We start from the raw sequence: 57,671 nt of genomic DNA on the forward strand, positions 1-57,671 counted from the left end.
ATATTAAATCATTGTGGATTTATGTTTTATTTGGACTTGTACTCATCCCACTTATGGGATTTGGTGAAAACTTTCTTTTTCAACTGAGTATTGCCTATGCCATGATCATATTTTTAATTATGACATCCCTGATTTCTGATTTTTCTTCTGTACTTTTAGATGTACGGGATAAAAGCATACTTTCAACCAAGCCTATTTCAGCTAAAACAATCAATGCAGCTAAATTTATGCATATTTTTATTTACTTATCTTATTTAACACTTGCCTTAACAGCTATCCCACTGATAGTCAGCCTTTTTACTCAAGGAATTGTATTTTTTATTTTAACGGGTCTTGAGATTCTACTCATGAATTTACTGATTGTGGCATTCACAGCCATTTTATATATTGCTATTTTACGCTTCTTTGATGGCGAAAAACTGAAGGATATGATTAACTATGTACAAATTGCTTTGTCACTCATGCTGATGATTGGCTATCAGGTTCTTATTCGATCCTTTGAATTCGTCGATTTAAATATGACCGTAACATTTCATTGGTGGAGCCTCTTCCTTGTACCGATGTGGTTTGCCGCTCCATATGAATTAATACTACATGGTGATACATCCTTATTAACAGTCATATACAGTATTTTAGCACTGATTATTCCTATAATCTCAATTGGAATCTATATCAAGCTCATTCCAACCTTTGAACGCAATCTTCAAAAGCTACTTAGTACAAGTAAATCAAAAAAAGAGAAGAACAACCGACTTAAGTCCTTTCTATTAACACTCGTGTGTAGCACACATGAAGAACGAGCTTTCTATCGCTTTGCCACTCTTATGATGAAGCAGGAGCGAGAGTTTAAGCTAAAGGTCTATCCGTCTTTAGGTTTTTCATTTATTATTCCTTTTATTTTCATGTTTACGTTTAATAGGTCCGAAGAAGTTGATTATGCTCTTAGTATGAGTTACTTAAATATTTACTTTAGTATGCTCATTATTCCTTCTGCTGTGCTTTTTCTTGGTCACTCTGCTAAATATAAAGCGGCGTGGATTTATAAAACACTCCCGCTTAAAGATTATACAGACTTACAAAAAGGTAGCTTGAAGGCATTTTTAATCAAATTGTATATTCCATTATTTTTAGTACTAAGTGTAATCTTTAGCTATATTTACGGCATTCGAATTATTCCAGATTTACTAGTAGTTTTAGTAACAAGCTGGTTGTATACTATTATTTGTTTCGTCACGATGAGCAATAAAATACCTTTTACTAAACCATATGATGAAGTTGGAGATGCTCAAGGCTGGAAAACTATGTTGTTATTCATCCCTTTAGGTATGCTGGCAGGTCTACATTATTTAATTGCTAGTCAGGTACCATTCGGCTCTACTGTATATTTCATTGTGCTTCTCCTCATCAATATCGTGATATGGAAGCTGGTTTTTAAATCGGAAAAATAACTACAAAACGGCTTGAGTCCCTTAATAGGATTCAGCCGTTTTTTCATTAAAAAGCCTTTCGCTCATAAATACGTATAGACAGTAACCATGACCCCGTATATAAGATAATAATGATGACTGTTGCAATGAGATATAGTTGTAGTTCCTGTACCGCCATAAATTTTTGTACAAGGGCTCTTACTTGATTATTAAAGTCCGGAACAAAATAATTTACCATCACCATATAAATTCCAAATAAAGTTACACTAACAATAGCTAAGTGCTTTGTTTTAAATTGATAGGATATCGGCAGAATAAATGACATCGCAATCATGACTAATCCCATAATTAGTAGTATTTCTTTCCACAGTACTAATACTTCTTGCCCGTTCAAAAGAAAGTCGAGCAGATACGTATAGCACATAAATAACCCTGTAAAAATGAATGCCCCAATATATTTTGAACTAACAATTTCCTTCCTTGTATAGGGTAATGAATTCAGTAAAATATTGGCATTATCTTTTTCATCACTGGAAAATGCATTCATAATAAAAACAATACTATAAACAAATACGATAAATACTGGAGAAACACTGACCAATAAGTAAAGTATAATAGTAGCTATGTAGATGATAAGCATGTTTTTTTGAATTAAAATATCCTTCAGAATAAGGTTCACCATATCCTTATCTCCCCTTTTTTGTATAATACATAATGTCTTCAAGCGTAGGTTTTTCGACGACAACGGCATCACCAAATATTGTGGCCACTCTATGTTTATGAGCTGTTAGTGCTTCAAAACCTCTGTTTGTTTTGCGAATGGCCAAGAACTCCTGCTCTGTTTCACGATCTAATAGCTCAAGCGTTCCCTTGACGATAGCGTAATCCTCTTCAATTTTATAAAACTCCTTCGTGAAGATATGCTCGCCATTATGAATAAAGGTAATATAATCTGCAATACGATCTAAATCTGTTGTAATATGTGTAGAGAAAAATATAGTTTTGTGTTCATCTTGCATTAACTCATGTAAAATATTTAGAAGCTCTCTACGAAATATAGGATCAAGACCTGATGTTGGCTCATCCATAATGATTAATTCAGCATGATGAGCTAAAGCCATGGCTAATGATGCCTTCATCTTCATCCCCTTTGAGAATGTCTTCATATTTTTGTTCAATGGCAGTTCAAACTGATTAATATAATGTTGAAATGTTTTTTCATCCCAGTTTTTATAAGCTGGTTTAATGATCCTTTTCATATCCTTTAGCGTAATATTTTCATAAAAAATATTGTCATCATAGACAAAACCGATGCGTTCTTTTATTTCCTTTTCGTTTCCCTTATAGGGCTTACCAAAAATAGAGATAGTCCCGCTATCCTGCTGCATTAAATTCATAATCATTTTAATCGTCGTCGATTTCCCTGCCCCATTTCCACCAATAAACCCTGTCACAAAACCCTTTTTAACTTTGATCGAAAGATCTTTTATTTCAAACCCATTAAAGGATTTTTGTATATGCTGTAATTCAATAACATTTTCCATCACTCATCCTCCGTATACAATAAAGTAAGCATTTCCTTTAACTCTATTAAGCTAATATTCATTTCCTTCGCATTTTGAATCGCCACCAACAACTTTTCCTCAATGGCCTTCATTTTTCTTTCCTTCATCATTTCTGTATTTTGTTCAGAGATGAACGAGCCTTTCCCAACAATAGAGTAAATAAAGCCGTTTTTTTCAAGTTCTTCATAAGCACGCTTTGTTGTGATGACACTAATTTCCAAATCTTTTGCTAGTTGACGCATGGAGGGTAATGGTTGGCCCTCTTGTAATTCACCCGTTAAGATTCGTTTTTTGATTTGTGCATATATTTGTTCATAAATAGGCTCTTTTGAACTGTTAGAAATAATAATTTGCATGCAAATACCTCTTTTGAAATATTGTATATATACTTTATATACAATATATACACATTTACAGTTATTTGCAAGTAAAAATTTCCTTTTAGTTAACCTGAGAAGATAGTTACCTGCAAACACCAAAAAAGCATATAGCCTAATGAATGACTATATGCCCTAAAACTTAAAATATAAATGCTTTCATTTCTTCCTCGTCTTCTCATCTGCTAAAAAGATTTCATAAAGACTAATGGTCATGTTTATTCCCCCTTTAATATTAAGGGTTACTATAAACACGGGTGTTAAAATGTAACATTTCACTAAAATTTATGCAGTATTATGTTTAATTTTTCAAGAGTGTCTAACATTTCGGCTAGCTCGTCAGATGATAAATAGGCATGGTATTTTTCAGTAATCTGTTGGTTAAATGCTTCCACTTCTTGTTGATAAAGTAATCCCTTTTCACCTAATTCTATAGAAAATGCTCGCTTATCTTCAACATGCTGCTTTTTTGTAATGTAGCCATCCTTTTCAAGCTTTGCTAACTGCTGACTCACTGCACTTTTCGTAATTGCCATTTTTTCAGCTAGTTCCGAAGGTGAGCAGGATGGATGTCGAATCACTAATGTTAAAAGAACATATTGCTGATTATTTAAGGAGAATTTAGTATAGGCCCTTTCCATTTTCTCAAGGATGATCCAAATATCTTCTATCGTTTGATTAATTTGCTCCGCTACATTGTTAGTCTTCATTTTTTTGAGTATCACCTTTTTCACGCCATTTTTTAGGATTTAGATAGCTTTTAAATTTGTTCGCTACTTCTTTCCCAACAAGTAAAGCACCCAGCCAAAACATGATTTCAGCAACTATAATACTTCCTGGTATTATACCTGCTTTTACTTTTGTAGGTATCGGTGTGAATGGTGTAATGATTGGGATTAACCACAGTGAAAGGGAAAAAATAATAATGCCTATTCCAAGCTTATAAGCAAAGGATTTTTGTGTTTTTTCATTAGAGGTCATATGTCTTCTCCTGTACAATAATTTATTTAAGTTAACTAAACTATATGATAAATTTATTTTTATGTAAAGCCGTTTTATCTTTACAAGAAAATAAAAACCCCTATCTATTTGAATACTGATGAGCCAAATAGATGGGGTTAGACTATCATACTTTAAGTATTTATTATTTCCCAGATGTAAGCGGCACACGTAGCTCTGCATCTGGATCATTCGTAATATATTTCCAAATATAAATATCGAGCTCTTTATCCTTGAAGTTCTTATACTCATCCACGTGCTTATTATTCCCATTACCAAGTATTTTAGCAATCAGAGGCATTCCATAGTTACGATCTTTATGATCTAGATAATAGGTTTGAGAGACACCACCAAATGTAGGATCAGTGCTAAAGGATTCAACGTAGAGGTTGCTATCTTTCTTATAGTAAGTCCACGTTATTGAATACTCTCCAATCGTAGATGTCTTACTTTGAGGTTTCTCTGATATGTCAGTTAACCGAATCGGTTGTTGATCACCGTCTTTTACATCAACACGATGTTTAGCTACCAATGTCACAGATTGATTCGACAACGAGGACACATCCACTCCCGTCAATTCAAAACGAAGCTCTGTTTTATACGGATCTTTTTCTATATCCCATCTCCCTCCATCCAAAAATACTCCTCCAATATCCAGCTGATAATCAATGTAAGGAATATATGCATATTTCTCCTTATGTGTCAGTATTAAACGTACTTGTGTTGGAGTAACTTTCATTTCATGAATTTTTATCCCCTCAGATGCATTTTCTAAAGGAATATTGACTACTTTTTTAAATGACCCCTTCTTCAATTCTTCTTTGGATAACTTCATCTCTATATTCCAACTATCCTTTGCAATATTTAATGTATGTTCATAAGTTAGTTGGAACTTTGTACCTTTCGCTCGTAAGTTGTGTGATGTGAAAATTTGCTGACTAAAGTATTCACCTGTTGCACCAGGAGTTCCAAATACAGGTGTTTCCTCTTCTTTAATAGGCTGATTTTTATCATCAATAGCCTTGATACGTACCCATTTGTTCTTCATTTCAGAATCTGTAAATTTAACCGCTGACTGAAGCATTACTTTCCCTTCTGATTGTTCAAAGGTTTGTAGAATTACATTGCCGATTCCATCCTTTTGAATAGCGAAATTCTGCGTATGAGAGTCATTAGGGTTGTAAGGAATAGGCAGTTCTTCATCACCTATGGAATGAATGTTCTTCATTAAAAATTTAATGTCCGATTTCTGATCATCTGCTACCCAGTCTGTCTCAAAATACCCTTGGAAAAGACCAAGATTTTCATTCCATCGATGTGAGTAATTCCCTTTAATAAAATCGCCATTAGAATCTTGAAGTCCAATTTGATCAAAGCTCACATTCTTTCCATCCCAAGATGCTTCAGGTTTCAAACTATATAGCAGAAATGTTCTGTTATCATCGATAAACGCTGTATGTACAGTTAGCGTGAACCCTTCCTTCGTAACAGATTGTTCAATCGTCTGCCCTAAGCCTTGTTCTAATGCAGACTGAATACCAGCTCTATAAGAAAGAATATTGGACCAATCATAATTCAGTGCTGCATAGACGGGTGTAGCCATTAAAGCGACAGCTAGTCCCGCAACCAAAACAAATCTTTTTCTTTTACGAGGTCGAAGTTCGATGGGTTCATCTGCAATCTTTAACTTATCCTGCTGGATACTATTCCACATTTGATCAAAGTCAGGATACGACATGTTATGGTCTGCCTTCATTTCATTGTTAAGCTTCTTTTCAATGCGTTCCAAATTGTTTCTCTCCCTTCAACGATAGGTTTTGATTTTGTTCCAACTTTTTGCGCATTATTTTCAATGCCTTATGAAGTCTCGATTTCACTGTACCCACTGGAATCCCTAGAGCTTCAGCAATTTCAGCTAACGATAGCTCACCGATATAGCGAAGGGTGACGACAGCCATTAATTTTTCAGGTAATTGCTTAAATAGCCCCTCCCATTCTTCCTCCGCTACCTTTTCCAATACAATGGTGTCTACAGATTTAACTGATTCTGTAGTTTGCTCATGAAGCAATAGAATCTGACTTTGTTTTTTTAACTGTGCCTGTTTTCTTTTAAGCATATTTAAGCATTGATTCATTGCAATTCGTAAAATCCAAGCACGCGTATGCTCAACATCCCTCCAATCTTGACGAAAAACGGTGACAAATACGTCATGGCAGAGGTCCTCTGCATCTTGGGTGTTCCGTAGCATGTAATAGCAGGTACGGTAGACATCTTTGTTGTATGCATCGAATAATTCACGTTCTGTCAATCTAAGGCACTCCTTTCTGATTGTTCTACTTTATAAACAAATGACTACTAGAAAAGGTTCATCTTTTTGGAAAAAGCCGTTACTTCACTTTAAAGATCCAACACGATAACCCTGCTCTAATGAAAGAGCAGGGTTTATCTACTTGCATTGTTTCTTTTTTGAACAGTGAAACAGGCATTTATAAATTTCTTTTCACTAATCTTCCTACTTGTTTTGCTACTAATTCGATATCACCATCGACCTCTTCTAAAACATAAGACTCTAAAACACCTAAGACAGCTGTTCCTAAAAACTTTAAGATAATATGTTTATCAATCCCCTGATTTGAAGGAGCATTTACATCTAATTTCTTATCGATTTCTCCCATAATAAAGACTAATAATTTTTTTCTAAATGAGAGTGTACTTTCACTTCTAAATAACGATGCAAAAAAAAGCTTGTGCTGCTGAAAGTAGGTAAACCATATAACGGTTCCTTCTATAAAGCCCTTCTCTTTCTTCTGATCACATATTTCTCTCAGACATGCTAAATGATCCTCAACAATTTTGTCTAATAAATCATATTTATCTGTGTAATGAAGATAAAATGTTTTTCTTCCGATGTCCGCTTTTTCACTTATATTTTTTACAGTAATATCATCAAAACCTTCATTTATCAACATTGCTAAAAATGAGGATTGTATCGCCTGTTGAGATTTCGTTTTTCTTCTATCCATTTTTTCCACGTTAAAACCTCCACGTTTTAATACACAGTTTTCATTTTATGTGTCATAACACACAATTGCTTGAATATGGTCATTGTTGTGACTACCTGTCTTTATTATTATAAATATACACGAGTGTAATAAAACTCACAAGTGTATATAAAACGTATAAAGGTGGTCTTCATATGACAGTTACAAAAAATAATGTAAGATTCAATGCAAGGGGAATAAAGCTTGCTGGTATTTTATACTTACCGGGGAAAGCTAACGAAAAGGAATCAAACCCTGCCATCGTTTGTGTACATCCAGGTAGTAGCTGTAAAGATCAAACAGCAGGTCTCTATGCTGAGAAGCTAGCAGAGTTAGGCTATGTCACAATTGCATTTGATGCCTCCTATCAAGGAGAAAGTGAAGGAGAGCCTCGATATATAGAAGAACCAGCTGCACGTGTTGAAGATATTCGTTGTGCGGTAGATTACTTGACTACACTTGCGTATGTAGATAAAAACCGTATTGGTGTCTTAGGGGTTTGTGCTGGAGGAGGTTATGCAGTGAATGCAGCAATGACAGAACGCCGCATTAAAGCGGTTGGTACAGTCGTTGGTGCAAATATTGGTCGATTAAATCGTGAAAGTGATCCTATTAAAGCGTTAGAGACAATCGGTCAACAGCGTACTGCTGAAGCTCGGGGCGCCGAGTCCATGATAACAAATTGGATTCCTAAAAACCAAGCAGCGCTAGAGCAAGCTGGGATTACTGATATTGATATTATAGAAGCAGTTGATTATTACACAACCCCAAGAGGTCAAAGTCCAAACTCTCCGAATAAGTTAAACTTTACAAGTATGGGATCTGTCATTGGTTTTGATGCTTTTCATTTAGTTGAGGAATTACTAACTCAGCCGTTACAAATTATTATTGGTAGTGTACAAGGGGCATTCGGGTCATATAAAGATGGTCATGAGCTATATAAAAGAGCAGCTTCACAGAATAAAGATTTACTTGTCGTTGAAGGAGCAAGTCACTATGATTTATACGATCAACCAGAACCTGTTCAAATTGCTGTTGAAAAATTAGCCAAATTCTATAATGAGTATCTTTAACTAAAGCTATTAGTTGAACCGAACTCTCTATAGTAAGTACTATCAAAAGTGCTCCTATTCAATGTTCGGTTCATCTATCATTAAAACGCAGGGATTACATTCTAAACAATCTCTTCCTTCAAACCCTCATAGGCAGACTTTGAATGCATAAATACATATAAAAGTAGAGAAATAAAAATAGCTAAGATACCAAATACAATACATACTAACTGTAGCGAAAGCCAGTCCGCTAATATGCCTAAAGCTAACGTAAAGACAATCTGTAGCATATTTACGCCCATTGTGGAAACACTGCCGAAGCGACCCATAATGGCTGATGGCACACTCAATTGATAAAATGTACTGTATCCCGCATTACAAAATGACATACATATCCCTAAGGCAATAAAACTAATGGTCCCCATTGCTACATTCGGTGATAAATAAAATAAGGTGTAGCAAATCGTTGTCAAAAGCAGACCATAAATAATATATTGTCTAGTTGAAAACCTTTTAGCATACCGAGCAGCCATTGCTCCACCGATAATCGCCCCAATCCCTGCAATACTAACCATTACACCATATAGACTATCTGAGGCTTGTAAGTTCTGTTTAATAAATGTAGCTTCCTGTGAATCTAATGCAAAAGCAATCATTAAAGCACCTTGAAAATAGAGAAAAACTTTGGCAAAGGCTCGCTCCTTTTTAATATAGGCATAGACAATACCATAATCCTCTTTTAGCATCTGCCAGGTAAGCCGTTGTCGGTGCATGTCCTGACGACCGTCTACTACTGGAAGCTTGAAAATGACCAATGCACATACAAAGAACGTTAAAGCATTAAACCAAATTGCTACGGATACATCTGATAAAGCAATGATAAACCCAGCCAGTGCAGGCCCAATTAAAAATGAACCTGAGCTAAATATTCCTAGAATGGCATTAAAGGATTGTTTATCTTTGTCTGGCACATATTTTGCAATATAATAGGTACTACTTGGTCCAAAAAAGCTACTCGCTATATTAGATAAAAATAATACGCCATAAATAAGCCAAATAGAAGACGTAAATGGTAACAATAAAATCAGTATCCCGCGAATGATGTCACTATAGATCATTAATTTTTGTTTATTGGATCGATCAATAATAGAGCCTGCAAAAAAGCTGGTTAAAATACGAGCGATTGGCCCTACAATAAATATACTAGCCATGGCAGTAGGTGACTCTGTCAAATGCCAAACTAATAAATTGAGCGCAACAAGATTTACCCAATTTCCTAAATATGAAAAACCAAAGCCAAACAGAATGAGACGATATTTCCTAATAATGCGCATAGGTCTCCCTTCTAGCTCTCAAAAATAGATTTTTGGTCATTTTTTACATAAAAGTACTCTTTTAGACAATCATATCTATTGAGGGATTTTGGTGCAACTAAAAATAGCAACCCTTAGCTAGGTCCATAGCTTTGGGTTGCCTTTTTAGTTTTTCTTTATTGATAAAATGGTTTTACATTGTATCCGCTTTTCTCCAAGTGATAGCGAATATTTTTATCGACTAGGAAGTGACCAGAACCAACTACAACAAAGTACTTACCTTCTTTTTCTTCAAGTACATTCATGATTTTCTTTGCCATTTGTTCATCACGTAAACCAAATAGCATTTTATTGAATTCTGATGATGTACCTTCCATTGCTTGGAAGCTTTTTGCGAACTCCTCAACATTCCCTTTATTCCAGCTTGTAAACCACTCTTTAAGAATTTTTGATTGATTTTCATCAGAAGGACTGATGATACTATCCAACACTGCGACTAATGACTGCTCCTGTGCTTCTGGTGATAATGCATCAAACATATCAACTTGTGCTTTTACTCCTTCTAATTCAATGACTGGCTTTTGTTGCAACTGTGCATTCAATAAGAAGTATACATCAATACCATGCATCGTCATCTCTTGTGGCGTCAATCCAAAGGAATCGTCCATTGCCAGCATTGATAATGCACTAGATAGCATCCAAGGCTTTTGCATTGTCAGCTGATCCATCGGAAGATCGTAAAGCTTTGCAACTTGCTCAAGCTTTGCATATGTTTCTGGTGCCACAGCATCTTTCAATGTTTTACCTTCTGTATACAGTGCCTTTTCTGAATAATATTCAAGTGCTTTTGTATCCAAAATATTTGCCTCAACTAATAGCGCATCCGATTCATTGAACGCTGTTACTAATTTTTTATCGAAAGGATATAAGTCTGTTGTGCCTAGATGGATGGATCCTAATAAGTACACAGTCGTATCCTCATCCTCTACAATCCAGGCCACCCCCTTCGATCCTTGTTCTGCAAGGGCATATGTACTTTTAATGAAACGAACAGCTAGTATAACAGCCTGCTGTGTTGTTGCTTTTTTTTCTAAATGCAGTCCGTTTGGAGAACCTTGTAATATATTTTGTTCTTTCATAAATTGAATGGCATCTTTGCCAACAGGTAAATCATAGCGTGCTACGATATTGTACATGCGCTTCACAATATCACCACGTGTATTATCGTTCTTTACACTCACTGGCTTGTATTGTTTATTTTCAGCTAAACCTAGAGTAGCAATTTTCTTTTCTGTCAAAGCTAGTAATTTATTTACTTTATCCACCGAAATTTCTTCAAGGAAACCATCGTAATACCATTCCATAGGGAAAATACCATATTTTTCTCCCTCATTTAATGTTTCAATAGCCCACGGACTAATCGATGGAACTTGAGGCTGTAATTGCTCTTCAGCATGAATCACAGGTACAACCGTTGTCAGCATTAACGAAGCACCAAGCAATACTGCACTTGTTCGTTTCATCATCTTTTTCATCATACTCTTTTCTCTCCTATCTCCTATTTTATGTATCAACACCGCTTGAAATTATACCATATAAATAACAACTATATTATACTTAAATGTGAAAAAATTAACAAAATTGTATTACCATTAAAGTTATGTCGAAATAGTTATCTATAAGCTACGTAATGCGACGTAGTTAATGCCGTTCACGCAAATAAATAAGACGATGACAGCTATTTATGTCATCGTCTTACTTGTGTATAGTTTATTGAATAAATTTAGGATCTAATATACCTAAACCACTACCTTCAAGTTCAAATTTCACTTTTGAAGCTCCATCTAAATTAACATGAACCTTTACCTTGTCTTTGATTGCTCCACTATCATAAATCAATTTACCATCTGCGTAAATTTTCAAGAAACCTACTCCGAAAGAGTTAGCTGCTAACTTTTTAATTGGTGCCAAATTGGTTTCGAATCCTTTGTAATTTCCATTGGCTAAGTATTCCGCTGTATGGTCTTGAACAGCACCGCCCCCATGGTAACCACCAAGTTGATAAGAACGCTCAAACTTTTCACCCGTATGAATTACGATAGAACTTGGATTATGGAACAATGGGTCCTCATCACGCCCAATAGGTTTTACATCTTTCAAAGAGGTGAACTGGGGAACCTCACCAATATAAACGGATTTTGTTTTTCCGTCCCATGTTACCTTTTCACCTAAAGATTCCGCAACAAAGCGCATTGGAACATATATTGTACCTTGATAATTAAATCCAGATTGACCTTTTTGCGGCACTTTTTCAACCTTATTGACATAGTAATTGATTGGATCCTGATACACGCTGATCTTTTTCAAGTCGCTTGCCGCTTCCGTAGTTGAGAAGTACGTAAACGTCAAACCTCCTAATATAAAAAATCCTAAATAACTTGTTATTATCAATAACTTCTTCACAAAATCACTCCTTAAAATTAATATAGATATATGTAATTATACCAGAAATTTCATATAAATTTTATACCAGGATATTTTTAAACAAACTTTTTTTCTAGTAGAATTATTTTCTCTGTACTAGTTTATTTGTACGCTATTTGAATATTAATGGAAAAAACTCGAACCATAGCTAATGGATCGAGTTTTACAGCAATTTTATTTCTTCTGCTTATCAAATAATGTTCTTTTTGAAAATAGATGGTAGCACATCTAACAACCGTTCACGTGTGATAGGGTCACAATGATTCCATGTAAAATCTACGAAATGAGTCTTACCAGGAGTTAACTTGGCTAAAGTGACGATCTGTGGACATTGAGTAATCGTTTGTAGTTCTTGAGGAGAAGCCAAGATAAAATTACGTTCTCCAGCATAGTGATTTATTTGATGCTGCTGGATTTCTATCCATGCTTGCCCTTGCTCAATTAGGTGCATTACTTTGGGAGTTGGACGGAAGCCAAGTGATTCATACAAGCTAGCAGCCAATCCGGTCTGACACATAACGTAAAATTTTACACCAAGCTTGAGATAAACCGTAGCCGTCTCTCCAGCAACATAAGCATCCACTAATTGCCTACGTACCATTCTTACTTTTTCCTCATATGTAGTAATCCACTTCTCCGCCGCTTTACTCCGCTCAACTAGTTTAGCGATATATCGTAACCGCTCAAACAATCTAAACTTCTTGTCCAGTACAACAGTTGGAGCAAGCGCATCCAGTTCCTGCAAGTCTTGCGGATAATAGCTAAGCAATATGAACTCTGGTTGCAGCTGTGCTATTTTATCTGGATCTGCCCAATCCCCGATACTATGAATATTTCGCAATTTATTGTGATAAACCACGTTATCTCTCATGATGGAGATGGCTGCTCCTATAGGGGGTATGCCTAGAATGAGTAATTCCCCAAGTGTAAATTTTCCATCAGTCACAATACGTGTTGCACTTGTAGGAACAAGAACCCTTCTACCCAGTGAATCAATAACTGTTCTTTCTGGCGTATGAAGATGAATGTTTGCATATTCACGTGGGGTGTTTCCAGTTAATTTATGAAAGCACCGACTGAAATAGTATTCATCTTTAAAACCAATTTGTCGAGCTATTTTGCTCAATGGATCGGTCGTATTACGTAGAAGTTCTTTTGCCTGATTTATACGTAAATGAGCCACATAATCAGTCGGCTTTTTGCCAGTCAACGTTTTAAACTTTTGACTATATTGCCATCTCACCATTCCAGCCATGTTAGCCAGTTGTTCTACTGTCAAGTCCTCATCATAGTGCTGTTCTATGTACTGTACAGTTTTTTGAACCAATTGTATCTTTTCTTCATTCAACAACTCGTTAGCTTGCTCATCTAACTGGACCATCATAGCTAGTATCTGCTGAAGTCTACCTTGCATCATCGCCATTCCTGATGTAGATAGAGAGGAACAAAACTGATTATTTATCCATGCTTCATTTCCTAATACTTGCTTGACTTGAGAAAATAACAGATTATAGGGATAACCACAAAGTAGGGGTGGATGGGCAACCTGGTTCAACGTCATCCCTTCCACTTTAAAAGTTTCAAAGGTAAAGTGTGCCAGCTGTGCCTCTTTGTTACTTGATTCTACAGTGTAGCTTTGTGTAGGTAAAATTAGAATGCAGCTTCCTTGTCGTAGATCAATAGCCATTTTGTCTACATACAGCCGTATGCCATGACTCAGTGCTATTAATAATGCGCATACATTTATTTCATTATCCTTTATTCCCTCATTGTAGCTACTAGCTAGCATTATTTGATCAACTTGAAATCGATCATAATGTTGTAGCCTAATATATAGGGGTGCTAGATTCATAAGCAACTCTCCAACCATTGAAAATGATTCTCATTATCGTTATTGTAACATATAATGACCCTCTATCAACTATTGTTTGAGTATGTACTATTTTAAAATACAAACAGTTTAAAAAATTGATTAGGTAAATACAATTTTTACTGTTTGTGCATCCATTCTGGTAACTTTTTATACAATTGCTCCAAAGCTAATAAATTATCTGTATTCCATTCATTAGGAACAACATAAACATTTCCCTTTTTGACTGCAGGTAAAGTTCCCCATATTGGGCTTTGTAGTAGTCGATCCGCCTCTGCTTCACTTTCACCATCCTCTTGTACAATGACAAACAAATGATCACCAGCAAACTCTGGAAGCACCTCTTCGGAAACCTCAAGGAAAGATACCCCTTCTACATCAATAATATTCTTCTGTACAGCTGGTGGGACGGCAAAACCGTTTTCTCCATATATAATGGCGCCAAAGTTACGATCGCCCATAACATAAAGTATTTTACCTAACTGGTAGAATACCGTTGCGGTCTCCCCTTTTGCTAATTGAAGCTTATCAAACATTTCTTTAGATTGCGTTTCAAACTTAGCAATCATTTTACCCACTTCTTCCTGTTTACCCGAGATATTGCCCATCTCCTTTACACGTTCTGTATAAGGAAGAGCTGGGTTAAAGGGAATAGTCGTTGCGATTTTTGACAATTCCTCGTTAAGATTTGGATCGGACTTGTAATAACCATTAATAATCAGATCAGGTTTTAAAGTCAGAATCGTCTCTAAGTTAGCAGGATTTCCAATATCAACGATGCCTTCAAGTTTATCTCCATAGTAACTTGCAGGATCTTGAGGAAGATTATTACCAACAAGGGGAATATCCATCGCCAAGAAATCACCCGTCGTCTGACCAATATAAACTACTCGTTTTGGATCTGCAGGTATTTCAACTTGTTCGCCTGTAATCGTTGTATATTGAACCGTTGTCTCACTTTCCTCTGCTTGCACATCAGATTGAGCTGTTTTCTCATTTTCCTTACCCTGCGCATCAGACGCACTGCCATTAGAATTACTGCATGCCGATAGCATCAACAGCAACAGAAGGAAACTCCCTCCCCATAGTATAAATTGCTTTCGTAGAAGCTTTTTCACATTTATTACCCCTTTCCTTTTTATCTTCAATTGAAAATGATTATCATTTACAGCACTATTATAGTTTGTATGAAAAGGGTAAACAATGGAAAAAACGCAATGATTTATTTGGATAAATGTCAATAGCTTCCCAAAAAAAACGCACGTTCTCTTATTTCACTTATTAAGTAGCAGAAAGAAGTTTTACATTTATTTAATTATCTCTACACAGCCATGTTTAATGACAATAACCCAGAAGAGTTTCAATAAAGTTGGATACTAATACGCAAACAGCAATAAGATTATTCAATTCAAATTTGATAAAAAATCTTGGGTTTTCTATTTAATTTCCTCAGCCAGCTCCAAAATAATTCCTTCTGGTCCGCGAACGTAGCATAATTTATAAGCATTTTCATAGTTAGATATCTCACCAATTAGTTCTGCGCCTTTCTTTGTCAATTTGGTAACAAGGGCTTCAATATCTTCAACAGCAAAGGCAATATGCTGGATACCCAGCGTATTTGCTAAAGGATGCCGTATCCCTATTTCATTTGTTGGCGCGTTAAATTTTACTAGTTCAATATTTGTATCACCATCTGGCGTTCGCAACATTACTATTTCTAAATTTGCGTCACTATCTGATAGTCGCCATATTGCCGTTTCCTCTTTAACGTCTTGAAGCCCTATTATCCGCTCCATCCTCTTTACCCACTCACCCTCCACTTTTCCTTCCCCTAGCATCTCAAGGCCAAATTCAAGGAAAAATGCTTTTGCTGCTGGAAGATCATTGACGATTATCCCCACATGATCGATCTTACGGATTTTCATATTTCATACCACCTTTCTCCTAATTTTAATAATTTCTTTTTGATTGTTGAATAGCTTTTCCCCTATACTCAACAAACTATCCACCATTGGCAAATATCTATAACTAACATGAACTAATAATCCTAAGTCTTAATCTTTTTCATCGTATATTTATGATAGTCCTTTTTACGAACAAAAACGTTTTTCTGAAACAACTCCATAGACCTTAAACATCTAATTTTTGATTAAGGGTGGTTTTAGAATCTTTTCATTTCCTCCAATAACAATCTACAAAAGAAGCCCATTACTTTTGTAGATTTAATACAGATAAACAATTTTTCACTTGATCATCTCTTTAACCCCTTGGACAATAGATTTTAAACTTATTATGTTAATTTAAAGAGGGAAAATCCCTAATACTACACAGACGATCATCATGACAATGGTAGAACCGAAAGCCCACTTTAAGAAGATACGTTGTAATGTGCCGAAATCCTCTCCAACCATACCTACTAATAAATAAGTAGATGGAACAAGTGGACTTAGAAGATGGACTGGCATCCCTAATAGAGAAGCTCTACCAATTAAGGCGGGGTCGATGCCATATACCGCTCCTGCCTTGGCAAGTAATGGCAGCACTCCATAGTAAAAGGCATCGTTGGACATAAAAAATGTAAAAGGTGCGCTAAGGATGGCTGTAACTACTGCAAAATGAGAACCCATTGCATCTGGAATATAATGAATTACTGAGTTTGCCATCGCATCTACCATTGCTGTTCCTGAAAGAATCCCTGTAAAAATCCCAGCTGCAAAAACCATTGAAACAACTGATAATGCATTGTCAGCATAATTCGCAATACGTTCCTTTTGGTCTTTCAATTTTGGATAGTTTACAGTAATCGCAATCGCAAAACCAAGCATGAATAATGTAACAGGTGGTAATAGCTCCATAATTAACGCTATTAAAAGAATGATTGTTAGTGCATAGTTAAAGATAATTAGTTTTGGACGTTTCAAAGAGTCATCTTCAACTGTAGCAGCAGGCTGAACTGCAGTTTCATAATCATATTCTATAACACCAATTCGCTTTCTCTCCTGTCTTCCGAACATAAATGCCATGAGCAGAACAAAGATAGCGCCGCCAATCATCGCGGGAATCACGGGTGTAAAAACTTCAGACATTTCAAGATTCAATGCTGTCATAACCCTTGCAGTTGGCCCTCCCCAAGGTAGGAGGTTCATAACACCTGAGGCTGAAACGGCAATACCGGCTAATACAATTGGTCGCATGCCAATTCTTTTATAAAGCGGTAAAAATGCTGAAATAGTAATCATGTAGGTTGTTGTACCATCACCATCTAAAGAAATCAGAAGGGCTAATACGGCTGTTCCGATGGCAATTTTTACAGGATCACCTTTTACTAACCTAAGAATTGTTTGAATGATTGGATCAAATACTCCAGCATCAATCAAAATACCAAAGAAAAGAATGGCAAATAAAATCATAATCCCGGTTGGAGCCACACTTTTAATCCCATCCAACATCATAGGACCCATTTCACTTCCGAATCCACCAATAACTGCAAACGTAATGGGAACTACAATTAATGCAATCATTGCTGTAAGACGACTAGTCATAATCAAAATCATAAATACTATTATCATTAAAAAACCTAAAATTGCTAGCATTCTAATCCCCCCAATGACCCTTTTAAGTTATTTATCAATTCTATAAATAACTAATTTTCCGAATATTAAACCTTATAGTAAAACAACATCGAGCAAATGTAATCGTTTTCAAATTAATGTTTATTAATTTCTTTATATCTATTACGTACATTTTGTTCACTAAAAGTAATACCTTCCATTTCAATAGCTTCTTAAGATGCCTATTGTACACATTAAAAATACCTCCCTTATCAAAGGGAGGCTATACATTTTGATGTTCTGTAAGGATTTTTTATTTCCTATGTTTGAACTTGTCTTTTTTATGCCGTCTGCTGTGATATTCCGTAGTATACTTTTATCACAACAAACTAAAGGAGTACATAAATGCTTGATTCTAATCCTAATTGGCTGGCACATTGCACAGAAATAAAAGATTTAGCCAAATCCTTATTTCAAAAGTCTACGATACATCTTGAAAGTGCGGCTCTCTTATTGATTACGGATGGCCAAACCACCCTGTCCATTAATGGGCACAAAGAGCATATTGTTTTTGGGCATTTGATTGCCCTCGAAAATGATGCGGTTATCCAACTTACAAATACAAACCGTCTTGATTTTTCAGGCTATTTAATTAGCTTTGCACTGTATGATACAGCAATGAAATTAACCCGTAAATGGTCTATCAATACAATGAATGGTTACTATATTCAGCGAGTGCCTGAAACGATCATAGCTGATATTCGGATGTCGCTCGCTAAAAATATAGACCCTCTCCATAACACCATTAAACAATTTATTTTATACAGTTTGTTGAAGGAGCTACAGCAAGAGCAATCAACAGATGAATACACACTTGAGGAAAGAATGGAACAGACAGTTATTTATATGCAAAAAAAATATAACCAAACAATGACAAGAGATGAACTAGCAGCCATCGCTGGATATAGCCCATGGTATTATTCGAGAAAGTTCATTGAGTTATATGATAAAACACCGATAGCTTATTTAATTAGTTATCGTATTTACCGTGCGCAAGAAATGCTATTAACAACAGATGATTTATCACAAAATGTCGCAAAAAAAGTTGGTTTTGATGATGTGCAGCACTTTAGTCGACAGTTTAAACGCATTGTAGGTCGTCCACCTAAGAAATTCAAAAAGACCGTTGGTGAATATCGTGTTTGCTTTCTATCACCTGCACACGCAGAAATTGCAATCGCATTAGGGGTTATACCAAATTGTGTTACTGTGACGAGCTCCCTCACTCCAAAATATCAAAAGAATCTTTTTCATGAAGTTGGTACAACCATCTTAGAAATGCCTCAATATGTGATTCAACAAGACATCATTGTACAACAGCAACCCGATTTAATTATCGGTGTCGACTTAACGGAAGAGACAAAACAACACTTCCAAACGATCGCACCTGTAATTACCGGGCTACCTTATGATTTAAATTCATCAATTCGTTACTTTGGTGAATTGTTTAATAAAGAGAATGAAGCTACACAAATTATTCACGAACTTACGACACATGTAGATGTTCTAAAAAATAAAATACAACACCATCTTGTAAAGAATGCTACTGTACTTTACTTACGTGTGGAGGAGTTGGGTTATCGCTATGTCGGTGAATCTTCTAGTGACTCCGCTACCCTTTTATATCAGGAACTTGGCTTAAAAATGCCTGAATCATTGCGCACAAATAAAAATAGTTTCAACATATGTTCTTTACAACAATTAGTGGTAGCCAATCCTACTTATTTGTTTATTGAAAAACGCATAATGGATTATTATACAGCCGACCTTAGCTTAGCTACTTTACAAAAAAGTGAGCAGTGGAAAAATTTAGATGCTGTGAAAAATAAACGTGTGTTTTATGTGGATACGGGTTTATGGATAAACAATTGCAGTGTGTTTGGCAAAAGAAAAATTATGCAACAGATTGAGCAGTCGATTTTGGATGGTGTTTGCCCTAAAACACAATAATCCAATTTTTAAGGCACTTTACGCTATAGTAGGCACTCTCATTCCCTGTTATTATTTGATAGTGATAATCATTATCAAATAAAAAGGAGCTATAATCAATGAAAAAAACGATGCAATATATACTTTTTATGTTAGTAGCTTTAACATTAGTTGCTTGCTCAAGCACTAATAAAGAGAGCGGAAATGAGACAAAGGGTCAAGAAGAACAAAGTGAGCCTACAACGAGTGTTGTAAAAGATGCCTATGGTGATGTCACGATCCCTACTGAACCTAAAAATATGTTAGTTCTTAGTTCTAACTATGCTGAAAACTTAATTGAAATCGGTGTAACGCCTCAAATGGTGACAGTTGTTGAAGAAATTGAACCTGAGTATCGCTTCAAATTATTCAATGACAACAATGTTAAAATTATTCCGACTGTGCAATATGAAGATAATTTAGAAGTTATTCTTGAAGCTGCACCAGATGTCATTATTGCTCAGGGTGCAGCGATTGATGCTAAAAAATACGAAGCTTTAAGTAAAATTGCTCCTACTGTTGCTGTTGAGGCAGGCGTTGCAATAGATGAATATGTTCCTGTGCTTGGTGAACTGTTCAAGAAAGAGAAAGAAGCTACACTTGCTCTCGAGAAGTATAGGGAAAAAATAGAAGAAACCAAAGAAAAACTACACGATGCTATAGGTGACGAAAAAATTCTTGTATTACGGGTAGAACAAAATCAATACCGTGTACTAGGCACTGAAAAAGGTAGCCCTGGTAGTGATATGCTATACACACAACTTGGGTTAAATATTCCAACTATGTTGAAAGATAATAATGAGTGGTTCACGCCCATTTCCTTAGAGGTTTTACCTGACATTGATGCAGACCATATTTTTGTCGAACAACGTCAAATGCAAAATTATAGTAGTGAACAATCTATGAAAGATTTAGAGAATAGCCCGATGTGGCAAGCAATGGATGCTGTGAAAATCGGCAATGTTTATCCATTAAAAACAGCAGATTACGTTGTAGGTGAAGGTTTAATTGGCTCTCCACTATTCCTTGATTATTTAGTTGAAAAGTTGGTGCCTTAAATGGAACAAGAGATTTATGATGTAATTATAATCGGTGGTGGGCCGGCTGGCATGTATGCTGCCTTTTACAGTGGCATGCGTGAAATGAAAACGAAAATTATCGAAGTAAAACAGGAATTAGGTGGTTTTATGCGCACCTATCCCGAGAAATTGGTATGGGATGTCGGTGGTATTGAACCTATTCGCTGTGAAGAAATTATTCATTCCTTAATCAAGCAAGCTATGACATTTAATCCAACAATCGTATTTGGTCAAGAAGTTGTTGGCATGGAAAAACGCGACGATGGCATTTTCGTCTTAACAGCTAAAACAGGCGAGAAACATTATACGAAAACGATTATTTTAGCTACAGGACGTGGTATTACACGCATTCAAAAATTAACGATTGAAGGCGCTGACCGTTATGAACTAAACAACCTTCACTATACGGTAACGAACATCAATAGGTTTAAAGATAAACGTGTACTCATTTCTGGTGGCGGCGACTCAGCTGTAGATTGGGCTATTGAAATGGCTCCTATTGCCAAAGAAGTATACGTTGTTCATAGACGAGATGACTTCAGTGCCTTTGAATCATCTGTAACACGCATGAAGTCTATCGCAACAACCTATGTTCCGTATACAGTTTCTCGTTTACATGGCAATGGCAATAAAATTGAACATGTCACATTACAGCAGGTTGATTCTAATGATATGACAAAAATTGAAGTAGATGAAGTGCTTGTCAATCACGGATTTGACCGACACTTTGGCGGCGCCATTTTAGATTGGGGCTTGGCCTCTGAAGAATGGGGCATTTCCGTTACTCCCAAAATGGGTACAAGCATGCCAGGCATCTTTGGCGCAGGCGATATTGTAACGAATGAAGGGAAAATAAGACTGATTGCAGGCGCATTTAACGATGCTGTCCTCGCTGTCAATAGCGCCAAATTATACATTGACCCTACAGAATCAAAAATGGCAGGCGTATCTTCTCATAATGACCGCTTCGCTGAAAAAAATGAAGCGTTACAACAAAAGAATAAAGCTGTAACTACACATAAATAATTAGCTAATACCTTCCCCATTAGATAAACAAATCATCTGTTTATCTAATGGGGTTTTTTATTGAAGCAAGAAAGGTCTTCGTGGAGCTTAAGAAAAACGCAACTGCTTGAAGTTTTACTTTATTGTTTTTGTACTAATTCAATAATTTGTTCTGCCATGTGCTCTGCTTGATGGATAACAGAGATTGGATCTGCTGAGAAGAAGTACGTCCCATCGAATGTAATCACTTTATTATTTTTCACAACCTCTAAATTATCCCATGTAGAAGTCGTTTCGTATTTTTGACCATAATCTAAAACACCTACATAATCACCTACATAGTCACCTACCGTTTCCCATGAAATACGTTGCTTCTGCCAATCTCCCTTGCTATCTTCAATTAGCTTTTGTATAGATGTTGGTGCTGTAAGTTTTAACAAATCATACATCGCTTCACCACCTGAGTTACCACTAGGAATCACAACAATCTCTTTGTCTGTTAACGTAAAGAGTGAGAATGTTATGCCTTCTGGGATTACGGCTTTGATTTTTTCTTCAGCTACCTTTGCACGCGCCGTATAATCTGCCATAAACTTCTTCGCCTCTTCTTGGTGATTTAACATTTCGCCAATTGCTAAAATTTCTGCTTCCACACTATCGTAGCTATCCGTACTGAACACAATAGTAGGTGCAATTTTTTCATATTGTTTTATATTTTCCTCTGCAAACGTAATAATTAAATCTGGTTTTAGACTAGTAGCTGTTTCTAAAGATACAGTATCTTCATTCCCAAGATCTACAATGTCCTGCCCCTGATAGTAATCCTTTAAAAATTCACCATAATCAATGACCTTTGTCGTTGAAGCAACTGGTACAATGCCTACAGCTAATACGTGACCTAAATCCCAATCCACAATAACACGTTGTGGGTCTATGGGAACTTCTACTTCACGTCCTACCGAATCTGTTACAATACGTGTTGTTACAGTCGTTGTAGATTCCTTGTCATCCTTTGTACCTTCTGTTTTACTACCACAAGCTGCCATTATTAGCAGTAGACTCATTACCAACATTACTAGAACGGCTTTTTTTATGTATTTATTCATAATCCTTCTCCTTTAAATACTAATTGTTCCCTATTATATTGAAAATGATAATCATTTTCAATTGTTGTAGCTGTAAAAAAGTTTGCTCCAATAATATTCACCTATTAGACTTGATAAACAGGAATGATTAATCCAAACATGTTATATATGAATTTCTTTTCTTAACATCCTTTATCCAGTTTTTAATTTGGTTAATCATGTAATAATACCCACCCTAATAAATAAGAAGAATTTGCTTCTAGCTTTTCATATACAGCGTAATATAAAAAATAATTCCGATACCATTGAATTATGTAGATTACTGTCGAAATATACCTATATATAGTTGTGGGAGGAAGCAAATGATGAAGAGAATTTTACAGTTACGAAGCATTTCAAGAAAGTTAATGCTACTAATCACAATTATTATACTTGTAACAGTTGTGATTATCGGCTCAACAAGTTATGTTGTTGCCAAAAATCAGCTCTTAGAATCCGGTCAAAGAGAACTACAAAGCATCGTCAAGGGGGCTTATACTTCATTAGAACTGATTAATGAAGAAGTGGAAATTGGCAAAATAACACTAGAGGAAGGTAAAGAACAAGCGAGAATTATTCTAAATGGGCCAGTAAATGAAAATGGAGAGTACGATTATCAAAAGTCCCATTTTACTTACAAAGAAAATGGTTATATATTAGCTTTTGACGAGGATTTAGTGTTACAACTCCATCCCTCTAAAATAGGTGGAGCTCCTGTCGATGATCTCAACAGAAGTAATCGAGAAAAGATCGTTGCAGGCGGCAAGTCCGAAAATGAATCAGATCGCTATGTCGTTTATTCTGATAAACAGCCAGATGGTTCTTTTAAAGATAAAACAGCCTATACAGAATATTTTGAGCCTTGGGGTTGGACTCTTGGAATTGCTGTTTTTCAAGATGAATTTTATGAAGGATTAAACATCTTACAATATATTATCTTTGGTGCAACAATTGTACTCATTATTTTAAGTTCAATTGTGTTTTATTTAGGTATTCGGAGGAAATTAAATACACTAAAAGAAGTAGCTGAAGCATCAACAAAAATTGCTGATGGTCATATAATTGTTACCAATCTACCTGAATCAAGTGATGAAATTGGGCAACTTGCGACTGCTTTTAATAAAATGTCACAGCAATTACGTACACTCGTCGAAAAGACTAAAAATACTAGTGAACATTTATTGGATTCAGCGACCAACTTATCAGCAATTTCAGAAGAAACATCTGCTAGTAGTGATGAAGTTGGTAGAGCAGTTAACGAAATTGCTACTGGTACACAAGAACAAGCCCATGATTTGGACAAGATAAACCGAACAGTAGAGCTATTATCAAGCTCGATAGAAACTACGGAAAAACAAAGTAAAGTGATGTACGACATTACAAAACATGCTGAAAAAATATCAGCCGAGGGAATTGCAATAGTTCATCAATTACAACAATCCAATACTGATTCATTGGCAGCATCAGAAGAAGTCAGTTATGAGATTAAAAATTTAAATAGTAAAATCAATCAAATCACACAGGTAATGGAAACAATTGAAACAATCGCTGAACAGACGAATTTACTCGCTTTAAACGCAAGCATTGAAGCAGCAAGAGCTGGTGAGTATGGTAGAGGTTTTTCAGTTGTTGCCGATGAAATAAGGAAACTAGCAGAACAATCGAAAAATGCTACTCACCAAGTACAAGGAGTGGTTTCATCCATTGTTTCAGAAACAACTAAAACAGTTGAAACTGTAGAAGGAACAATGGAGACTGCTAAAAAGTTAAATGATGATGTAGTGCTAACACAAAGTAAATTCAATCAAATGTCTGATTCTGTTAAGCAAATTGTGGAATCGATATTAGCAGTTAATAAAGAAATGGACGTTATGACCTCCTATAATAAGTTGATGAGTGAAGGAATCGAAAGTGCGTCCAGCGTATCAGAACAGACGGCCGCTTCCGTACAGGAAATTGCTGCTTCCATAGATGAGCACATTAAAGCAATTGCTGATGTTGCTAATGCTGCTGAAAAACTAACGGAATTAAATCGTGAATTAAATTCTTTAATGGAGCGATATACTTTATAAAAAGGTAGCGATGTTATGAATATGGTTTAAAATGACTACAAAAGATAACTGGTTTCAATACTTTACAAGGTATTGAAGGTATTCCAAAGTTTTTGGAACTCTTGATGAAACATATAATAGATTATAATACCAAAGCATCGAATCAAATGATTCGATGCTTTTATTTTGTAGGTTGATTTCTATTAAAATTGTAAGTAATTAAATCCTTCCAAAGCCCAACCTCTTGCTCGATTCCAAGTGCCTTCATCCATATTTAATGTATTCTTGAATCCTTTCTACTTGTATCATCAAAATAAGTTACCCAATGTTATTTTTGAAGGTTCTCAAAAAAAACAATTCTATTTCCAAATGGGTCTCCAATGCAAACTTCCTGAGAATTCCAAGGGGTTGTTTCGATGCCAGGACGCGTATATTTGTATTTCTTTGATATAAGGTTTGAATGGAGTAACTCTAGGTTTTCTACTTCAATTCTTATAGCACCTCCTGGACAGCAATCTCCATGATGTTCTGAAAGATGAATAATACAATTTCCATAAGAAATTTGCATGTATAAAGGTAGATCATCCTCAAATCGATGTTCCCAATCCAATGCAAACCCCAAAAATGTTAAATAAAATTCTTTCGCTTTCTCCTCATTAAAAATACGGAATATTGGTATGGTGCTTTTCATAAATATTTCAGATGTACTCATTACATACATCACCTTTCCTTAATTTTTTTCACTAAATGATACCATAAATATTCAATATTACTTGTGATTCTTCCTCCATTAAATGGCCCGATTGCGGTATAGTTAAGCAATATTTTCACCAAAACTTTAAGTAATGAACAAGCGTGTTAATTCCTACAAACTTTACAGCCATAATTGCAATTATAACTATAATACTTAATACTACCTCGGTATCTTTTATACCAAAATTAGCCATGTTATCACCCTTCCTTAAATCATATTTCCTCGTCAAACGATAAATTTATTGGCTCGTCCAGCAGTTCACCATGCATCTCTAAATTAGTTGTTGGAATACTTTCATTCACTTCTTCAAAAGTAAATTGATCTGCCCATACAGTTCCTTGTCCAGACAGGATGATACCAAACGAAATAACAGCACTTTGGGTTGGAACATCTAAAATAATAGAATAATGGTTCCAGTTTGTTGTTCCTTTAATGGGGCGATTACTCATATTATCAAATTGAAGAACATCTCCCATTGTGTCGTCTACTCGCATCCACATCCCAGCGTACGTATCTACCTCTTCTGTACGGATGAAACAAGAGAGTCTAATGCGCTTTCCAACAAACTGATTAGCCTTAAATGTTTGCATCATGGTAGCGAATTCAGTTGAATCTAACACTGTTTTGGATTTTAAATAACCTGATGCTTTCCCCTGATGAACAACTTCATGGTCAATTCCCATTTCGTAATTAAATGGATTTGATCCACTTAAAAACCAACCTTTCACCTTTGTATCCATATATGTTTCCTCCTTAATTTTAAGTACGTCTGACATCATTCTGCGATATTTGCCAGGTGGTAGCTTATAAATCTCTTTAAATGCTCTTGTAAATGATTCTTGTGATTCAAACTGATAATATAAAGCGATATCAAGAATGCGTTCACTTGTATAAAGTAAGGCGGAAGAAGCATTAGCCAATCTTCTTAACCGAATATATTCAGTTACTGTCATGCCAATCGTGGATTGGAATATTCGATGAAAGTGATACTTTGAAAAATTTGATTGTGCTGCTATATTTTCCAAAGTAAGTGGTTCGTATAGGTTTTCTTCCACATACAAAATGATTTTCTTAATTATAATTTCATGGTTATACAACGAAGGCACCTCCTTTAAATATAGGATATCAAGGTTCTTCATTCATTTTTTGATATATCTTGCGAAGTAATCGCTGCATCCTAAAAATCATTAAAAAGAGGTTGATGTAATATCAGCCTCTTTTTATATCTGCAACAATATTGGCCCGATTGTGGAATAAGAAAAGATCCTACGTATCAACACAGGATCTTTAATCAATCTTTATTTTAAATAAGCGAACTTTGTTATAAATGATCAATCTTTTTTATAAAATTACACCAAGAACCTTTTCCATATTAATGTTCTAACCAATTAAATTCATTCCTATAAAATTACCTTTTTCCAAAGAATCAAAAATGACCTCTTCTGGATACCAAATCCGAAGAGGTCATTTTTAACCAAACTTTATTTCAAATGGTCAAACTTTGTTATAAACAATCAATATTTTTTATTAGACTACACTAGCATAAATGCTTAAACCTAATCCTATTCAACAGTCACCGATTTAGCCAAGTTACGTGGTTTATCCACATCACAACGACGGTGAAGTGCTGCATAGTAGCTAATTAATTGTAATGGCACTACAGATACAAGTGGTGTTAGTAATTCGTGAACATGCGGAATGACTAGACGGTCACCATCTTCATCAATGCCTGCCATTGCAATGATACAAGGATATGCGCCACGAGCTGCTACTTCTTTGACATTACCACGGATATTTAATCCTACTGATGCTTGAGTGACAAGTGCAAACACTGGTGTACCTTCTTCGATTAAGGCAATTGTTCCGTGCTTCAGTTCGCCACCAGCAAAGCCTTCTGCTTGAATGTACGAGATTTCTTTCAGTTTTAAGGCCCCTTCTAGGCTGACATAGAAGTCCATATTACGGCCAATGAAGAATGCGTTACGCGCGATTTTTAAGTAGTCTTCTGCAATATCTTCTAACACATCTTTTGAATCGATAATTGTTTGGATTCCATTAGCGGCAATCGCAAGCTCTTGTTTTAAATCAAATTCTAAGCCTTTACCATTTGCCTTTGCCGTTACATACGCTGCTAACGCAAGTACTGCTACTTGAGCAACATAAGCTTTTGTAGAAGCCACTGCAATTTCCGGGCCTGCATGTAATAACAATGTATGATCTGCTTCACGTGATAGCGTTGAACCAGGTACGTTTGTAATCGTTAATGTTGGATAGCCAAGCTCTTTAATTTTTACAAGTACTTGACGGCTGTCAGCTGTTTCACCTGATTGTGTAATAAAGATAAATAAAGGCTTTTCTGATAGTAATGGCATGTTGTAGCCGAATTCACTAGAAATATGAACCTCTACTGGGATACCCGCCATTTTTTCGAAATATTGTTTACCGATGAGACCTGCATGGTAGCTCGTGCCTGCCGCAATAATATATAAGCGATCCGCTGCTCTCAATGCCTCTAAAATCTCTGCGTCAATTGTTAAATCGCCATTGTCGCCTTCATATGCTTGAATAATTTTACGAATTACAGTTGGCTGCTCATCCATTTCTTTTAACATATAGTGAGGATAAGTTCCTTTTTCAATATCGCTCATATCAAGCTCCGCTGTATATGGTGCACGCTCTACTACAGAACCATCTAATTTTGTAATTTCGACACTTGCTTTGTGTACAATTACAACCTCTTTGTCATGAAGCTCCACGTATTGATCCGTTACTTGTAGCATAGCCATTGCGTCCGAAGCAACAACATTGAAGCCTTCACCAATACCTACTAAAAGTGGTGATTTATTTTTTGCAACAAAAATAGTATCTGTCGCTTCAGCATCTAATAATGCAAGGGCATATGAGCCATGTAATAGAGATAAAGTTTTACGGAAAGCTTCTGCTGTGCTAAGACCTTCTTTCACAAATAACTCTACTAATTGCACGATAACCTCTGTATCTGTATCAGATTTCATCGGAATGCCTTTTAAATATGTTTTTTGTAATAAATGATAGTTTTCAATAACCCCATTATGCACAAGTGTAAAGCGTCCTGATGCACTTTGATGTGGGTGAGCATTTAAACGATTGGGTACACCGTGTGTTGCCCAACGTGTATGACCAATTCCAATTTTTGCTGCAACTTCCTCGTCCACCGCTTCACGTAAGTCTGCAATACGTCCTTTTTCTTTAAAAACTGTTACACCTTCTTCATTACGTACTGCAATACCAGCTGAGTCATAGCCGCGGTATTCAAGCTTCTCTAAACCCTTTAATAAAATTTCCTTTGCATCTGATTCACCAATATATCCTACAATTCCACACATAAATTCTCGTCCTCCGATATTGTCAATTTCATGCAATGACAAACTAGACCTCATCCTATCGAAGTTTTTTGAATGTACGAGCGATGCTTTATTTTATATTTAAAATAAGCACTCCCTTACATGCAAGCCACCCACTCATTCAGCCAACTGATTAGAGTTTTTTCGATAGGTGAAGCTTCTTTGATTTATCTATTGCTTTTACTATACCTTCTCCATTTTCTGTACATTCAATCACTTAAATGCTTTCAAAATGAAAAATGACAATCGGGTATGTCGATTGGGAGGCATCCGCCGAATTTTCGATAAACCTCCACCTCGTCTGCTGAAGATCTTGTCGTCCGATTTCTTCAGCTCAGGCGCTATAATTGTTTTCCGATTTTGCGCTTTCTTTCCTCCTTAGCGCTCGTTAAAGGATAAGGTCGGACCTCGTCATCTTCAACTTCTCCATCATACTCAATCATATGCTATCCGTCAAATTTTCGTTATAAAAAACACCTAATCCCCATGCTTTTTCGTGACAAATATGTAGACAAATAATTAGTTGCTATGCTAAATAAAGCGGAGTAAATTCCACAAAAAGGCACAAGCAATTGACTGCTTGTGCCTATCTTTTATTTATTGTCTAATAATTTAACTATTTCTCTATTAAAGGCTGGAAGATCGTCTGGCGTTCTACTTGTTACGAGCTGCTTTTGACAGACGAATACTTCTTCATCATGGAATATTGCCCCTGCATTTTCTAAATCCACTTGAATGGATTTATAGCCTGTGGTATCACGACCATTCAGTGTCTTAGCTGTAATTAGCAGCTGTGGTCCATGACAAATAGCAAAGGTCGGCTTCATGTCATCCATAAAGGATTTTACAAATGCCACTACACGATCATCTGCTCGTAATATATCAGGTGAAAAACCACCAGGAATAAATAACGCATCAAATTCTGAGGCGTTTACTTCCTCAATTCCTTTATCTATTTTCACTGGCTCTCCATGTTTCCCCTTAACTTCCTTACCTGCTTCGGTATCAATTGTTACGAGCTGATGCCCAGCTGCTTCTAGAGCTTCTTTGGGGCTTGTAAACTCAATGTCCTCAAACATATCTGTTATCACTGTAGCAATTTTAGCCATATCAATTAAACACTCCTTGTTATTGTGACTCCTTACTACTGTTCCCCATCTCATTCATTTCAAACATTCTTTTTAAACAAGAAAAACTCGATTTTCTGTTATGGAAATCGAGTTTCTATATATTATTCTGCTAAGCCCATCTCCGCACGTACTACGTCCGCAATACGCTCAACAAAACGCTCACAATCTGTTTCTGTTGCTGCTTCTACCATTACACGTACAAGTGGTTCAGTCCCTGAAGGGCGCACTAGAACACGACCATTGCCGGCCATTTCTGCTTCTACCTCTGCAATGACAGCAGCCACCTTCGCATTGTCAGTCACAGCATGCTTATCTGTTACACGTACATTGACAAGACGCTGAGGGAAGATTTTCATTTCAGCAGCAAGCTCTGAAAGCTTTTTACCAGTCGCTTTCATAATGTTGACAAGCTGAATGCCAGTAAGTAATCCATCACCTGTTGTATTAAAGTCTAGAAAAACAATATGCCCTGATTGTTCGCCACCTAAATTGTATTCTTTGGCACGCATTTCTTCTACAACATAACGATCACCAACAGCAGTTTGTACACTTTGCATACCGTTGTCAGCAACAGCTTTGTAGAAGCCCATATTGCTCATAACTGTTGAAACAATCGTTTGCTTTTTCAAGCGTCCTACCGCATTTAAATACTTACCAATGATAAACATAATTTGATCGCCATCAACAATCTTACCGTTCTCATCTACAGCAATTAATCGGTCACCATCTCCATCAAATGCTAAACCAACATCTGCACCCTTTTCAGTAACAAATTTAGCTAGTCCTTCTGGATGTGTAGAACCTACACCATCATTAATATTTAAGCCTGTTGGAGAAGCTCCCATTGTAGAAATATCAGCTTCTAGGTCCGCAAATAAATGTGTAGCCAATGCTGATGTAGCTCCATGAGCACAGTCTAGTGCTACCAGGATACCATCAAATTCCTCATCCACTGTTTGCTTTAAGTATTGAATATATTTTTGACCACCTTCGAAATAGTCACTTACAGATCCTAAATCGGCTCCAATTGGGCGTGGTAGTGTATCCTCTTGTGCATCAAGCAACACTTCAATTTCCGCTTCTTGAGCATCCGTTAACTTAAAACCATCGGGACCAAAAAATTTAATGCCATTATCAGCAACTGGGTTATGTGAAGCTGAAATCATAACGCCTGCATCTGCGCTCATAATTCGAGTAAGGTATGCCACACCTGGTGTTGAAATAATACCAAGACGCATTACTTCTACCCCAATCGATAAAAGACCAGCAACAAGTGCACCTTCAAGCATCTCACCTGAAATACGTGTGTCACGACCAATTAAAACCTTTGGACGATCAGTTGCATCTTTTGTTAAAACATAGCCACCGATACGACCTAGTTTAAATGCAAACTCTGGTGTTAATTCACTATTCGCGACTCCACGGACGCCATCTGTTCCAAAATATTTACCCATTCTACTTATTCTCTCCTTCAATGCAAGACTGTGTCTCTTGAGTTACTATCGCCCAAAAGACACTTGTCCGCTTACTTTTGGAAAAGTCTGTTTTTATTCATTCATTCGGTAATTATTAATATCCCCTCAATCGATTTGTTGGTGACTCCTGTCCTAACTACTCACCAGCACAAACCACGATTGGATTTTGATTTAGAATCAAAATAAAATTATAGTCAGATATTGTTTAAGAATCAATATCTTCCGTTTCCTCAGATGATGTATTTTTATCAGTAGTAGTACTATCATCCGTCACATCTGGTTCTTCAGTTGGAGGTGGCGTTTCCTCTGTAGAAGCTGGTGTTTTCTGTTGTTCTTCTTGCTCTACTTTTGTAATATCTGCCTTCACTTTTATTTTCTTGTCAGATATTTTTGTCACACCATCTGGTAATTTTACATCAAATTCATAAGTTTGAGACTCAGTAATTTTTGACAGGTCAACTATAACTGGAATTTCTGTCAAACCGTCAATAATTGATTTTCTACCATACACTTTTATCATTCTTGGCGCAAATGTTAACGAATTGATCGTAATGTCTTGTGCTGCTTGCCCTGTTTCTTTCAGGACCACTGGAATTTCTCGACTATATTCTGCTATATCAACTTGAACCTTCACAGTTTCAGGCTCTATCGTCACATCTAACTTGTTTAGATCTCGATCCAATACTTTTACTGCCGCATCCTGCGAGAAGGATTGCTTCAAGCCTTGCTCACCTGCAACAGTAGCTTTTACATAGCTAATGCTTTCAATAGCACTTTTTGCACCTGTTACGTAAACGGTTGGTGGATCAGCAGTCATATCTTTTAAAATATAACCTTCTTCGATTAGTCTATTATTCATTTCAGGGTCCACTCGGAACTCTTTCGTGACCTTTTCCTCAATATTCACATGAATAGTTGCAGGGTCTAATGTAACCTTTAACTTATCAGAAATATTTTCGTATTGTAGCTTTACATCATGCTCCCCAATCAATAGATTACTTAAATCGACAAATACAGAGAAATCTTTTGTAGCTCTTGTTTTTATAACAACAGGCATTGGCCCTTTTATCTTCACATCTACTGTTTCAGGTAAGCCTGTGACAATCAGATTTTCATTATCATAGTAAACATCTACTGGCACATCTCGAATAATATCCGTCTGTTCAGTCGTTGTTGTTGTATTGATTGGAGATAACTCGGTACGAACTGAGAAAAAAAGCAAAAATGCCAAAAATAGCGCTATGATTCTTAATACCCAAGGGCTATCCATCATTTTATCCATTCTTTTTCCCCCTCCAAGTCAACTTAGAGGCAGCATTTGACTCTTGTGCTGAACCGAACCACATTTTTCGTAATAGTGTTTCAAACTCCTCTAGAGAAAGATTACGGTGGAGATTACCATTTAACGTAATACTAATTGCACCTGTTTCTTCTGAGACAACAATTGTAATAGCATCCGTAACTTCACTTAAGCCAAGTGCAGCACGGTGACGTGTCCCTAACTCCTTTGAAATAAATGGACTTTCAGATAGGGGTAAATAACAAGCTGCTGCTGTAACTTTATCTTTTTGCATAATAACCGCTCCATCATGAAGTGGTGTATTCGGTATAAAGATATTAATCAGCAGTTCTGATGAGATTTCAGCATTTAGTCCTATACCCGTTTCAATATATTCATTAAGGCCTGTTTCTTTTTCAATAGAAATTAACGCACCGATTCGACGTTTAGCCATGTAACTAACAGACTTCTTCATCGCCTCAATGAGCCTTGTTTGTTCTTCTTCTTCTTGACTTGATGAACGCTGGAATAGCTTTCCTCGCCCAATTTGTTCTAAACCACGTCTGATTTCTGGTTGGAATATGATAATAATCGCTAAGAAACCAAACTCAATGACCTGTTGTAACATCCAGCCTAGAGTTTGTAACCCTAAAAGGTCTGTTGCAAGTCGGGCAATAATAATGACAAATATTCCCTTCAGTAATTGGACAGCCTTCGTACCTTTAATGAGGGTTAAGACTTTATAAACAACGTACCACACGAGCAGTACATCAATGAAGTTAATAACAATATTCACAGGTGTTAAATCCGTGAAATGTTCGATAATTTGCACGTGGCATCCCCCACTTTTCATTGCGAATCCATACACATTCAAGTATATCACATTCTTAACAAATGTAACTTTTTTCAAATAAAAAGTCTACTCATAAGAGTAGACCTTTCAGCCTCTCACGTGCACTATTTTTTAGGACGTATAGAGTGTTATTTAGTTTCATCTTTTTCCTCAAATGTCATGGCCGTTTTTACAGAATTTTTAATCGTATACCATAACCATTCAAATACTTCGTCAATTTCCTCAATTTTGCCTGAAACTACCGCTGAAGACGCCATATATTGCCCGTTAATTACTGTGACATTGCCATCAACTTCACCTTCAACAACCAAATCACCATTTTTAACAACAATATCGCCCTTCACTACTTCTCCTTCAGGTACAATCACCGTTTGACCATCAACAACTAAGTTCGGTTGTTTGGTCACTGAAAAATGCTGGTCATCCATAAAGCTACCCATCAATGTAGCACTCATGAATAAGCAAAATACTGCTGCTGCCACAAAGAACGGATGCCGGCGTATCCATTTTTGTATACCTACTCGACTTTTTGGTTTTGGTAAACGAGCCATCACTGCTGCTTCAAAATCCGGAGGCGCTGTAATATGGGAAGCACTCTTCACAAAGGCGATTGTTTCACTCAATTCTTGCATCAACTGTTTACAATCATTACATGTATGCAAGTGTTGTTTCAACTCTTGCTCATGCTCACGACTAATGTCACCGTCTAAATAATCATGCATATAGTCTATAATATGCTCTGGACAAGTATTCATGACGCTCCCCCTCCTACAGATTGTTTAATTGCTTACGTAATGCCTCACGTCCGCGGTGAATCCTCGTTTTCACCGTTCCAAGCGGCATATCTAAAATCTCGCTAATCTCTTGTAACGATAACTCTTCTATATATTTCAATACTATAACCGAACGGTATTTATCCGGCAATCGTCCAATTTCATATTGAATGCGATCTTGCAGCTCCATTTGCTCTAACTGCTCCTCTGGTAGCTGGTCGTCTGCTGCGATTTGCGAATACATATCAAGCCCTTCTGTACCAGCTACTTCTGCATCTAAATAATAATCCGGTTTCTTTTTGCGAATACGGTCAATGCAGAGGTTTGTCGCTATGCGATAAAGCCACGTCGAAAACTTTCTTTTCTGATCAAAAGTATGCAAATTCATATAAGCACGCACAAAAGCTTCTTGAGCAATGTCTTCAGACTCTTGTTTGTTGCCTAACATTCGATAGCATACTTGGTACAGTTTGTGCTGATAGAGACTCACAATATCGGCAAATGCGTTTTGATCGCCTTTAAGCACTTGTTTTATTCTCTTGTTTACTAACGCATCCATTGTGTTGACTTCTCCACCTTTACAACTGTCTTATACTATACGACCCATCGATAAGAAAAGTTTCGTTTTAATTCAATTATAACAAAAGATTTTTATGCAATGTGGCAACAGGCAATTTTTTGTCAAATTTTCTTTAAACTAGTGTCTCTCCGAATAAAGATCCCATTAATGCAACAGCCACATTTGCTGTTGTATTCTTCTCATCTAAAATTGGGTTTACTTCTACAAACTCTGCTGATGTTAGCATCCCTGATTCTTGTAACATTTCCATTGCTAAATGACTTTCTCGATACGTAATTCCTCCAGGAACGGGTGTACCAACTCCTGGCGTGTAAAGCGGATCTAAGCCATCTAAATCAAGTGATAGATGTAATCCATCAACATTACGTTCTTTCAAGTAAGCAAGTGCATCTTCCATGACACGCGTCATACCAAGTCGATCAATCTCGTGCATTGTATATACTTTAATCCCTTGTTGACGAATTAACTCACGCTCACCAGGATCTACTGAACGAGCTCCGATAATAATAACGTTCTCTGGTTTAATTTTCGGTGCATAATTACGAATTTGCACTAATCGCTCATGACCTAGTCCAATACTAACTGCTAATGGCATCCCATGGATGTTGCCAGATGGTGTTGTTTCAGGTGTATTTAAATCTGCATGAGCATCATACCAAATAACGCCAAGATTTTTATAATGCTCACCTAATCCAGCTAGTGTGCCAATAGCAATACTATGGTCTCCACCAAATACAAGTGGGAACTTATTTTGTTCTACTACTTCATGCACGCTATTAGCTAAAGCCGTGCTAACATCTACAACTTCCTCTAAATTCAGTAATTTCTCATCGACAGGTGCGTCTGCAAGTTTTTGACTGACACGAATATCCCCTTGGTCTTGTACTTCATGTCCAATAGCCTCCAAACGTTCCACAACGCCTGCATAGCGAATCGCGCTTGGCCCCATATCTACGCCACGACGTGTTTGTCCATAGTCTGTTGGTACTCCAATAATAGAAATATTAAATTTATTCATGTTTTTATACCCCCTAAAAGTTATAATATTATTGTAAAGCCTAGATACCACTTGGCTCAACTAGACAAAAAAGTGCATATTTATTCAATTTTTGATAACATAAAAAAATCTCCTACTGTTTTCAGTAAGAGATTAGTTATCTATAGTTATTATAACACTTTTGAATATACTTTATTCTAAAAAAGTGAGCCATGAAGGACTCGAACCTTCGACCCTCTGATTAAAAGTCAGATGCTCTACCAACTGAGCTAATGGCTCATCAAAGAAAAATGGCTGGGGTACTAGGATTCGAACCTAGGCATGACGGAATCAAAATCCGTTGCCTTACCGCTTGGCTATACCCCAATCATTTATAAAACTGGTGGAGGGGGACGGATTCGAACCGCCGAACCCTAAGGAGCGGATTTACAGTCCGCCGCGTTTAGCCACTTCGCTACCCCTCCGAAATAACACAATAATGGTGGAGGATGACGGGCTCGAACCGCCGACCCTCTGCTTGTAAGGCAGATGCTCTCCCAGCTGAGCTAATCCTCCATAGAAACAGGTGTTATATCACAGTTTATTTTTCTTTATAAAGCCTATGTTTTAAATGGTGACCCCTACGGGATTCGAACCCGTGTTACCGCCGTGAAAGGGCGGTGTCTTAACCACTTGACCAAGGGGCCAGTATCACGTCTCAAACAAGACAAGATTTATAATAACATCATTTCTTAATAGTTGCAATACTTTTTTATAACTTTTTTTATGTATAACAGCTTCTTAAAAATGGGCAAAAAAATGGCTCCGAAGGCAGGACTCGAACCTGCGACAACCTGATTAACAGTCAGGTGCTACTACCAACTGAGCTACTTCGGAACGATACTATTCACTTCGGTTTTAGACAACCTCTTAAGTACATTTATTATTATAGCAAGCATTATAAATTATGCAACATATTTTATGAAAATTTTTATATTTTTTGTCGAAGTAGGTTTAAAAATTAATCCAAAAGCATAATAGTTCTCTATTAAATCTAATATTTCTATTTTGCGTGCTAAATATTCTTGCTGTATATTATTGCAATTGTTAAAATAAAAATAGTTTTAAGAATTTTCTATCAAATTTCTTGGGGGAGGAATATTCGGATGGTAACAAATGATTTAATTGCACCTGAATTTTATAATATCACAGAGGAATTAGAAAAGTTTTCACAAGATAGTGATCGCCAAGCAATACGCTGGTTAAATACGCAACAAGAGAGACGAACAGTTTCCTATGTAGAGCTTGTCCAAAAAATGAATCAATACGCAAATGCTTTTACAGAGACAGGACTTCGAAAGGGAGATCGCGTTCTAGTTATTATTCCTCGCCTACCAGAAGCCTATTTTGTTTTTCTTGGCTGTTTAAAGGCTGGCATCGTGCCTATTTCATGTTCAGAAATGCTACGTGCAAGTGACTTAGAATATCGCATGGAGCACTCTTCTGCTAGTGCAGTTATTGCCTATGAAGCATTTACAGGTGAGGTTGACCAAATTTCTTCTACTGTAGACACATTAAAGAACAAATTAGTTATTGGTACTGCAAAAGGCGATTGGGCTTCTTTAGATGTACTGGCAAGCACACAGCCAACTACATTTACAGCAGTAGCTACTAAACGTGATGACATGGCGTTCCTTTCCTATACATCTGGGACAACTGGGAAACCTAAAGGTGTAGTACATTCACATGGCTGGGGATATGCGCATATTCGAACAGCTGCTTCAAAATGGCTCTGCGTACGTGAAGGCGACTTAGTATGGGCTACAGCAGCTCCTGGCTGGCAAAAATGGATTTGGAGCCCTTTCTTATCTACAATCATGCTCGGTGCTACTGCATTTGTTTATCATGGTGGATTCGATGCAAAAACGTACCTTCAGCTCATACAAGATGAAAAAATAAATGTCCTTTGCTGCACACCAACTGAATATCGTATTATGGCGAAAATTGATAATTTGCAAGACTATAATCTTTCATCCCTCCGTAGTGCAGTCTCTGCTGGTGAACCGTTAAATCGCCCAGTCATTGAAACATTTATGAATCGTTTCAGGCTAAAAGTACGTGATGGCTATGGACAGACAGAGAATACATTATTAATTGGTACACTCGAAAACACTGAATTACGCCCTGGATCCATGGGTGTTCCAACTCCAGGTAATATTGTACGTATTATCGACAATGAAGGAAATGAAGCACCTGTAGGAGAGGTTGGCGATATTGCCATCCACAAATCCTCACCAGCTCTATTTAAGGAGTATTACAAAGAGCCAGAACGAACGCAAGCTGCATTTCGCGGTGATTGGTATATTACGGGCGATCAAGCTAAATGTGATGAAGATGGGTATTTCTGGTTTGAAGGTCGTGGAGATGACATTATTATATCTTCTGGTTATACGATTGGTCCATTCGAAGTTGAAGATGCATTAAACAAACATGAAGCTGTACAAGAATGTGCAGTTGTTGCTGCACCAGATGAAATTAGAGGCCATATTGTGAAGGCCTTTGTTATCTTACGAGAGAGCTTCAAAGAGCGAGATGAAGTCGAGTTAACAAAGGAGTTACAAGAGCATGTAAAGGCGTTAACAGCACCGTATAAATACCCTCGTAGTATTGTTTTTATTGATGAGTTACCAAAAACAACATCCGGAAAAATTCGCCGCATTGAACTACGAGCTGCCACTGTTCAAACACATTAAATATCAAAAAAGAAGGCATTCCACTTAAGGCATGCCTTCTTTTTTATATTTTTATAAATCATCTCAATTTATTAGTTAGCTTAAGTAAAAAAAGCCACTACTGAGTGTATCAGCAGCGACTTTTTGCGCCTAGCGACGTCCTACTCTCACAGGGGGAAGCCCCCAACTACCATCGGCGCTAAAGAGCTTAACTTCCGTGTTCGGTATGGGAACGGGTGTGACCTCTTTGCCATCATCACTAGACTATGGTCGGCTTTCAATATACATCGCATTTCTTCGTCAGCTTCTGTCGTTCAGTCAGTCACGTACTTGAGTACGCTCCTTCCCTCTCTTTATTGCTTCCTCGAACTACTCGTATCTTGAAACCCTTCATAAAAGAAATTATTCTTTCAAAACTGGATAAACGGTTCATTGAATGGTTCAAACGTTTTGGTTAAGTCCTCGATCGATTAGTATTCGTCAGCTCCATGTGTCACCACACTTCCACCTCGAACCTATCTACCTCATCGTCTTTGAGGGATCTTACTTACTTGCGTAATGGGAAATCTCATCTTGAGGGGGGCTTCATGCTTAGATGCTTTCAGCACTTATCCCGTCCACACATAGCTACCCAGCGATGCCTTTGGCAAGACAACTGGTACACCAGCGGTGTGTCCATCCCGGTCCTCTCGTACTAAGGACAGCTCCTCTCAAATTTCCTACGCCCACGACGGATAGGGACCGAACTGTCTCACGACGTTCTGAACCCAGCTCGCGTACCGCTTTAATGGGCGAACAGCCCAACCCTTGGGACCGACTACAGCCCCAGGATGCGATGAGCCGACATCGAGGTGCCAAACCTCCCCGTCGATGTGGACTCTTGGGGGAGATAAGCCTGTTATCCCCGGGGTAGCTTTTATCCGTTGAGCGATGGCCCTTCCATGCGGAACCACCGGATCACTAAGCCCGTCTTTCGACCCTGCTCGACTTGTAGGTCTCGCAGTCAAGCTCCCTTGTGCCTTTACACTCTACGAATGATTTCCAACCATTCTGAGGGAACCTTTGGGCGCCTCCGTTACCTTTTAGGAGGCGACCGCCCCAGTCAAACTGTCCGCCTGACACTGTCTCCTGCCCCGCTAAGGGGCATGGGTTAGAATTTCAATACAACCAGGGTAGTATCCCACCGACGCCTCCTTCGAAGCTGGCGCTCCGAGATCTCTGGCTCCTACCTATCCTGTACAAGTTGTACCAAAATTCAATATCAGGCTACAGTAAAGCTCCACGGGGTCTTTCCGTCCTGTCGCGGGTAACCTGCATCTTCACAGGTACTATAATTTCACCGAGTCTCTCGTTGAGACAGTGCCCAGATCGTTACGCCTTTCGTGCGGGTCGGAACTTACCCGACAAGGAATTTCGCTACCTTAGGACCGTTATAGTTACGGCCGCCGTTTACTGGGGCTTCAATTCGCAGCTTCGCTTGCGCTAACCACTCCTCTTAACCTTCCAGCACCGGGCAGGCGTCAGCCCCTATACGTCACCTTACGGTTTTGCAGAGACCTGTGTTTTTGCTAAACAGTCGCCTGGGCCTATTCACTGCGGCTCTCATGCGCTTGCACGCTCAAGAGCACCCCTTCTCCCGAAGTTACGGGGTCATTTTGCCGAGTTCCTTAACGAGAGTTCTCTCGCACACCTTAGGATTCTCTCCTCGACTACCTGTGTCGGTTTGCGGTACGGGCACCTCTCACCTCGATAGAGGCTTTTCTTGGCAGTGTGAAATCAGGAACTTCGTCCATACGGACTCGCCATCACAGCTCAACGTTACAGTGTGCGGATTTGCCTACACACACGCCTTACTGCTTGGACGCGCATAACCAACAGCGCGCTTACCCTATCCTACTGCGTCCCCCCATTTCTCAAACGGTGAGGAGGTGGTACAGGAATATCAACCTGTTGTCCATCGCCTACGCCTATCGGCCTCGGCTTAGGTCCCGACTAACCCTGAGCGGACGAGCCTTCCTCAGGAAACCTTAGTCATACGGTGGACGGGATTCTCACCCGTCTTTCGCTACTCATACCGGCATTCTCACTTCTAAGCGCTCCACCAGTCCTTCCGGTCTGACTTCAACGCACTTAGAACGCTCTCCTACCACTGACATCGTAGATGTCAATCCACAGCTTCGGTGAATCGTTTAGCCCCGATACATTTTCGGCGCAGCGTCACTCGACCAGTGAGCTATTACGCACTCTTTAAATGATGGCTGCTTCTAAGCCAACATCCTGGTTGTCTGTGCAACGCCACATCCTTTTCCACTTAACGATTACTTTGGGACCTTAGCTGGTGGTCTGGGCTGTTTCCCTTTTGACTACGGATCTTATCACTCGCAGTCTGACTCCCGTGTATAAATATCTGGCATTCGGAGTTTGTCTGAATTCGGTAAACCGGGATGGCCCCCTAGTCCAAACAGTGCTCTACCTCCAGTATTCTCATCACGAGGCTAGCCCTAAAGCTATTTCGGAGAGAACCAGCTATCTCCAAGTTCGATTGGAATTTCTCCGCTACCCACACCTCATCCCCGCACTTTTCAACGTGCGTGGGTTCGGGCCTCCAGTAAGTGTTACCTTACCTTCACCCTGGACATGGGTAGATCACCTGGTTTCGGGTCTACGACCACGTACTATTTCGCCCTATTCAGACTCGCTTTCGCTGCGGCTCCGCCTTCTAAAGCTTAACCTCGCACGTAATCGTAACTCGCCGGTTCATTCTACAAAAGGCACGCTATCACCCATTAACGGGCTCTAACTACTTGTAGGCACACGGTTTCAGGATCTCTTTCACTCCCCTTCCGGGGTGCTTTTCACCTTTCCCTCACGGTACTGGTTCACTATCGGTCACTAGGTAGTATTTAGCCTTGGGAGATGGTCCTCCCGGATTCCGACGGAATTTCACGTGTTCCGCCGTACTCAGGATCCACTCAGGAGAGAACGAACTTTCGACTACAGGGCTTTTACCTGCTCTGGCGGACCTTTCCAAGTCGCTTCATCTAACTCGCTCTTTTGTAACTCCGTATTGAGTGTCCTACAACCCCAAGAGGCAAGCCTCTTGGTTTGGGCTCTTCCCGTTTCGCTCGCCGCTACTCAGGGAATCGATTTTTCTTTCTCTTCCTCCAGGTACTTAGATGTTTCAGTTCCCTGGGTCTGCCTTCAAGACGCTATGTATTCACGTCAAGATACTACGCGATTAAACGTAGTGGGTTCCCCCATTCGGAAATCTCCGGATCAAAGCTCACTTACAGCTCCCCGAAGCATATCGGTGTTAGTGCCGTCCTTCTTCGGCTCCTAGTGCCAAGGCATTCGCCGTGCGCCCTTAATAACTTAACCTAACGGCTTTCAATAAAAATATCGGAAACCTCTTAATGTTATTAAGCCTATAAAAAACTTAAAAAAAATAAATGTGTTTGTTACAATTTCAATGTCGTTTTATCCAGTTTTCAAAGAACAAAGCTACTGCCTGCTTCTACATCTCGCAGCTTTGCGACGAAAGCGTAGCGACAGGAGCACATAATTAGAAGTAATTCATTCAGAAGAATGAACCTTCAAAACTGAACGCAAAACGTAATCTTACAAACCCTAGGTTTGTATTCCGAAATAATCCTTAGAAAGGAGGTGATCCAGCCGCACCTTCCGATACGGCTACCTTGTTACGACTTCACCCCAATCATCTATCCCACCTTCGGCGGCTGGCTCCAAAAGGTTACCTCACCGACTTCGGGTGTTACAAACTCTCGTGGTGTGACGGGCGGTGTGTACAAGGCCCGGGAACGTATTCACCGCGGCATGCTGATCCGCGATTACTAGCGATTCCGGCTTCATGTAGGCGAGTTGCAGCCTACAATCCGAACTGAGAACGACTTTATCGGATTAGCTCCCTCTCGCGAGTTGGCAACCGTTTGTATCGTCCATTGTAGCACGTGTGTAGCCCAGGTCATAAGGGGCATGATGATTTGACGTCATCCCCACCTTCCTCCGGTTTGTCACCGGCAGTCACCTTAGAGTGCCCAACTAAATGATGGCAACTAAGATCAAGGGTTGCGCTCGTTGCGGGACTTAACCCAACATCTCACGACACGAGCTGACGACAACCATGCACCACCTGTCACCGTTGCCCCCGAAGGGGAAACTATATCTCTACAGTGGTCAACGGGATGTCAAGACCTGGTAAGGTTCTTCGCGTTGCTTCGAATTAAACCACATGCTCCACCGCTTGTGCGGGCCCCCGTCAATTCCTTTGAGTTTCAGTCTTGCGACCGTACTCCCCAGGCGGAGTGCTTAATGCGTTAGCTGCAGCACTAAGGGGCGGAAACCCCCTAACACTTAGCACTCATCGTTTACGGCGTGGACTACCAGGGTATCTAATCCTGTTTGCTCCCCACGCTTTCGCGCCTCAGTGTCAGTTACAGACCAGATAGTCGCCTTCGCCACTGGTGTTCCTCCAAATCTCTACGCATTTCACCGCTACACTTGGAATTCCACTATCCTCTTCTGCACTCAAGTCTCCCAGTTTCCAATGACCCTCCACGGTTGAGCCGTGGGCTTTCACATCAGACTTAAGAAACCACCTGCGCGCGCTTTACGCCCAATAATTCCGGACAACGCTTGCCACCTACGTATTACCGCGGCTGCTGGCACGTAGTTAGCCGTGGCTTTCTAATAAGGTACCGTCAAGGTACAGCCAGTTACTACTGTACTTGTTCTTCCCTTACAACAGAGTTTTACGAACCGAAATCCTTCTTCACTCACGCGGCGTTGCTCCATCAGGCTTTCGCCCATTGTGGAAGATTCCCTACTGCTGCCTCCCGTAGGAGTCTGGGCCGTGTCTCAGTCCCAGTGTGGCCGATCACCCTCTCAGGTCGGCTACGCATCGTCGCCTTGGTGAGCCGTTACCTCACCAACTAGCTAATGCGCCGCGGGCCCATCCTATAGCGACAGCCGAAACCGTCTTTTAGTGTTTCACCATGAGGTGAAACAGATTATTCGGTATTAGCCCCGGTTTCCCGGAGTTATCCCAAACTATAGGGTAGGTTGCCCACGTGTTACTCACCCGTCCGCCGCTAACGTCGAAGGAGCAAGCTCCTTCTCTGTTCGCTCGACTTGCATGTATTAGGCACGCCGCCAGCGTTCGTCCTGAGCCAGGATCAAACTCTCCATAAAAGAAATTTGAATAGCTCAAATTGTTTTGCTGGCATCATTTTGATGTCCAAAATTTTGTTTTGTTCACTAACCAAGGTTAGTTACTAAAAACTTTATTGATTACGTTTTGCTTGTTCAGTTTTCAAGGTTCATGTTTTTTGTTTCACTGTCACCTCTTGGCGACTTATACATAATAACATCGATTATTCATGAAAGTCAACACTAAATCATAAGTTTTTTTAAAGAGATTCATTTTTTATTTAAAATCTTAGAAATGAGGTTATTATTATGGTCCGCAAAACGTTGATTTCACTGCTTTTAATCGTAATCCTTTTTGCTTTTCTAAAGCCTATAAACTCAACGATGATTTCTGTATTTAATATTGCGAATGCACCAGTAGTGGTCACGAAAGGACATTATGGCACATCTCTTATAGTAGAGATTTCTTTCTCTGATGACTCTCTATTAGAATGGCTTCAAACGGTGAAAGAGCCTTATCCTCTTCTACTTTTAGATACCGACTGGATTAAACGTTCACCCGAACATTTAAAAATTATACAACAACGAAAATTGCCTACAGGACTACTTGGTCCAGATGATTCAATAGAAGAACCCGTTGACATTGCGCTCATTCAAAAAGATATTGATATCTATGAAAAGTATTTAAAGGAAAAACCTTTATGGTTTGCTACCCGAAATCATCAATATTCGCAGGATTTACAGAAATCTTTATTCCAACAACAAATGAATTTACTGTCGCCTTCTCTTATTTGGCAGGGTGAGAAAACACCTAAATTACAAAAAGGTGATTTTGTATTTTTCCCACTCCATCAAAATAATCAAATATCCTTTAAAGAGCTTAACGCCCTAATACAACAACATAAGTTTATGTCAATTGAAGAAAATATATTTGGTTATAAAGTTCAAACTAAAAAAGCCCCATAAAAAAATTGCCTCCACTAAAGTGAGGCAATTTTTTCTTATGCATTTTTAGCCTGTTCACGACGAGCTTTGCGGCGTGCTTCTAATTTTTGACGATCTTCATCGGATTTTGCATTATATTTAGGCAATACTAATAGTTGATACGCATTAACAGCCAATAATGGGAATAATAAAAGCGCAACATATTCATTAATATTTTCATCACGACCCATTAATGCAATTGTCCATTCCAGCGTTGTAATGACAATCATAAAGAATAGAGCCGAAATCATTACATGCTTTTTCCCCGTTAATTTTACTTTTTGAACAGCTGTTGCTATTGCACCAAATATTAGAACAATTAATAATCCAACGTAGAACAACCAGCTTTGTCCATCCTTCACACCAGGAATAAAGCGGAAGAATATAATATCGAAAATCGTTATGGCAATTAATAATAGCTGTACCCAATTCCATAATGTCAGTGTTCTAAAAATATTAACACCTACTTGATGAAGTGTTAAATAAGCAAAAAAACCAGCTTGTGCTATAACACTCATGGTAAACCCTAAGAAAACCATCCATAAAAGTCCAGCGAAAAATTCGCCCCATTGACCATTTGCTATGTATGGTTGGAAAAATTCCCAGCGAATAAATAAACTAAAAACTCCGTTGACTGCACCACCAACGAGCATTGCAAAGAAGAAAAACTTTGCCCAATTTCGTATCGTCACAACTAAAAGTCCCCCAATTTCTCAATATATCTGTCCTTATTTTATCAATGCCTTGTTAAAAAAGCTATTTCTCATCCTAACCAATACATAAAGTCCCGAGAAATGTGAACAATAATTGAAAGAGTCTATCTAGAGAAAGGACTGATTGTCGATGCGAAAATTCACCTTATTATTGATTCTAATGCTTTTTCTTTCTGCCTGTTCACAAGATAAAACCTCTACCATGTCCTATGATGAAATAAAAAAAATCATGATTGACTCTTTGCAAACAGAGGATGGTAAAAAGGCATTGCGACAGCTTTTGGAGGAGCCAAGTTTCCGTGAGCTTTTGATTTTAGAGCATGATGAAGTGAAAAAGGCTACTGAGGAAACATTACTTTCCAAGGAAGCAGAAGACTTTTGGAAGAAAACCTTTGAAGATCCAAAATTTAAAGAAACTGTTGCAAAAAGCATGCAAAAACAGCAACAGGATATTATGAAGGACTTAATAAAAGATCCGACTTTCCAAAAGGATATGGAGGCCTTTTTTGGGCAACCCGATATGCAAAAGCAGCTAGAGACCATCCTAAAATCATCCAATATGCGCAAGCAAATGGAGCAAGTGGTAAAGGAAACGATCGAAAGCCCTTTAATGCAATCTAAATGGCAGGAACTTATTAAAAAGAGTGGCGAAACGGGTTCATCAGGAAGTGGCGATAAGAAAGAAGCTAGTGGTGAAAGTGATGGCGGATCGGATAAGGAGCAAAAAAGTACTGAGTAACCATAGCAATTTAAAAACGGATTTCCCCATAAAAGGTGGAAATCCGTTTTTTATTTATTTACTTAATTTATCAATGATTTTCGTCGCGATGTCTAAATAAATTTGTCCTGTCGGATGTTTCTCAGCATAAACAGACGGAGCAAAATCTTCTTCTGTCCAATCGGGTTGACCAAGCGGGATCTGCCCAAGCAGCTCTGTACGTAATTCATCAGCTAGCTTAGGTCCGCCTCCTTGTCCAAAGACAAATTCTCGATCACCTGATTTAGATTCAAACCAAGCCATATTTTCGATAACACCTAAAATTTCATGGTCTGTTTGAAGAGCCATTGCTCCTGCACGAGCTGCAACAAATGCTGCTGTCGGATGCGGTGTTGTGACAACAATTTCTTTTGATGATGGTAGCATTTGATGGATATCTAATGCTACGTCACCTGTGCCTGGAGGTAAATCTAATAGTAGATAGTCTAGCTCTCCCCATTCAACATCACGGAAAAACTGATCTAATACTTTACCTAGCATTGGACCACGCCATACAATCGGTGCGTTGTTTTCCACAAAGAAGCCCATTGAAATCATTTTTACACCCAAGCGATCTACGGGGAAAATACGATTGTCAACTACTTTAGGCATATCCGTCACACCCATCATATCGGGCACACTAAAGCCATAAATATCGGCGTCGATTAATCCGACCTTCTTTCCTAGACGAGCTAAAGCAACAGCTAAGTTAACTGATACTGTAGATTTACCTACTCCCCCTTTACCAGAAGCAATTGAAATCACTTGTACTGTGCTTAGTGGAGATAAAATATCTTGTGCTTCTGACTCTGTTGCAGTGCCACGGAAGCTTTGTAATTTTTCTGTTGATAGTTCTTCAAAACGAATGCCAACCGTATTTGCACCCGCTTCTTTCAACACCTCAACAACCTTCATTTGTAGCTGTAGCTGTTCAGGTGTATTTAATTTAGCGATCGCAATTTTTACACTAACATGATTTTTTTCTTCTTTTATTGCTACGTTTGTAATACCATCTGTTTCTGCAAGCGATTTATGTAAAAATGGATCCTGTAGTTGTCCTAGTATTTCTCGTACTTGTTGTTCAGTAATCACGACGAACACTCCCCTTATATTGTCTCAATGTTAGTATATCATACTGATATGGTTTACGTTGTAGATGTTGCTCTACTCAATCTTAGCTAATAAATACTCTTCTATACCTTCAACTATGGCATCTGCCATTTTTTCCTGGTAGTTCTTATCGATTAATAATGCTCGTTCTTCATCATTACTGATAAAACCAGTCTCTACTAATGCTGCAGGGACTTCTACTTTCTTCAGTAAATAAATTTGCTTAATAGACAAAGCTTCTCGGTCTGTATTTTTTAGATTAGTGCGAATGGATTGTTGAATACTCTTGGCAAGAATTTCGCCATCGGCATGTCCTTCCTTATGATAAAACACCTGTGCACCACGCCATTTTGTTTCGGGTATAGCATTTGCATGAATTGTAATAAATACATCAGGCTTTTCTTTTTCAACGATATCCTTTCTTAAGAAAATATCCTGCTTTTTCCGCTCTCTTAAAGTTCCATACTTTTCCGACGGCGCATGCTCATCAATCACATCCCCATTTTTTGTTCGCGTCATTACGACTGTTGCGCCTTTTTTCTTTAATTTCTTCTCCACATGCTGAGCAATTGCAAGTGTAATTTCCTTTTCAATTACTTCGCCCTTTGAAGCTCCTCCGTCCTCACCACCATGCCCTGCATCAATGACAATTTTAATGCCACCAAGTGGGTCTGGTAAGAAGAAGTTACGGTCCGAAGCATTTGTTTCATATGCCACGACCACTATACTCATAAGCATAATTACTCCTAGTGCAAGCCAGCGCTTCACCCATATCCACCACCCTTTTACATTTAGTGTACGAAATTAGTAGATGAACTATGCCAGAAAGTAAAAAAAACTCCCAAGTAATAAACTTAAGAGTTTTGATTTTCTTCTATAATAAAGGAGGAAGTATCATTTTATTGCATTGTAAATACAGGATTTAATTCACCTTCATAAGGTTCATGCTCAACAAATACAGTTATATCATTACCGTCTTTGTCTTTACCTGTACGTTTATACGTAAATTTCTTATCATTGATTTCAGTAATTTCAAGGGCAACGCCATACTTATTATCACCAATTGAAACATGAGCTCTTATTTTATTGCCATGAATGACATTAAAATAACCATAGTCGCCACGGCTCTCACCTGTTTCAGGGTTGAAGAACTCATATTTATTTGTATTTGCGTCATATTTTGCAATGCTGATAAAATTTGAATTAAACTCTGTTAAATCATTACCTGCTTCATCTAATACAACAGTTCCGTGCCATAATGTGTCAGCTAAAATCTTATCTCCGTCAACGTCTGTAACAATATTACCTGTTGAAGCATTCAGCGTTTTATTTGAATCGGTAAATGCCAGTTCATTTTCTTTATATGGAATATGCTCAACGAACACTTCTACCTCATTGCCAGCAGCATCTTTGCCCATTCTTTTATAAGTAAAGATACTATCGTTTAGCTCTGTAATTTTTACAATAGCTTGATAATTCTTGGATTCAGAAATTAAAATTCTTTGTGTCCCATCATTTGTGATAAAGAACGTCCCTTTATCATCACGGCTTTCACCAGTAGCAGCGTCAAAGAATTCATAATGACCTGCCTCAGCATCATATTTTGCTAAGCCAATAAAGTTAGAATTCTCCGCAGTTAAATCATTGTTGTCTTTATCATATACTTTTGTGCCTTGCCAATTCGTACTACTTAATATATTGGCCATTTCTTCACCCTTCGTTAATTGCTCCTTTGCTTGGTCCTTCGTTGTAGCAGCACTTTCTGTTTTTATTTCCTCACTATTCGCATTGTTGCCTTTCTCAGGCTCCTTATCTTGACATGCTGCAAGTAGTGCCATTGCCGCAACCGATACTATCAATAATTTTTTCATACCTACTTACCTCCATTGTTACATTCTATTTTTGAGTTACGCCAAACCCATAATGACAAATTTCAAGAAAATGCATGGTTTGTAGTACCTTCAAGAACTATATTAAAGTGGAATGTTAAACTCCCTCTAAATAATTTCTTAAAAAAACATAAACTTATGCGAAAATATTTTTAATATATCTTAAATCTGTGCGGAAATAGTAATGATTATGTAAAAGGGACAGCTACATACTGGTTCACGCTAGTCATTGGCAGTGTTACATCGCATCAAGAATTTGCAATCATCCGCTTTATAAGAAATAAGAGTAAGCAACCTTTAGTCTAATGACTAAATAACAAAAAAGACTCTTTCCACAAAAGTAGAAAGAGTCTTTGTATAGAACGCTGATATTAACGTTTTGAGAACTGAGGTGCACGACGAGCGCCGCGTAGACCTGGTTTTTTACGTTCTTTCATGCGTGAATCACGAGTAAGTAATCCAGCTGATTTTAATGCAGCACGGAAATCTGGGTCTACTTGAAGTAGAGCACGAGCGATACCGTGACGAACAGCACCAGCTTGACCAGTGTATCCACCACCGTTAACGTTTACGTGGATATCATAGCTTCCTGTAGTTTCAGTAGCTACTAATGGTTGTTTAATTACTTCGCGTAATGCAGCGAATGGTACGTATTCTTCGATTTCACGTTTATTGATAACAATTTTACCTGTACCTGGTACTAAACGTACGCGAGCTACAGAGCTTTTACGGCGACCAGTGCCGATGTATTGAACTTGTGCCAAAGTAATATCCTCCTCTTAATTTATATTATCCGCGAAGCTCGTATGCTTCTGGTTTTTGTGCAGCATGTGGATGCTCTGTTCCAGTATAAACGTTAAGTTTAGTGAACATTTTGCGACCTAAAGAGTTTTTAGGAAGCATTCCTTTAACTGCTAATTCGATCATTCTTGTTGGGTACTTATCTAGCATTTCACCAGCAGTACGCGTTTTTAAACCACCTGCAAATTGAGTATGGTGACGGTAAAGTTTACCCTCTAATTTGTTACCAGTTAAATGGATTTTGTCAGCGTTGATGATGATTACGTGATCACCTGTGTCAACGTTTGGTGTGAATGTTGGTTTATGTTTACCACGTAAGATTGCAGCTACTTCAGAAGCTAAACGTCCAAGAGTTTGGCCTTCTGCATCAACTACTAACCATTTACGGTCTACTTCGTGACCTTTAGCCATGAATGTTGTACGCATGTATATATCCTCCTAATCGATTCGATTACCGTTATTTTTCATTAGACTACACTATAAGTTTCGGGGCTTATTTGTGGTGGTAATGAAAATACCATCTGTTATCATATAATGAATGACTTTTAAAGTCAAGCAATTTCATTAAACGCCTGGTAAAGTTGTTCAGAATTCTAAAATGTCACTAATAGAACACTTTTTCTAAGTATAACCCTTGTGGTGGCGCGGTTTTTCCCGCTTTATCGCGATCTTCAGAGGCGACTACAAGTGCCACATTATCAATCGTGCGGCGACCTAAGCCAACCTCCCAAAGTGTACCTGCAATAATACGCACCATATTATATAAGAAACCATTGCCTTCAATCACCATATGAAGTTCTTCTCCATGCCATTCAAATTGCAGTGTCGTGACAGTACGTACTTTATCCTTCACACTTGTATTCGCTGCACAAAAGCATGAAAAGTCATGTGTACCAACGATTGCCTTAGCTGCCTCTTGCATCGCCTCTACATTAGGTTTGACGCCACTTGTCTCGACTGTGTAATATCTGCGAAATGGGCTTTGGATAGGCTCACAAGACCAAATATAGCGATAGCGCTTCCCTGTCACACTATAGCGTGCATGAAAGTCATGTGCCACTTCCTCTACCGAGAGTACGCGAATATCTCTTGGTAGTTGCACATTCAAAGCCTTGCTATACTTGTCAACTGGAATGGCAAGAGGTGTATCGAAATGCAATGTTTGTCCTGTAGCATGAACTCTTGCATCTGTACGTCCACTTGCAGTTACCTTAATCTTTTCTCCTTTATGCATAATGGACAGCACACGCTCAAGCTCGGCCTGTACTGTGCGTTCTCCAGGCTGTACTTGATAGCCAGAAAAAAGCGTTCCATCATAGCTTATAATTACTTTTAATCGTCGCATCAAGCCTACTCCTTTTAACTTCTATAAAAGAATAGCAATACGCCTATTGCTACTAGTAACACAAGTGCAAATGTGTCACCCATATCCCATTTTAGCCTACGGTACCTTGTACGACCTTCACCACCACGATAGCCTCTTACTTCCATCGCAGTTGCTAGATCCTCAGCTCTTTTAAATGCACTGACAAAAAGTGGTACTAACAATGGCACTACTGCCTTTATACGATCTTTTATTGGTCCAGAGGATAAATCTGAGCCTCGGGCCATTTGTGCCTTCATAATCTTATCTGTCTCATCCATTAAAGTTGGTATGAAACGTAAGGAAATGGACATCATCAAAGCCAATTCATGAACTGGTACTTTTATTGCTTTTAATGGATTTAAAAGAACCTCAATACCATCTGTAATGGAGATCGGTGATGTTGTTAACGTTAAGATAGATGTCATAAATACTAATACTAGAAAACGTACCGAAATAAATATTCCTCGTCTAATTCCTTCATCGTATATCGTGATAAACTTTGACTCGAAAACAGGGACGCCTTCCTTCGTCATAAATATATGAAGAAGAAATGTGAAAGCCATTAAAAAGAGAACCGGTTTGAGACCATTAATTAAAAAATACAGACGAATACGTGATACTAATACAATCAAGAGCGTAAATGCTAGCAGCATAGCATAGGTCACTGTATTGTTGGCCAAAAACACAATAATAATAAAGGCAAACACAAAGATTAGTTTTGATCGTGGATCTAGTTTATGCACAGGTGAGTCACCTGGTAGGAAGCGTCCAAAGATCATTTTTTCCATCATGGCTCTGCACGCTCCTCTCTAAGCATTTGAGCAACTTCAGCAGCGAGTTCCTCTTCCGTCAAGCAAACCTTTGACAAGGACCGACCCATCATGTGCTCAATCTTCTGCTGAAAGCGGACAATACGTGGTGGCTCTAAGCGGAAACTCTTTAATGTTTCACCATCTTTAAAAATAGTTTGTGGTGGTCCACTTAAGACATTTTTTCCTTCATGCATGATTACAATATTATCTGCATATCGAGCCGCATCCTCCATACTATGTGTGACAAGAATCGTTGTAAGGCGACGATCTTGATGGAGTTGATAAAACATATCCATGATCTCTTTTTGACCTCGTGGATCAAGTCCAGCTGTTGGTTCATCCAACACAATTACCTCTGGATCCATCGCCAAAACACCCGCAATTGCCACTCGGCGCATTTGACCACCCGATAAATCAAACGGAGACTTCTCAAGCACGTTGTTCGGTAATCCAACTAAGCTGACAAGTTCTCTTGCACGCGCTTCAGCCTCCTTCTCTGATACACCAAAGTTCATTGGCCCAAACATAATATCCTTTAACACTGTTTCTTCAAATAGTTGATGCTCAGGGAATTGAAAGACAATACCGACCTTTTGTCTTACAGCTTTTAAATCCTTTGCTTTTTTCCCAGCTACAATCAGGCGATCCCCTATATGTACTTCTCCTGAAGTAGGTCTTAGAAGTGCATTAAAATGCTGAAGAATGGTTGATTTCCCAGAACCCGTATGACCTATAATTGCCTGATAAGTATGGGATGGAATGTCAAAGTCTACATCGAATAATGCCCGTTTTTCAAAAGGTGTCCCCTGTGCATAGGCATAGCTTATTTGTTGAAGTTTGATGTCCATAGATCATTCACCAACTCTTCTTCTGTCATATGTTGTCCCATTAATGGAACACCTTCCTTTTGCAATAGCTTTGATAACTTCAAGGCAAATGGTAAATCTAGTCCAAACTCAACTAGCTTGTCCCCAAGTGCAAAGATTTCAGCAGGTGTACCTTCTGCAAACTTCTTACCATCATTCATAAAAAGAACTCGATCTGCTAACATGGCTTCTTCTAAATCATGTGTTATGGATATTACTGTTAATCCCGTTTCTGCACGTAATGTTTGGACAGTCTGTAAAACCTCTGCACGGCCCTGAGGATCTAACATCGATGTAGCCTCATCTAAAATGAGAAGCTTTGGCTTTAGTGCAAGTGCACCAGCAATGGCAACGCGTTGTTTCTGTCCTCCAGATAAGTGATGTGGCTCATGATCTAAAAACGTGTCCATTTTTACTTGCTCTAGTGCCGCGTGTACACGTTTCACCATTTCTTCAAAAGGCACACCATTGTTTTCTAAGGCAAATGCAACATCATCCTGTACAGTGGCACCTACAAACTGATTATCAGGGTTTTGAAAAACCATACCCATTAAGGAGCGAGATTCCCAAAGGTTTTCTTCACTTAAGGGTTCTCGTAATATTCGCACATCCCCCTGCTGAGGGAATAACAAGCCGTTCATCAGCTTGGCAATAGTGGATTTACCTGAACCATTATGTCCAACTATGGCAATCCATTCGCCTTCTTCAACAGCGAAACTAACATGTTCAACAGCATTGCGACTGTCTTGAATTTCTGGTGTATATGAAAAAGTCACATTATTTAAAGATAAAATTTCAGGCATTTCTAGAACTCCTCTCTACATGCTCAGCTCTACTAACTAACTTACACTTTTTTATGTATGAATTCTACTACAATCCGTATGTCGATAAAAGAAAAATACTACTATAACAACTTAATTTGATGGTGCACTTTCGAGCGTCTAAAGAAAACCCATATATTAAAAAAAGCACCACAAATTGGCGCTATCCCACATAATAAAAAAGCGCGCACCTCATTCGATAGAAATGCGCTTGTCGTTACATTTACAAGAAATACGGGTGCTCAAGCCCTTATTTCTCCTGAATGAGGTGCGGAGAGCTAAACGAGACGCCACACCCTAAAGTGCCCGCTCATCATAACGCTCAGCTTAATTATTTGTCGTATAAATCGTTTATAAAGAAAGAGGGTGGTGATTCCCACCCTCTTCACCACAAGTCTTCTCTTATGATTAAACTAGTTCAATCACAACAACAGGTGCACCGTCACCACGACGAGGACCTACTTTAAGAATACGAGTGTAACCACCTTGACGCTCTGCATAACGTGGTGCAACATCATCAAATAACTTTTGAAGTGCAAATGATGTTGTTTCGTTACCTTCAGCATCAGTCGTTGTTACTAGTTCGCGACGGATGAATGCAGCAGCTTGACGGCGTGCGTGTAAATCTCCGCGTTTACCTAAAGTAATCATTTTTTCAACAGCTTTACGTACTTCTTTAGCGCGAGCCTCAGTAGTTTCGATACGCTCGTTGATGATTAAATCAGTAGCTAAGTCACGTAACATCGCTTTACGTTGAGAACTTGTACGACCAAGTTTTCTGTAACCCATGGATGTTTCCCTCCTTTATAGAAAAAATCTGATCTTATTAGTGTTGTTTAAATCGCTTAGTCTTCTTTGCGTAATCCTAAACCAAGCTCTTCTAACTTCGCTTTTACTTCTTCTAGTGACTTACGTCCAAGGTTACGAACTTTCATCATATCGTCTTCTGATTTATTCGCAAGTTCTAGTACTGTATTAATACCAGCGCGTTTTAAACAGTTATAAGAACGAACAGAAAGATCAAGTTCTTCGATAGTCATCTCTAAAACTTTTTCTTTTTGATCTTCTTCTTTTTCGACCATGATTTCAGCAGTCTGTGCCTCATCCGTCATGCCAACGAAGATGTTAAGATGCTCGGTTAAAATTTTTGCTCCGAGCGAAATCGCCTCTTTCGGACCGATGCTACCATCTGTCCACACATCAAGAGAAAGTTTGTCGTAGTCAGAAGACTGACCTACACGAGTATTTTCCACTTGGAAATTGACGCGTGATACTGGAGTGTAAATAGAGTCGATCGGGATCACGCCGATAGGAAGATCCTCACGTTTGTTTTGATCAGCAGGAGTGTAACCACGGCCGCGTTGTGCATACATACGCATACGTAAATGACCGTTTTTAGCGATTGTTGCAATATATAGATCTGGGTTTAAAATTTCTACGTCACTGTCATGTGTAATGTCAGCAGCCGTAACTGTACCATCGCCTTTTACATCAATCTCAATAACTTTTTCTTCGTCAGAGTAGATTTTAAGAGCTAGTTTTTTCACGTTCAAAATGATTGAAGCTACATCTTCTACTACGCCTTCTACAGTCGAGAATTCGTGAAGAACACCATCAATTTGAATTGAAGTGACAGCAGCTCCTGGTAATGAAGACAGAAGGATACGACGTAAAGAATTACCCAAAGTGTTTCCATATCCGCGTTCAAGCGGTTCTACAACAAACTTTCCATATTTGGAATCTTCGCTGATCTCCACCGTTTCAATCTTTGGTTTTTCAATTTCGATCATTTTATTTACCCTCCTTCAAAACATCGAATGTATAGGTTCTTTCCATCATAGATTCGATCGTCAATGACGTATCGTTTATTATCTGCACAAGACAGTCTGTACAAAAAATGATGTTCTCATACAATATGAGACGCACCCATTACACGCGACGACGTTTTGGCGGACGGCAACCATTATGAGGAACTGGAGTAACGTCTTTAATAGCAGTTACTTCTAAACCAGCAGCTTGAAGTGCACGAATAGCAGCTTCACGACCAGCACCAGGACCTTTAACAGTTACTTCCAACGTTTTCAGACCATGTTCAAGGGATGTTTTAGCAGCAGTTTCTGCAGCCATTTGAGCAGCGAATGGTGTAGATTTACGTGAACCACGGAAACCAAGAGCACCAGCACTTGACCAAGATACAGCGTTACCTTGCATATCTGTAATCGTTACAATTGTATTGTTAAATGTAGAACGAATGTGTGCAATACCAGATTCGATATTCTTTTTCACACGACGTTTACGAGTTTGTTGTTTACGAGCCATGTTAAGAAGGAACCTCCTTTACCAATTATTTTTTCTTGTTCGCAACAGTTTTACGAGGACCTTTACGCGTACGCGCATTGTTCTTCGTATTTTGACCACGAACAGGTAAGCCACGACGGTGACGGATACCACGGAATGAACCGATTTCCATCAGACGTTTAATATTTAATGAAGTTTCGCGACGTAAGTCACCTTCAAGTTTGTATGAATCTAATTGTTCACGGATTTTGTTTAACTCATCTTCAGTTAAGTCGCGTACGCGTGTATCTTCTGAAATACCTGCATCAGCTAGTACTTTCTGAGCTGTAGTTTTACCAATACCGAAAATGTACGTTAATGAAATTACCACGCGTTTGTCGCGAGGAATATCAACACCAGCAATACGTGCCATGTACGTTGTGCACCTCCTTTAGAATTAACCTTGTTTTTGTTTATGTTTAGGATTTTCACAGATTACCATTACTTTACCGCGTCGGCGAATTACTTTACATTTTTCGCAGATCGGTTTCACAGATGGTCTCACTTTCATCTAACCTAACCTCCTTAGTAGTCCGGAGCGCAAAAGATTATTTAAAACGGTATGTGATACGACCGCGAGTTAAATCATAAGGAGATAACTCGATAGTAACCTTATCTCCAGGTAGAATACGGATAAAGTGCATACGAATCTTACCAGATACGTGTGCTAGAATCACATGTCCATTTTCTAATTCTACCTTAAACATCGCGTTTGGCAAAGTCTCAACAACTGTCCCTTCGACTTCAATTACATCATCTTTCGCCATCTACTCTGTCTCCTCTCTATATGCAAATTAAAGTTCTCATCGTTACATCAAACGGATATCTGCTGCAACTTTAGAAGCAACCTCGTTTCAACATATGTTTGGATTGTATGAGAGATGTTTGAAAGACGCTCGTCTGGTTTCGCTTCACACAATCCACGGAATTTACAGAACCAATAAGGGCACTGAACCTCCCATGTTTACACGAATACCGGAATGTCTTTGATGAGATATTCATACCCGTTACACAGATGCTTCCACGAAACCCATTATACTCCTCCAAAAGGTATGTTGCACTCTTTAGAAGAAATATATACCGGGCACAATATGCTTTTGCAACTCTCAAAAAAATTATGTTTCGTTGTTGCTCCCGCATGCCTCCC

Annotated in this window: 50 protein-coding genes, 6 tRNA genes, 3 rRNA genes and 3 pseudogenes (1 of these 62 only partly in view); 9 read left to right on the forward strand and 53 right to left on the reverse strand. The window is 38.4% G+C overall.

The window, feature by feature from the left end:
* Positions 1–1,448, forward strand: the 3' portion of a protein-coding gene (locus tag MHI04_RS21275; protein ID WP_089933685.1) for a hypothetical protein. It extends 175 nt beyond the left edge of the window; 1,448 of the gene's 1,623 nt are visible here — the last part of the coding sequence; the start codon falls outside the window, past its left edge; it ends in the stop codon at positions 1,446–1,448.
* Positions 1,449–1,494: 46 nt separating this feature from the next.
* On the opposite strand, the gene MHI04_RS21280 is transcribed toward MHI04_RS21275, so the two are convergent.
* The 8 genes from MHI04_RS21280 to MHI04_RS21315 form a co-directional block, all read right to left on the reverse strand.
* Entirely contained in the window at positions 1,495–2,109 is a 615-nt protein-coding gene (locus MHI04_RS21280; RefSeq protein ID WP_036128808.1) for an ABC-2 transporter permease, read from the reverse strand.
* A 4-nt stretch (positions 2,110–2,113) separates the two neighbouring features.
* A complete protein-coding gene (locus tag MHI04_RS21285) occupies positions 2,114–2,971 on the reverse strand; it encodes an ABC transporter ATP-binding protein (RefSeq protein WP_058845232.1) in 858 nt (285 codons plus the stop codon).
* On the reverse strand, positions 2,971–3,348 hold the full coding sequence (locus MHI04_RS21290; RefSeq protein ID WP_036128812.1) for a GntR family transcriptional regulator: 378 nt from the start codon (positions 3,346–3,348) through the stop codon (positions 2,971–2,973). The genes MHI04_RS21285 and MHI04_RS21290 overlap by 1 nt, the downstream gene beginning before the upstream one ends.
* A 299-nt stretch (positions 3,349–3,647) precedes the next feature.
* Positions 3,648–4,079: a MarR family transcriptional regulator gene (locus tag MHI04_RS21295; protein ID WP_036128813.1), complete on the reverse strand. Its 432-nt coding sequence runs from the start codon at positions 4,077–4,079 to the stop codon at positions 3,648–3,650.
* Positions 4,069–4,350 carry a transporter suffix domain-containing protein gene (locus tag MHI04_RS21300; RefSeq protein WP_036128815.1) on the reverse strand — a complete coding sequence of 94 codons (282 nt, stop codon included), beginning with the start codon at positions 4,348–4,350 and terminating at the stop codon, positions 4,069–4,071. The genes MHI04_RS21295 and MHI04_RS21300 overlap by 11 nt, the downstream gene beginning before the upstream one ends.
* Before the next feature lie 163 nt (positions 4,351–4,513).
* Positions 4,514–6,157 carry a DUF4179 domain-containing protein gene (locus MHI04_RS21305; protein WP_342535177.1) on the reverse strand — a complete coding sequence of 548 codons (1,644 nt, stop codon included), beginning with the start codon at positions 6,155–6,157 and terminating at the stop codon, positions 4,514–4,516.
* Complete coding sequence (locus MHI04_RS21310) at positions 6,144–6,677, reverse strand: RNA polymerase sigma factor (protein WP_036128819.1); 534 nt, start codon at positions 6,675–6,677, stop codon at positions 6,144–6,146. Before MHI04_RS21310 ends, MHI04_RS21305 begins: the two co-directional genes overlap by 14 nt.
* Before the next feature lie 178 nt (positions 6,678–6,855).
* Positions 6,856–7,401 carry a TetR/AcrR family transcriptional regulator gene (locus MHI04_RS21315; protein ID WP_036128821.1) on the reverse strand — a complete coding sequence of 182 codons (546 nt, stop codon included), beginning with the start codon at positions 7,399–7,401 and terminating at the stop codon, positions 6,856–6,858.
* 164 nt (positions 7,402–7,565) lie between these two features.
* Here MHI04_RS21315 and MHI04_RS21320 point away from each other — a divergent pair, with 164 nt between their 5' ends.
* Positions 7,566–8,483: an alpha/beta hydrolase gene (locus tag MHI04_RS21320; RefSeq protein WP_342535178.1), complete on the forward strand. Its 918-nt coding sequence runs from the start codon at positions 7,566–7,568 to the stop codon at positions 8,481–8,483.
* 101 nt (positions 8,484–8,584) lie between these two features.
* Here the strand turns inward: MHI04_RS21320 and MHI04_RS21325 are convergent, their stop codons facing one another.
* The 7 genes from MHI04_RS21325 to MHI04_RS21355 all read right to left on the reverse strand — a co-directional run bounded on the left by MHI04_RS21325 (position 8,585) and on the right by MHI04_RS21355 (position 17,722).
* Positions 8,585–9,796, reverse strand: coding sequence for an MFS transporter (locus MHI04_RS21325; RefSeq protein ID WP_342535179.1), 1,212 nt, complete (start codon positions 9,794–9,796; stop codon positions 8,585–8,587).
* Between the two features lie 155 nt (positions 9,797–9,951).
* Positions 9,952–11,313 carry a TraB/GumN family protein gene (locus tag MHI04_RS21330; RefSeq protein ID WP_342535180.1) on the reverse strand — a complete coding sequence of 454 codons (1,362 nt, stop codon included), beginning with the start codon at positions 11,311–11,313 and terminating at the stop codon, positions 9,952–9,954.
* Between the two features lie 232 nt (positions 11,314–11,545).
* Positions 11,546–12,238, reverse strand: a complete 693-nt coding sequence (locus MHI04_RS21335) for a stalk domain-containing protein (RefSeq protein WP_036128827.1) — start codon at positions 12,236–12,238, stop codon at positions 11,546–11,548.
* Between the two features lie 211 nt (positions 12,239–12,449).
* Entirely contained in the window at positions 12,450–14,111 is a 1,662-nt protein-coding gene (locus tag MHI04_RS21340; RefSeq protein ID WP_342535182.1) for an AraC family transcriptional regulator, read from the reverse strand.
* Between the two features lie 137 nt (positions 14,112–14,248).
* Positions 14,249–15,247, reverse strand: coding sequence for an ABC transporter substrate-binding protein (locus MHI04_RS21345; protein WP_340809600.1), 999 nt, complete (start codon positions 15,245–15,247; stop codon positions 14,249–14,251).
* A 318-nt stretch (positions 15,248–15,565) separates the two neighbouring features.
* On the reverse strand, positions 15,566–16,054 hold the full coding sequence (locus MHI04_RS21350) for a VOC family protein (protein WP_036128833.1): 489 nt from the start codon (positions 16,052–16,054) through the stop codon (positions 15,566–15,568).
* A 375-nt stretch (positions 16,055–16,429) separates the two neighbouring features.
* Positions 16,430–17,722: a CitMHS family transporter gene (locus MHI04_RS21355; protein WP_340809601.1), complete on the reverse strand. Its 1,293-nt coding sequence runs from the start codon at positions 17,720–17,722 to the stop codon at positions 16,430–16,432.
* Positions 17,723–18,085: 363 nt separating this feature from the next.
* Here MHI04_RS21355 and MHI04_RS21360 point away from each other — a divergent pair, with 363 nt between their 5' ends.
* The 3 genes from MHI04_RS21360 (at position 18,086) to MHI04_RS21370 (ending at position 21,813) form a co-directional block, all read left to right on the forward strand.
* Complete coding sequence (locus MHI04_RS21360) at positions 18,086–19,690, forward strand: helix-turn-helix domain-containing protein (RefSeq protein ID WP_342535183.1); 1,605 nt, start codon at positions 18,086–18,088, stop codon at positions 19,688–19,690.
* Positions 19,691–19,788: 98 nt separating this feature from the next.
* On the forward strand, positions 19,789–20,766 hold the full coding sequence (locus MHI04_RS21365) for an ABC transporter substrate-binding protein (RefSeq protein WP_058845223.1): 978 nt from the start codon (positions 19,789–19,791) through the stop codon (positions 20,764–20,766).
* Positions 20,767–21,813, forward strand: a complete 1,047-nt coding sequence (locus tag MHI04_RS21370; RefSeq protein WP_340809603.1) for an NAD(P)/FAD-dependent oxidoreductase — start codon at positions 20,767–20,769, stop codon at positions 21,811–21,813. It abuts the gene before it with no gap.
* Between the two features lie 119 nt (positions 21,814–21,932).
* On the opposite strand, the gene MHI04_RS21375 is transcribed toward MHI04_RS21370, so the two are convergent.
* Positions 21,933–22,898 carry an ABC transporter substrate-binding protein gene (locus MHI04_RS21375; protein WP_340809604.1) on the reverse strand — a complete coding sequence of 322 codons (966 nt, stop codon included), beginning with the start codon at positions 22,896–22,898 and terminating at the stop codon, positions 21,933–21,935.
* A gap of 341 nt (positions 22,899–23,239) precedes the next feature.
* On the opposite strand from MHI04_RS21375, the gene MHI04_RS21380 reads away from it, so the two are divergent.
* A complete protein-coding gene (locus MHI04_RS21380; protein WP_036128840.1) occupies positions 23,240–24,988 on the forward strand; it encodes a methyl-accepting chemotaxis protein in 1,749 nt (582 codons plus the stop codon).
* A 178-nt stretch (positions 24,989–25,166) separates the two neighbouring features.
* Here the strand turns inward: MHI04_RS21380 and MHI04_RS21385 are convergent.
* The 17 genes and pseudogenes from MHI04_RS21385 to MHI04_RS21465 form a co-directional block, all read right to left on the reverse strand.
* Positions 25,167–25,292, reverse strand: a pseudogene (locus tag MHI04_RS21385) (acetyltransferase); the annotation flags it as partial.
* A gap of 3 nt (positions 25,293–25,295) precedes the next feature.
* Entirely contained in the window at positions 25,296–25,688 is a 393-nt protein-coding gene (locus MHI04_RS21390) for a VOC family protein (RefSeq protein WP_330493673.1), read from the reverse strand.
* Between the two features lie 245 nt (positions 25,689–25,933).
* Positions 25,934–26,818, reverse strand: coding sequence for a helix-turn-helix domain-containing protein (locus tag MHI04_RS21395; protein ID WP_342535184.1), 885 nt, complete (start codon positions 26,816–26,818; stop codon positions 25,934–25,936).
* A gap of 465 nt (positions 26,819–27,283) precedes the next feature.
* Positions 27,284–29,086, reverse strand: coding sequence for a glutamine--fructose-6-phosphate transaminase (isomerizing) (gene glmS / locus MHI04_RS21400; protein ID WP_101967027.1), 1,803 nt, complete (start codon positions 29,084–29,086; stop codon positions 27,284–27,286).
* 611 nt (positions 29,087–29,697) lie between these two features.
* Positions 29,698–30,213 (reverse strand): type 1 glutamine amidotransferase domain-containing protein, encoded by a 516-nt coding sequence (locus MHI04_RS21405; RefSeq protein WP_342535185.1) that lies wholly within the window; start codon positions 30,211–30,213, stop codon positions 29,698–29,700.
* 122 nt (positions 30,214–30,335) lie between these two features.
* Positions 30,336–31,688, reverse strand: coding sequence for a phosphoglucosamine mutase (gene glmM / locus MHI04_RS21410; RefSeq protein WP_101967053.1), 1,353 nt, complete (start codon positions 31,686–31,688; stop codon positions 30,336–30,338).
* Between the two features lie 226 nt (positions 31,689–31,914).
* The gene (locus MHI04_RS21415) at positions 31,915–32,991 is read right to left on the reverse strand and encodes a CdaR family protein (RefSeq protein WP_036128306.1); all 1,077 of its coding nucleotides are present in this window, start codon (positions 32,989–32,991) and stop codon (positions 31,915–31,917) included.
* Entirely contained in the window at positions 32,984–33,820 is an 837-nt protein-coding gene (gene cdaA / locus MHI04_RS21420; protein WP_089935020.1) for a diadenylate cyclase CdaA, read from the reverse strand. The genes MHI04_RS21415 and cdaA overlap by 8 nt, the downstream gene beginning before the upstream one ends.
* A gap of 149 nt (positions 33,821–33,969) precedes the next feature.
* The gene (locus MHI04_RS21425; RefSeq protein WP_058845282.1) at positions 33,970–34,596 is read right to left on the reverse strand and encodes an anti-sigma factor; all 627 of its coding nucleotides are present in this window, start codon (positions 34,594–34,596) and stop codon (positions 33,970–33,972) included.
* 13 nt (positions 34,597–34,609) lie between these two features.
* Positions 34,610–35,173, reverse strand: coding sequence for an RNA polymerase sigma factor SigW (gene sigW, locus MHI04_RS21430; protein WP_004225410.1), 564 nt, complete (start codon positions 35,171–35,173; stop codon positions 34,610–34,612).
* Positions 35,174–35,306: 133 nt separating this feature from the next.
* Positions 35,307–36,212: an arginase gene (rocF, locus tag MHI04_RS21435; RefSeq protein WP_342535186.1), complete on the reverse strand. Its 906-nt coding sequence runs from the start codon at positions 36,210–36,212 to the stop codon at positions 35,307–35,309.
* A 185-nt stretch (positions 36,213–36,397) separates the two neighbouring features.
* Positions 36,398–36,470 (reverse strand) — tRNA-Lys (locus MHI04_RS21440).
* A gap of 12 nt (positions 36,471–36,482) precedes the next feature.
* Positions 36,483–36,557: transfer RNA gene (locus MHI04_RS21445), tRNA-Gln, on the reverse strand.
* A gap of 14 nt (positions 36,558–36,571) precedes the next feature.
* A tRNA-Tyr gene (locus tag MHI04_RS21450) sits at positions 36,572–36,655 on the reverse strand.
* Between the two features lie 15 nt (positions 36,656–36,670).
* Positions 36,671–36,746 (reverse strand) — tRNA-Val (locus MHI04_RS21455).
* A 56-nt stretch (positions 36,747–36,802) separates the two neighbouring features.
* Positions 36,803–36,877 (reverse strand) — tRNA-Glu (locus MHI04_RS21460).
* 113 nt (positions 36,878–36,990) lie between these two features.
* Positions 36,991–37,067, reverse strand: a tRNA-Asn gene (locus MHI04_RS21465).
* Positions 37,068–37,336: 269 nt separating this feature from the next.
* Here MHI04_RS21465 and MHI04_RS21470 point away from each other — a divergent pair.
* Positions 37,337–38,923 (forward strand): acyl--CoA ligase, encoded by a 1,587-nt coding sequence (locus MHI04_RS21470; protein WP_036128909.1) that lies wholly within the window; start codon positions 37,337–37,339, stop codon positions 38,921–38,923.
* Between the two features lie 127 nt (positions 38,924–39,050).
* On the opposite strand, the gene rrf is transcribed toward MHI04_RS21470, so the two are convergent.
* The 3 genes from rrf to MHI04_RS21485 all read right to left on the reverse strand — a co-directional run bounded on the left by rrf (position 39,051) and on the right by MHI04_RS21485 (position 44,110).
* Positions 39,051–39,166 (reverse strand): 5S ribosomal RNA (rrf, locus tag MHI04_RS21475).
* Positions 39,167–39,352: 186 nt separating this feature from the next.
* Positions 39,353–42,280 (reverse strand): 23S ribosomal RNA (locus tag MHI04_RS21480).
* Between the two features lie 278 nt (positions 42,281–42,558).
* A 16S ribosomal RNA gene (locus MHI04_RS21485) occupies positions 42,559–44,110 on the reverse strand.
* Together the 16S, 23S and 5S rRNA genes form the textbook arrangement of a ribosomal RNA operon.
* Positions 44,111–44,377: 267 nt before the next feature.
* On the opposite strand from MHI04_RS21485, the gene MHI04_RS21490 reads away from it, so the two are divergent.
* The gene (locus MHI04_RS21490) at positions 44,378–45,034 is read left to right on the forward strand and encodes a hypothetical protein (protein ID WP_058845115.1); all 657 of its coding nucleotides are present in this window, start codon (positions 44,378–44,380) and stop codon (positions 45,032–45,034) included.
* 35 nt (positions 45,035–45,069) lie between these two features.
* Here MHI04_RS21490 and MHI04_RS21495 read toward each other — a convergent pair whose 3' ends face one another.
* The gene (locus MHI04_RS21495) at positions 45,070–45,744 is read right to left on the reverse strand and encodes a KinB-signaling pathway activation protein (protein ID WP_009374014.1); all 675 of its coding nucleotides are present in this window, start codon (positions 45,742–45,744) and stop codon (positions 45,070–45,072) included.
* Between the two features lie 151 nt (positions 45,745–45,895).
* Here MHI04_RS21495 and gerD point away from each other — a divergent pair, with 151 nt between their 5' ends.
* Positions 45,896–46,504 (forward strand): spore germination lipoprotein GerD, encoded by a 609-nt coding sequence (gene gerD, locus MHI04_RS21500; protein WP_036129059.1) that lies wholly within the window; start codon positions 45,896–45,898, stop codon positions 46,502–46,504.
* Positions 46,505–46,558: 54 nt separating this feature from the next.
* Here the strand turns inward: gerD and MHI04_RS21505 are convergent, their stop codons facing one another.
* The 16 genes and pseudogenes from MHI04_RS21505 to MHI04_RS21580 form a co-directional block, all read right to left on the reverse strand.
* Positions 46,559–47,614, reverse strand: coding sequence for a P-loop NTPase (locus tag MHI04_RS21505; RefSeq protein WP_342535187.1), 1,056 nt, complete (start codon positions 47,612–47,614; stop codon positions 46,559–46,561).
* A 72-nt stretch (positions 47,615–47,686) separates the two neighbouring features.
* Entirely contained in the window at positions 47,687–48,400 is a 714-nt protein-coding gene (locus MHI04_RS21510; RefSeq protein ID WP_036129063.1) for an N-acetylmuramoyl-L-alanine amidase, read from the reverse strand.
* Between the two features lie 131 nt (positions 48,401–48,531).
* A pseudogene (locus tag MHI04_RS21515) lies at positions 48,532–49,416 on the reverse strand (DUF4822 domain-containing protein); the annotation flags it as partial.
* 476 nt (positions 49,417–49,892) lie between these two features.
* Positions 49,893–50,285 carry a 30S ribosomal protein S9 gene (gene rpsI / locus MHI04_RS21520; protein ID WP_004233744.1) on the reverse strand — a complete coding sequence of 131 codons (393 nt, stop codon included), beginning with the start codon at positions 50,283–50,285 and terminating at the stop codon, positions 49,893–49,895.
* A 25-nt stretch (positions 50,286–50,310) separates the two neighbouring features.
* Positions 50,311–50,748 carry a 50S ribosomal protein L13 gene (rplM, locus tag MHI04_RS21525; RefSeq protein WP_004233742.1) on the reverse strand — a complete coding sequence of 146 codons (438 nt, stop codon included), beginning with the start codon at positions 50,746–50,748 and terminating at the stop codon, positions 50,311–50,313.
* Between the two features lie 178 nt (positions 50,749–50,926).
* Positions 50,927–51,667, reverse strand: a complete 741-nt coding sequence (truA, locus tag MHI04_RS21530) for a tRNA pseudouridine(38-40) synthase TruA (protein ID WP_101966879.1) — start codon at positions 51,665–51,667, stop codon at positions 50,927–50,929.
* 14 nt (positions 51,668–51,681) lie between these two features.
* Positions 51,682–52,479 carry an energy-coupling factor transporter transmembrane protein EcfT gene (locus MHI04_RS21535; protein WP_036129069.1) on the reverse strand — a complete coding sequence of 266 codons (798 nt, stop codon included), beginning with the start codon at positions 52,477–52,479 and terminating at the stop codon, positions 51,682–51,684.
* A complete protein-coding gene (locus tag MHI04_RS21540) occupies positions 52,476–53,348 on the reverse strand; it encodes an energy-coupling factor ABC transporter ATP-binding protein (RefSeq protein ID WP_342535189.1) in 873 nt (290 codons plus the stop codon). Before MHI04_RS21540 ends, MHI04_RS21535 begins: the two co-directional genes overlap by 4 nt.
* A complete protein-coding gene (locus MHI04_RS21545) occupies positions 53,324–54,169 on the reverse strand; it encodes an energy-coupling factor ABC transporter ATP-binding protein (protein ID WP_036129072.1) in 846 nt (281 codons plus the stop codon). The genes MHI04_RS21540 and MHI04_RS21545 overlap by 25 nt, the downstream gene beginning before the upstream one ends.
* Positions 54,170–54,595: 426 nt before the next feature.
* Entirely contained in the window at positions 54,596–54,976 is a 381-nt protein-coding gene (rplQ, locus tag MHI04_RS21550; protein ID WP_012296051.1) for a 50S ribosomal protein L17, read from the reverse strand.
* 56 nt (positions 54,977–55,032) lie between these two features.
* Positions 55,033–55,977 (reverse strand): DNA-directed RNA polymerase subunit alpha, encoded by a 945-nt coding sequence (locus tag MHI04_RS21555; RefSeq protein WP_004233733.1) that lies wholly within the window; start codon positions 55,975–55,977, stop codon positions 55,033–55,035.
* Between the two features lie 139 nt (positions 55,978–56,116).
* The gene (gene rpsK / locus MHI04_RS21560) at positions 56,117–56,506 is read right to left on the reverse strand and encodes a 30S ribosomal protein S11 (RefSeq protein WP_004233731.1); all 390 of its coding nucleotides are present in this window, start codon (positions 56,504–56,506) and stop codon (positions 56,117–56,119) included.
* 25 nt (positions 56,507–56,531) lie between these two features.
* Complete coding sequence (gene rpsM / locus MHI04_RS21565; protein ID WP_004233729.1) at positions 56,532–56,897, reverse strand: 30S ribosomal protein S13; 366 nt, start codon at positions 56,895–56,897, stop codon at positions 56,532–56,534.
* 24 nt (positions 56,898–56,921) lie between these two features.
* The gene (gene rpmJ / locus MHI04_RS21570; RefSeq protein ID WP_000868344.1) at positions 56,922–57,035 is read right to left on the reverse strand and encodes a 50S ribosomal protein L36; all 114 of its coding nucleotides are present in this window, start codon (positions 57,033–57,035) and stop codon (positions 56,922–56,924) included.
* 37 nt (positions 57,036–57,072) lie between these two features.
* Positions 57,073–57,291 carry a translation initiation factor IF-1 gene (gene infA, locus MHI04_RS21575; RefSeq protein WP_004233690.1) on the reverse strand — a complete coding sequence of 73 codons (219 nt, stop codon included), beginning with the start codon at positions 57,289–57,291 and terminating at the stop codon, positions 57,073–57,075.
* An 86-nt stretch (positions 57,292–57,377) separates the two neighbouring features.
* Positions 57,378–57,452: pseudogene (locus tag MHI04_RS21580) on the reverse strand (type I methionyl aminopeptidase); the annotation flags it as partial.
* Positions 57,453–57,671 lie beyond the last annotated feature (219 nt).

The organism is Lysinibacillus sp. FSL K6-1151 (assembly GCF_038630755.1).
In the GTDB taxonomy this organism is placed as follows: domain Bacteria; phylum Bacillota; class Bacilli; order Bacillales_A; family Planococcaceae; genus Lysinibacillus; species Lysinibacillus fusiformis_D.

Excerpts from the sequence above, each read along its gene's own strand:
- MHI04_RS21290 (WP_036128812.1), bottom strand. The coding sequence starts at position 3,348 with ATGCAAATTATTATTTCTAACAGTTCAAAAGAGCCTATTTATGAACAA.
- MHI04_RS21285 (WP_058845232.1), bottom strand. The coding sequence starts at position 2,971 with ATGGAAAATGTTATTGAATTACAGCATATACAAAAATCCTTTAATGGG.
- MHI04_RS21355 (WP_340809601.1), bottom strand. The coding sequence starts at position 17,722 with ATGCTAGCAATTTTAGGTTTTTTAATGATAATAGTATTTATGATTTTG.
- truA (WP_101966879.1), bottom strand. The coding sequence starts at position 51,667 with ATGCGACGATTAAAAGTAATTATAAGCTATGATGGAACGCTTTTTTCT.
- rpsK (WP_004233731.1), bottom strand. The coding sequence starts at position 56,506 with ATGGCTCGTAAACAACAAACTCGTAAACGTCGTGTGAAAAAGAATATC.
- MHI04_RS21425 (WP_058845282.1), bottom strand. The coding sequence starts at position 34,596 with ATGAATACTTGTCCAGAGCATATTATAGACTATATGCATGATTATTTA.
- gerD (WP_036129059.1), top strand. The coding sequence starts at position 45,896 with ATGCGAAAATTCACCTTATTATTGATTCTAATGCTTTTTCTTTCTGCC.
- rplM (WP_004233742.1), bottom strand. The coding sequence starts at position 50,748 with ATGCGTACAACATTCATGGCTAAAGGTCACGAAGTAGACCGTAAATGG.
- MHI04_RS21545 (WP_036129072.1), bottom strand. The coding sequence starts at position 54,169 with ATGCCTGAAATTTTATCTTTAAATAATGTGACTTTTTCATATACACCA.
- MHI04_RS21380 (WP_036128840.1), top strand. The coding sequence starts at position 23,240 with ATGATGAAGAGAATTTTACAGTTACGAAGCATTTCAAGAAAGTTAATG.
- MHI04_RS21390 (WP_330493673.1), bottom strand. The coding sequence starts at position 25,688 with ATGTATGTAATGAGTACATCTGAAATATTTATGAAAAGCACCATACCA.
- MHI04_RS21370 (WP_340809603.1), top strand. The coding sequence starts at position 20,767 with ATGGAACAAGAGATTTATGATGTAATTATAATCGGTGGTGGGCCGGCT.
- rplQ (WP_012296051.1), bottom strand. The coding sequence starts at position 54,976 with ATGGGTTACAGAAAACTTGGTCGTACAAGTTCTCAACGTAAAGCGATG.
- MHI04_RS21320 (WP_342535178.1), top strand. The coding sequence starts at position 7,566 with ATGACAGTTACAAAAAATAATGTAAGATTCAATGCAAGGGGAATAAAG.
- glmM (WP_101967053.1), bottom strand. The coding sequence starts at position 31,688 with ATGGGTAAATATTTTGGAACAGATGGCGTCCGTGGAGTCGCGAATAGT.
- MHI04_RS21470 (WP_036128909.1), top strand. The coding sequence starts at position 37,337 with ATGGTAACAAATGATTTAATTGCACCTGAATTTTATAATATCACAGAG.
- rpmJ (WP_000868344.1), bottom strand. The coding sequence starts at position 57,035 with ATGAAAGTGAGACCATCTGTGAAACCGATCTGCGAAAAATGTAAAGTA.
- MHI04_RS21490 (WP_058845115.1), top strand. The coding sequence starts at position 44,378 with ATGGTCCGCAAAACGTTGATTTCACTGCTTTTAATCGTAATCCTTTTT.
- MHI04_RS21535 (WP_036129069.1), bottom strand. The coding sequence starts at position 52,479 with ATGATGGAAAAAATGATCTTTGGACGCTTCCTACCAGGTGACTCACCT.
- MHI04_RS21540 (WP_342535189.1), bottom strand. The coding sequence starts at position 53,348 with ATGGACATCAAACTTCAACAAATAAGCTATGCCTATGCACAGGGGACA.
- MHI04_RS21280 (WP_036128808.1), bottom strand. The coding sequence starts at position 2,109 with ATGGTGAACCTTATTCTGAAGGATATTTTAATTCAAAAAAACATGCTT.
- infA (WP_004233690.1), bottom strand. The coding sequence starts at position 57,291 with ATGGCGAAAGATGATGTAATTGAAGTCGAAGGGACAGTTGTTGAGACT.
- sigW (WP_004225410.1), bottom strand. The coding sequence starts at position 35,173 with ATGGATGCGTTAGTAAACAAGAGAATAAAACAAGTGCTTAAAGGCGAT.
- MHI04_RS21295 (WP_036128813.1), bottom strand. The coding sequence starts at position 4,079 with ATGAAGACTAACAATGTAGCGGAGCAAATTAATCAAACGATAGAAGAT.
- MHI04_RS21350 (WP_036128833.1), bottom strand. The coding sequence starts at position 16,054 with ATGAAAATCCGTAAGATCGATCATGTGGGGATAATCGTCAATGATCTT.
- MHI04_RS21375 (WP_340809604.1), bottom strand. The coding sequence starts at position 22,898 with ATGAATAAATACATAAAAAAAGCCGTTCTAGTAATGTTGGTAATGAGT.
- rpsM (WP_004233729.1), bottom strand. The coding sequence starts at position 56,897 with ATGGCACGTATTGCTGGTGTTGATATTCCTCGCGACAAACGCGTGGTA.
- MHI04_RS21405 (WP_342535185.1), bottom strand. The coding sequence starts at position 30,213 with ATGGCTAAAATTGCTACAGTGATAACAGATATGTTTGAGGACATTGAG.
- MHI04_RS21330 (WP_342535180.1), bottom strand. The coding sequence starts at position 11,313 with ATGATGAAAAAGATGATGAAACGAACAAGTGCAGTATTGCTTGGTGCT.
- glmS (WP_101967027.1), bottom strand. The coding sequence starts at position 29,086 with ATGTGTGGAATTGTAGGATATATTGGTGAATCAGATGCAAAGGAAATT.
- MHI04_RS21325 (WP_342535179.1), bottom strand. The coding sequence starts at position 9,796 with ATGCGCATTATTAGGAAATATCGTCTCATTCTGTTTGGCTTTGGTTTT.
- MHI04_RS21555 (WP_004233733.1), bottom strand. The coding sequence starts at position 55,977 with ATGATCGAAATTGAAAAACCAAAGATTGAAACGGTGGAGATCAGCGAA.
- MHI04_RS21360 (WP_342535183.1), top strand. The coding sequence starts at position 18,086 with ATGCTTGATTCTAATCCTAATTGGCTGGCACATTGCACAGAAATAAAA.
- rocF (WP_342535186.1), bottom strand. The coding sequence starts at position 36,212 with ATGAATAAATTTAATATTTCTATTATTGGAGTACCAACAGACTATGGA.
- MHI04_RS21340 (WP_342535182.1), bottom strand. The coding sequence starts at position 14,111 with ATGAATCTAGCACCCCTATATATTAGGCTACAACATTATGATCGATTT.
- MHI04_RS21415 (WP_036128306.1), bottom strand. The coding sequence starts at position 32,991 with ATGGATAAAATGATGGATAGCCCTTGGGTATTAAGAATCATAGCGCTA.
- MHI04_RS21300 (WP_036128815.1), bottom strand. The coding sequence starts at position 4,350 with ATGACCTCTAATGAAAAAACACAAAAATCCTTTGCTTATAAGCTTGGA.
- MHI04_RS21365 (WP_058845223.1), top strand. The coding sequence starts at position 19,789 with ATGAAAAAAACGATGCAATATATACTTTTTATGTTAGTAGCTTTAACA.